The following is a 57,671-nucleotide window of genomic DNA, read 5'->3' on the forward strand; positions in this document are numbered from 1 at the left end:
CCACTTATTGGGGGTGTTGACAGTCTTTTTCTAATTTGGGGAACTAAACAGTAATCTCCACCTTATTCCCATCAGGATCAAGGACGACAGATTCATAATAACCATCACCCGTTGTACGGGGTTTTCCGACAATTTCAAAACCTTCTTGAGCTAGGAGATTTGTCAAATCATCTACCTGCTCTTTTGTACCAACTGACATGGCTAGGTGGGCATAGCCAAAATCATCTTTTGCTGTTCTTTCTGCAATATCTGGACGTGTCATAATCTCTAAACGCGTCTCATCATCAAAGCTAAGGAAATAGGACTTAAACTCTGTTTTCTTGTTATGATAAAGGTCAATGCTTTTAGCTCCGAAATAAGTCGTATAAAAGTCACGCATTGCCTCTAGGTTACGCGTCCACAATGCCAAGTGATTAATTTTCATTTCAATTCTCCTACCAAACCAAAAGGATCTCAAAAGTTTAAACTTATGAAATCCTTTTATTTAATGACTTCCTTAGACTTCAAACAACAAGTCGCCATAAGATGGCATTGGCCATGCTTCTTTGTCAACGATCATTTCCAATTTGTCAACCGGTGCACGAAGGGCATCCATGGCTTTAAAGACAACTTCATTAAAGAAGCGGGCTTGTACTTTACCTTCTTCTTGTTGTGCTGCTTCTGCTGCAACTTTTTCAAGTTCAGAAAGGGCTGCTTTCGCTTCTTTCAACAAATCAGAAACTTGAGCCAAGATACCTGCTTGAACATCTGCATCACAGCCAGCTGCTTTAACAGCAAGGACCGTGTCTGCCAATGATTTCGTATATTTGATGACAGCTGGGATGATTTGTTTTGTCGCCATGTCAATCATGGTAAGGGCTTCGATATTGATGACCTTACTGTAATTTTCATATTTAACTTCTTCACGCGCTTTTAATTCAGTTGGTGTCAAGACGCCATATTTGTTGAACAAGGCAACAACATCGGCTTCACCCAAGACTTCGGTTGCATCAACCATGTTTTTGAGATTTGGCAAGCCACGTTTTTCAGCTTCTACAACCCACTCATCAGAGTAGCCATCACCATTGAAAATGATACGTTTGTGTTCTTTGGCGTATTCCGCAATCAAAGCATCAACTGCAGCATCAAAATCTTCTGCTTGTGCCAAACGTTCTGATGCATCATCAAAGGCTTCAGCGACAATCGTATTCAAAACAATATTTGGTGAGGCAATAGAATCACGTGAGCCAACCATACGAAACTCAAACTTATTACCTGTGAAGGCAAATGGTGATGTCCGGTTACGGTCAGTCGCATCTTTCGAGATATCACGAAGTGCAGAAGACCCCGTCGCCAACACGCCACCCTTAATAGAGGTTGCAGCTGATCCACTCGCCACGTACTGATCCATGATATCTTCTAATTGCGAACCAAGGAAGATTGAGATGATAGCTGGTGGCGCTTCATTGGCACCTAAACGATGGTCATTACCTGGATCAGCAGCTGATTCACGGAGCAAGCCAGCGTATTTATCCACTGCTTTAATGATACACGCAAGAACTAACAAGAACTGTTTGTTTTCATGTGGTCGTGAGCCTGGTTCAAGCAAGTTTTCGCCTTTATCCGTCACGAGTGACCAGTTGTTATGTTTACCAGAACCATTGACACCGGCAAATGGTTTTTCGTGCAAGAGACATTTCATGTCATGACGACAAGCAATGCGTTTCAAGGTTTGCATCACCACTTGGTTTTGGTCTACGGCAACATTGGCATTGGCATAGATTGGCGCAATTTCATGTTGAGCAGGTGCCACTTCGTTATGTTGTGTTTTGGATGTCACGCCAGCTTTCCAAAGTTCTTCGTTAACATCTTTCATGAAGCCAGCAACACGTTGGCGGATAGTCCCAAAGTAATGGTCATCCAATTCTTGACCTTTAGGCGCAGCAGCACCAAACAAGGTACGGCCAGCGTAGATCAAGTCTTTACGTTTTAGGAAAGTCTCTTCATCGACCAAGAAATATTCTTGTTCCGCACCAACAGAAGGTGCTACACGACTTGCAGACGTATTACCAAACAAGCGAAGTAATTTAATAGATGAATCTGAGATAACTTGCATAGAGCGGAGCAATGGTGCTTTTTGATCCAATGCTTCACCGTTATAAGAATAAAATGCCGTTGGAATCAAAAGCGTTGTACCAGCCGCATCGTGGCGAACGAATACTGGAGAAGTCGTATCCCAAACTGTGTAACCACGCGCTTCAAAGGTCGCACGCAAACCGCCTGATGGGAATGATGACCCATCTGGTTCACCTTTGATCAATTCTTTACCAGAAAAGGCAGTCAAGACACTACCGTCAGCTTTTGGTGCTGTGATAAACGAATCTTGTTTTTCAGCTGTTACGCCTGTCAATGGCTGGAACAAATGCGCAAAGTGAGTTGCACCTTTGCCAATCGCCCATTCTCTGATCTCATTTGCAATGACATCTGCTGTCGCAAGATCAAGATCTTTGCCTTCTTCAATTGATTTTTTAAATTGTTTGTAAATGCTCTTTGGCAAACGTTGCTGCATGACCGCATCCGTGAAAACATCTTCAGCAAAGATTTCCGGAATATTGACTTTCTCCATCGTTAAGTTCTCCTGACATTTTATATGTTATAACTTCTAACACCATCATTATACATTATTTTTTTATTGATTGCAACAATAGTTGTAATTTTTAGAATTTTCTTTTTACTAATGTTCATTTTTAACAATTTATAAAAAAGCACACCAGTTCTCATATACTGAGTACTGATGTGCTACGGTCTATTTAATAAAGATAGAGATAGTTGTCGATCTCCCATTGAGAGACGAATTGGGCGTAAGAGGCCCACTCTACTTTTTTCGTTTCTACAAAGTTGGTGTAAATATGTTGACCTAAGGCAGCCTTTACCACGTCATCTTCACGTAGGGCTTTCACTGCATTATGCAAGGTTGACGGTAGGTCTGTGATGCCGACTGCTTTACGCTCATCACCTGACATCATATAGATATTATTTTCAACTGGTGCTGGTGCTTCAAGTTTCCGCTCAATTCCGTCCAGACCACATTCTAGCAAAACAGCTAATGCCAAGTAAGGATTCGCTGTTGGATCAACTGCTCGAAGCTCAAGGCGAGTTCCTTTCCCACGTGAAGCAGGAACACGAACTAGCGGTGAACGATTACGGCCTGCCCATGCGATATAAACAGGGGCTTCGTAGCCTGGGACGAGGCGCTTATAGGAATTCACCGTCGGGTTAGTAATGGCAGTGAAATTATAGGCATGGTCTAAGATACCACCCAAGAAATGGTAGGCAGTCTCTGATAACTCCAACTCACCTTTTGGATCGTAAAAGGCATTGTTGCCTTCTTGGTCAAAAAGGGACATGTTACAATGCATGCCACTGCCATTGATGCCAAATTTTGGCTTGGCCATGAAGGTCGCGTAAAGACCATGCTCACGGGCAATCGTTTTGACGACCAGTTTAAAGATTTGGATGTTGTCGCAGGCTTCCAGGACGTTGGTATATTTGAAGTCGATTTCGTGCTGACCAACGGCTACTTCATGGTGACTGGCTTCGACTTCGAAACCAAGGTCAGTTAGGACATTGACGATTTCACGGCGGGTATTATCCGCTGTATCCGTTGGTGCAAGGTCAAAGTAACCACCTTGGTCATTGACTTCAAGTGTTGGATTGCCTTTTTCGTCAAGTTTGAATAGGAAAAATTCAGGTTCAGGACCCAAGTTAAATGACTTGAAACCAGTCGCTTCCATGTGCGTTAAAGCACGTTTGAGGTTACCACGAGGATCTCCTGCAAATGGCGTCCCATCGGGATTGTAGACATCACAAATCAAGCCTGCGACTTTGCCGTTCTCATCGCCCCAAGGGAAGATAATCCAAGTATCAAGGTCGGGGTAAAGATACATGTCTGATTCATTAATGCGGACGAAACCTTCAATGGAAGAACCGTCGAACATCATTTTGTTGTCTAAAATTTTCTCTAGCTGTTCTTCTGTTGCAGGGACTTCGACATTTTTAAGTGTCCCTAAGATGTCTGTAAACATCAGGCGCAAAAAAGTGACATTTTTCTCTTTGACTTCGCTAAGAATGTCTGCAGGTGTGATAGTCATATTGTTCTCCTTTACCCCAAAACGCTATTTTGAGTCTTTGTAAATCTGTAAGAAAAGCGTGCTGAACACGCCGCCTTTTTTATTTCACTCAGTTGCCTTATGGGTCATTATCTTAAGTTTGTATTGGGTTTGTTAAATCTTGATTGTTGCATGATTTCTTGTTCTAAGATTCTGCGTACTTCTGCGTCAGAAATGGACTGACTTTTGACTTTAGCCAGGTCTTCCTTACTCTGTTCATAAACACGTTTAATACCTGCTATGTTTAAGCCGTCATTGAGGTAGTCCTTAATTTCAAGCAGGACATCCATATCGTTAAGCGAATACATGCGGCGGTTGCCATCATTTCTTGCTGGAAAAATCAAACCTTGATCCTCGTAATAACGAATTTGACGCGCTGTCAGATCTGTTAACTGCATAACTGTGCCAATTGGAAAAACAGCCATTGACCGTCGTAGTTCACGTTCTTTCACTAATAGATACCTCCTTTACCTTCTCATTATATAAAGACTTGTCAGAAAAGTCAACGGCTAATGTAAGATAAAATCACATCTTACATTGACCGTTTTATGATGACGTTTTCTTGGTCTAATAATCGTCATTATTCCGAATAATGTCACCCTGATAATCAATCATACCAGGTGCGACCATTGGATATTTAGACCAGCATCTTCAAAAACATGACTGGCACGATAGGCTTTATTGGTCGTCCGACAAATGACATAATAAGATTTTTCAGGATCCAGCTCAAACTTACAATCTTCCACATCATCAATCGGAATGTTGACGGCTGTTGGAATATGAAAACTCTCAAATTGCTCACGTGGGCGAACATCCAAAACGTTTAAGTTGGGAATATCAAGTTTTTCAAACGCTTCTAATGGTATCAGGTTAAAGGTCATCACTCAGTCTCCTTTATATTCATAACCAAAATGCTCATAGGCCTTGGCAGTCGCACAGCGTCCTTGACGGGTCCGAACCAAAAAGCCGGACTGGATCAAATATGGTTCGTACATATCTTCCAGTGTTTCGCGTTCTTCCGATATGTTAACCGCAAGCGTTCCTAGACCAACTGGTCCACCATTGTACATCTCGATCATCGTTTTAATAATTTTTTGGTCAACATAATCAAGGCCTGAGGCATCTACATCTAACATGGTCAAGGCTTGGCGGGTGATGTCATCGTCGATGAGACCTGTTCCCTTAATTTGCGCATAGTCTCTGACACGTTTGAGCAGGCGGTTAGCGATACGCGGTGTCCCACGACTCCGACGGGCCATTTCAAAAGCGCCATCCCCTGTGATGTCAACTTCAAAGATATCAGCGGTACGCTCGATGATTTCGGTCAAATCTTCCAGATCGTAATAGGCCATATGGGCATTGATCCCGAAACGCGCCCTCAAGGGATTTGAGAGCATGCCTGCGCGCGTCGTTGCACCAATCAAGGTGAAAGGTGGCAACTCCAAATGAACGCTGCGAGAGCTGTCCGAGCCTCCAATCATGATGTCAATGTAGAAATCTTCCATCGCGCTGTAGAGCACTTCCTCGACGGACATAGGCAGGCGGTGAATTTCGTCAATGAAGAGGACGTCACCAGCTTCTAGCTCATTCAAAATCGCGACTAAGTCGCCCGCTTTTTCGATGGCAGGTCCAGACGTCTGTTTAATATTGACGCCAAGTTCATTTGCGATCACGAATGCCATGGTCGTTTTACCCAAGCCTGGGGGACCAAAGAGTAAAACGTGGTCCAATGATTCTTCGCGCATTTTGGCTGCCTTGATGAAAATATCCAGCTGTTCTTTGATTTTGTCTTGACCGATATACTGATTGAGGTATTGCGGTCTGAGGGTGCGTTCGACTAAGTTCCCGTCTTGTTCCAGATCGTAGTCCTGTAACTCCCCTGATGTTAATTTGTCGTTTTCCATATCTTTATTGTATCAAAAAATAGCGATTAAGTCGTTAATCATTAGCCATATGACATGGTTACACCTTGTCATATACGTACCACACAACTCCAACTCTATTAGCGTGACGAAGAACTTGCCCTTTCTACAAGAATTTGATAATATGGACGTATAAAAAAACGCCGAGAGTACCACTCTCGACGTTTGATAAGCTTTGGAGTATTTTTTGATTAACGTCTCTTTTTAGAGGCGTTTTTTATTATCTTGAACGCACAGGCAAAATTGATACAATACTTGCCAAGCGCCGTGATAATCATCGCACTTGCTATCGCAAACTTAATCACGTCGGATACTCCTTATAGCTTATCAGCCTGATCAAGGGAGCTACCCTTAATCTAACATGATTCGATTGTAGCACAGATTTAAGTTGACCTCAACTCTTTACTTGTGCTATCAAAATAAAAAACTAATCTTGCGATTAGTCATTTCATCATTAATTTTAAAGCTGTTTTGATAAAACCTTCGGTTGTATCTTGTGTGCCTTCCAGCTTTTTTTGGACTTTCTTGAGTTCAGTCGCTTTGTAGCCCAAGGCGACTAAGGCTTCTAAAGCATCGTCCAACTCTGTACTTGCTGGAAGCTGTGGTCTTGCGACATCAGCTGCAACATTTTCAAACTTGCCTTCGAGGTCTAAGACCATTTGACTGGCTGTTTTCTTGCCGACGCCTGGAAATTTGGTCAGATATTTGATATCACCGCTGTCAATGGCGGTGACGAGGCCGATATTATCATCGGCTGCGATGATGGCGAGCGCTGATTTGGGGCCGATGCCTGAAACAGAAATCAGCTGTAAAAATAGGCGTTTTTCTGTTTCATCCGTAAAGCCATAAAGCGTGTGGGCATCGTCACGGATGACTTGGTGGACATAGACTTCGATGTCAGCGTTCACGAGGTTTGAAAAGACATAGGGGTTGGCGACATGGAGCAAGTAGCCAATGCCTGAGACGTCAAGCACAATATAGGTCGGTGTGATCTTGACCAAGGTGCCCTTAAGATATTCGTACATAATTTCCTTCTATAAATATGAGGTTGATTTAAAACTGGGTATTCCAACCACTTTTGTGTGTTTACCAACTCGCAAGCTCGCAGGTCATAAGTTAATTTGGAACGACATAAAGATTATGCTGATTTTTAGAACTGAGTATTCCAACCACCTTTGTGAGTCTGTTGAATGCGTCTGAACATTTTTTCTAGATCTGTATTTGAAAAGGCGACGAGGGCTGGTCTGCCGTGGGGACAGTTATAGGGATTTTCACATTGTGAAAGTTGCTGTAATAAATCACGCGCACTAGCGGCATCAATATACATATTGGCTTTAATCGAGCTTTTACAGGCAATCATAATGGCCAAATCTTCCCGATACTTTTTAACCGAAACTTCACGCCCATCTAGCAGGAGATCAATCAATTCATAAGTGGCAGACTCAATCTCGTCATCCTGCATCCAAATCGGATGTTCCCGTAAAATCAACTGATTGTCGCCATAGGCATCCAAGAAGACGCCTGCTTCAGCAAGCAAGTCTTTTTTCTCAAGAACAGTCAACAAGTCATTTTGCGGCAGGTTGATAAAAATCGGCGCTAAAAGTTGTTGTTGGTCATAGTTGACTTGACCGATTTTATCGCGGTAGTATTCGTACTTCACACGTTCTTGTGCGGCGTGCTGATCGACAATATACAGTCCTTCTGGCGACTGACATAATAAATAGGTGCCATGCATTTGCGATAGAAATTCGAACTCTGGGAAAGTCTGGTTGGCTTTCTCGTCTGCTTCAGGTGCTAGGGCAACCGTTTCTGTCAGCAAAACTTCTGCTTGTACCGGCTCAGGATCAGACTGCGCTGTTACGATTGTCGATGTCTCTAACTCCGACAAGGTTTCTGGTACTTTTTCAAAGGTCGCCTTTTCTTTCACATAGAAATCCTGGCGATCCGTATCATAATATAGCGTTTTGTTTTGCAGTGGCAACTGTGTCTGCTCATGTTTTGGTGTTGGAAAGACTGGCTTAGTCTGCTTCGTTAAATTCTCCAAAGCATCTGGAATCAAGGTTTGCGGCTGCAAAGCTTGGCTAATGGCTTTAGAAATCAAGACCATTAACTCGCGCTCTTTTGAGATTCTGACTTCTTGCTTGGTTGGGTGGACATTGACGTCGGCCAAAAATGGATCAATTTTAATGTCGATGACCGCAATCGGAAAGCGACCCACCATGAGTTTCGAGCCGTAGCCATCGACAATTGCGCGGTTGATCAAAAAGTTTTTGATGTAGCGACCATTGAGCAAAACGGTGATGTAATTTCGATTGGCGCGAGTCAGCTCAGGTAGGCTGACATAGCCCGTCACATCAAAGTCCAGGTCTTGAGCCGAAATCGCAATCATTTTTTTGGCAGTCGAAATGCCGTAAACACCAGCCAGTGCTTGCTTCAACTCGCCCGTTCCAGCTGTTTTCATCATCTCACGTCCGTCGTTAATCAGCGTAAAAGCCACCTCAGGATGGGCAAGACTCAGGCGGTTGATAATGTCCGTGATATGGCCAAGCTCCGCTTGTAAACTCTTGATGTACTTGAGGCGGGCGGGTGTATTATAGAAGAGATTTTCAACTTTTATCCGTGTTCCGATGCGTTTGGGGGCTGGACTGTTTTGGATGATCTCGCCACCTTTAGCGACAAGCAAAGTCCCACTCTCATCTCCATTATCAGCTACGGATGTATTAATCGTTAGCTCACTCACACTAGCGATAGAAGGCAAAGCCTCGCCCCTAAACCCAAGCGTCCGAATACGAAAGAGGTCATCGACATCTTTGATTTTACTTGTGGCGTGGCGCTTGAGGGCGAGCGCCACTTCATCGTGGGCAATCCCTTCACCATTATCGATGATTTCGATTGATTTCAGACCTGATTCTTCAATCTTGACCGTGATTTGTGTTGACTTGGCATCAATGGCGTTTTCTAGTAATTCTTTCACCACACTAGCCGGCCGCTCAATCACTTCACCTGCTGCGATTTTATTGGCTAAATTATCATCTAACTCAATGATTTTTTGATGTTTCTCCTGTTTTGTCATAGGTTTATTATATCACAAATCTATTGACTGCTTGATACCACAGACAAAGTCTTTAATCAGCCTCACCTAAAATTTGTCGGATACCAGAATCAATCGGTGTGATCGTAAATTCTGGAAAGACTGCTTTAAATTTATCAGAACTAAAGTGATTGTCAACCTGATAGCGTGGCAATAGTTCTTGAAGTTCTTTTAGGTTATGATTGACATAGCTACCTAATTTGAATTGCCACAGCTTAATGACTGAATACTCCAGCTTTTCGTCTGTTATAGACTGTGCTAGGCCGATCATCTCTTGATAGGTTAAGCTATCCTCACAGGGAAGATGCCAGGTTTGACCATAGGCGCTTTCCGTATTACCAAGCAAGGCCATAGCACGACTAGCATCTGGTGTCCAAATCAAGGTTCTTAGCGTTAACGCACTGACTGGCACTTTAATGCTTTTTTGTTTTTTATTGGGTTAAAGATCATGGTGTTGGTGATACTCTGTGTTTTTCCAGGTCCATAAAATTCAGGTGCGCGACAGATAAGCGCCTGTAAGTCACTTGTTGCCATTGCTTGCAAGACCATTTCTGCCAATTGGGCACGTACTGCTGATTTCCTGCCTACAGGTTCAAATGGGCTATTTTCATCTTGAATTGCTGCTGTTTTGGCGTACATATAGGTGTTATCAAAGAATACAAGTTTACTTTGGTTCACTTGACAGGCTTTGATGACATTGGCCATCATTAATAGAAATTGTGCTTCCCACAGCTCTGAATCCATGGGCAATCCAGCTGTCAAGTAGACGATATCACTGCCGGCGATGGCCTTGTTTGCCTCTTCGTACTTCAGTAAGTCAGCTGATACTAGCTCATCAGTAGCATTGACCCGTATGGGTTTACGACTGACCAAGCGGATATCTTTTGTGTAGATTTGATGTAAGGCTTTCGCCAGTTCTTGGCCAATCTGACTGTTGCTGCCTAGGATGGTTTATATGCGTTCAACTCCTCTATGAGTAATTTAGCGACAGCACGGACTGAAAATGGGTTTTGACCTGTGATGAACTGGCCATCCTGTAGTGCGTGGGATTTGTAAAATCGTTTTTTCTGGAAGTTAGCACCGTGTGTTCTTGCTAAGGTTCGATTTAAAAAAGGGACGACTTTTTTCTTGCCCGCAATGATTTCTTCTGATGTTGTAAAGCCTGTTATCTTTTTGCCTGCAATGAGATAATGGCCTTGCTCATCTTTAAGGTTCAGTAGACCTGCAATGCCGTGGCAGATAGAGGTTAGATAACCACCAGCCTTGTAAATCGAGCGGGCAATGGCTTGGATCTCTGAGTTTTCTGGAAAATCCCACATCACGCCATGCCCACCTGTAAAGTAGATAGCAGAATAATCAGTAGGGTTGATTTGATCTGGTTTCAAGGTATTTCGGAGTCCTCTGTCTAAGAAATCCTGACTTTCATAGATTTTCCAGATTGACGCATCCATATATGTCATGCTTCGTGGGTCAAGCGGGACTAAGCCACCTTTTGGACTGACAAAATCATAAGCAATACCTTGCTTTTGAAGTTCCGCTACAAATTCTGCGCTCTCACCTAACCACAATCCTGTTGCTTCATTTGTGCTTTGGTAGCGGCTGACATTTGTTTCTACGATCAATACTTTTATCATGCGTTTCTACTTTCTTGTGTCATGATCGTTGTGACTTGGGTTAAGAAGTGTTGTAATTTCGAAATTTCGGTGGTGTCATGATTCAGATAGTAAAAATTCTTGGTGCCTTCTGAGCGATAGGCCACAATTTTAGCTTGTCTCAAAATTTTTAAATGGTGTGAAATTGCTGGACGCGATAAACCAGTCGCTTCAATCATTTCTCCTACTTGTATTCCCTGACACGTCTCCTCCTCCAGTAACCTAATAATGATGGCTTGCCTTTTCTCATCCCCTAATGCGATGAGAAAATCGCTCACGTCTGTTAGCTCTTTTTTCATATGATGATACTTGTTCACTTTTTCTCCCTTTTTTGTTCGTTTATATTTTTAAACCATTAAACCATGTTTTGTGATGTGACACAAAAGATACGGCTTATTTTTCTGAATTTTTATAAAGTGAACTGAAGTTCTGCATAAAAGATAAACCTATTGAGATGAATGATGCACTACAAAATATGATAAAATAAGCTATTGAAAAGTTGCTATATTTTATTGGTCTGGATTCATCCTAGAAAACGAAAGGCTTGTTGAGCTAAACATGAAAATCTATATCATCGGTGCTGTTGCTAGTGGTAAGACCACTTTAGCCAAAACACTATCGGACAGATTGGATGTCCCTTACTATTCACTAGACAATGTCGTCCATCTACCCGATGCCCAATCACCAACAGGTAATACCAAGCGCTCTGTCACAGAACAAGCACAACTTTTTGCCCATATTTTACAGCAAGACCGTTACATCATTGAAGATGTTGGCCGCCCTCAGTTTACCAAGGGGTTACACGAAGTAGATCACATCCTGTTTCTTGATTTTCCAGTTTACCAACTCTATAAACGCGTTATTTTTAGATGGTTGAAACAAGGAGTTGGTATCGAAGCCTCAAATTATAAACCAACCGTAGCCATGTTAAGCAAGATGCTAAAATGGGCAACGACAAGTTCCAAAAGGCAAATTCAACCTTTTTTGGCAAAAACGACAATACTTAGGAATAAGAGAGACAACCAGAATTATAGCGATCAATTTGAAGTTTAGATAGCCAAATCTTCATCCTATCACGCCAAAAAAGTAGCTTAGATGTTCAATTCTAAACTACTTTTTACAATCTGAATATTAGAACCATTTGAAACTGATGATTTTAGCCCACAATGACCTTTTTTTGTGTGTCGTTTTCTTCTCTTTTTTTACTTTAACGACTTCTTTATTTGAATCATTTTGTTTAGATTCGTTTACATATTTTTCAGCATCTGCACGAAGTTCATCTGTGATGACTGTTGTTTTGGACGCATCTAATTTTTCAGCAATGTATTGAATATAATCATATGCTTCTGCTGGGACAATATCGGTATGATTTTCAGATTGATATTTGTCAATATATGAGAAATATTCAGAGGCTTCTTCTTGTGTCATTTCTCGACTTATTTCATCAGGCGAATTTTTATATGATTTTTTTCTTCGTCTGTTAATTTTCTCCCCATTTTAGGATGCACAACTTTCCCTTTTCCGCTTGCTACCGCTTCTTTCGCATCTTCTAGGGTGGCAGCATTTACTGAGCTACTCAATAATAAACCACTGGCTAGAGTTATTATTACACCAATTGTTATTTTCTTTAATAAAGTGTTCATTTCACATCTCCTTATATTTAAGAACTTAAATCATTTCCATTTTATTGACGAATGGTACCTGATTTCCCTAAACCTTTAACACTAGCAGGCATATCGTACCTCGTGAACCACCACTCTTGTTTTGAGTTGCATCATGCTCCTTTTAAATTGAAAACGCTTTATATAATTTATTTTATTCTTTTTTTCCCTTAAGTCAAGAAGATAAAAACAATCCTTTTGTTATTTTTTATCATTTCGCTTCATTTTTGATGAATAATTTCATAAAAGAATCATAGGATAAGCCCACGCCTCACCTTATCACACAAAAAAGTAGCTTAGCCATATAATTCTAAGCTACTTTTTTAATCTGTTACAACTACCTTACACCATCTTCTTCAACTCATAAAGCTGGTTCATGGCTTCCATCGGTGTTAGATTCATGATATCAAGATTTCGGACAGCCTCTGCCAACTCATCTGTCCCAGCAAACAAATCAAGTTGCTGCATCTCAGTTGGTGTTTCTTGAACAACCGTCTTAGTCTGCAATTTCGGTGTATCTGCTTCTAATTCTGACAAGATAACCTTGGCACGTTTTAATAGCGGACTAGGCAAGCCAGCAATCTTCGCCACATGGATACCGTAAGATTTATCGGCTGGTCCTGGCTCTATTTTATGGAGGAAGGTCACCTCACCATTCGCTTCGAGCGTCGCGACATGCACGTTCTTCAAGTGCTGCAGGCTATTTTCCAGTGTAACAAGTTCATGATAATGTGTCGCAAACAAGGTTTTAGCGCCGACATGCTCATGAATGTACTCGACAATCGCCTGAGCCAGCGCAATCCCGTCATAAGTCGCAGTGCCACGACCGAGTTCGTCAAATAGAATCAGCGAATTTTTCGTCGCACGACGAATGGCGTGATTGGCCTCCATCATCTCAACCATGAAGGTCGACTGACCACTGATCAAGTCATCCGCCGCACCGATTCGGGTGAAAATGGCATCAAAAATCGGTAACTGCACCTTTTCTGCTGGAATAAAGCTGCCGATCTGCGTCATGACAACAGTCAAAGCAAGCTCCCGCATATAGGTCGATTTACCTGACATATTTGGGCCGGTAATCAACTGAATCATCGTCTCCGCATCAAATTCAATCGAATTTGGCACATATTCCTGAGCGCCCATCACCTTTTCAACCACCGCATGGCGACCATTGATGATATGGATTTCTTGCCCATTTTTAATGATGTCAGGCTGGATATAATGGTTGTTTTCGGCGACAACGGCTAGGGATTGTAACACATCTATTTCAGCGATGGTTTTTGCCAATTTCTGGATGCGAGCGATAAAGGTTTCGGTCTGATCTCGAACCTGTAAAAAGAGGTCATACTCTAGACTAGCAGAGTTTTCCCGTGCATCCAACATCTGACTTTCTAATCGTGATAAGGCTTCAGTACCATAGCGCTCAGAATTTTTCAGAGTTGCCTTCCGAAAGAAATGGTCAGGCACTTGCTCGCGGTTTGAATTGGTTACATGGAAATAGTAACCATCTTTTTTATTGTAATCAATTTTGAGATTATTAATCCCAGAGTTCTCACGTTCCTTGGCTTCAAGCTCCGCAATCCAAGTCGTACCATCACGCATAATAACACGATAGTCATCAAGCGTTGCATTAAAGCCATTTTTGATGATATTACCTTCTGTAATCGTGGCAGCGGCATCCAGATCAATGGCACTTGTGATCAATTCATGTAAATCAGGCATAGGATCCAACTGATTAATGAGATGGTTCAAAACTTCCGCCTGCATATCCGTCAAGACACCCTTAATCGCAGGGACATTGGACAGCGTTTGAGCCAGCTGCAACAAGTCCTTAGGATTAGCCTTGCCAAAGGAAACGCGTGAGGCCAGACGTTCAATATCGTAAACCCCTTTGAGTGTTTCCGTCAAGTCAGAGCGCTCAAAAAAGTGGTCCAAAAAGGTCTGAATAATCGCTTGACGTGTCTGGATAGCTGAAGCACTGACCAAAGGTCTGTCGATCCAAATCCGCAGCATCCGCGTTCCCATGGCCGTCTTGGTCTCGTCTAGCAACCAGTAAAGACTGCCGTGTTTTTTACCTGTTCGCGCATTTTGGAGCAAATCCAGACTTTTTTTGCTGGCTACATCCATGAGCAAGAAATCCTTGATTTCATAATGTTGAACCGCCTGCAAATGCGTCAGATGACGTTTCTGCGTTGTCATCACATAATTCAAAAGTTTTGAAGCCACAGCAATTTCTAGATCAGCTAAACTGTAATCAATCAAGTCGGCATTATCAAAGCCTATCAACTCTTGTGAGACGAGGACGTTGAGCTGTGTTTCAAGGATTTTGCCTTGCACATCCTCAGATGACAAAGCGTAGCCTGTAACCACTTCCCGAGCTTTAAGGGCAGAGATTTCATCGACTACGGCTTCAAAATCAGAAAGTGATGTGACAAAGAACTCCCCCGTTGCCAAGTCCAAGTAACTGAGGGCGTAGATTGTTTGATCCCGATCAATAGCGACGAGGAAATTATTCTCCTTGCCGGTGTTGAGGGCATCAACAGCTGTCCCTGGTGTAACGATTTGCACGACATCGCGTTTGACCACGCCGACAGCTTTTTTGGGATCTTCCATTTGCTCCGCAATCGCCACCTTGTAGCCCAAGTCGATCAGGATATCAATGTATTGCTGAACGCTGTGATGGGGCACACCCGCCATAGGAATGGGATTATCGGCATTTTTATTGCGCGATGTCAAAGTAAGCTCTAAAATTTGCGCTGCTTTAACGGCATCATCATAAAAGAGTTCATAAAAGTCTCCCATCCGAAATAGCAAAAAAGCATCTGGATAATCTTGCTTAATATCCAGATACTGCTGCATGCCCGGTGAGATTTTTTCAGGTTTTTGTGCTGCTTTACTTGTCACGATAAAGTTCCTCGTTAATTTGTGATTCTAAGGTTTGTAGGAGATGCTGCAAGAGATCGTTTGCGACAACCAACTTGCGGCGGTAGTCCATAATCAAGGGTGATTCATTAAGTTGCGCTTCGATGATTTTGGAACGTGCCATAGTTTCTTGATATGCCTTGACCTTGTCAATTTTTTTATACAAGACGGCTTCTTTAGCCAGGACTTTCATCTCAACTTCAAGCGCATAGAGATCCTCAGCTGCTTTCAAGCGTTCTTCTGCTGCTTGAAAGGCTAGGACTGCTGGATGTTGAGAGACTTGGGCTAAGAGCGCCGCAAGGGCTTGATCATATTCAGCACTTTGGGTATCAGTGAGGTTGGATGGCATTTTGGATTTCTCTTTCAAAGTTTGCGGCACTTGCTTCATCTTGACAGGTGATCAATAAGGTATCTGCACCAGCAATCGTACCCAAGACATCTGAGCGATTAGACGTGTCAATGGCATCTGCAACTAAGTCTGCTTCACCTAGACCGGTACGAACGACAAGGATGAACATAGCGCGACTCACACTAATGACATAGGCTGACATGGTATCCATTAAGCTCATGGCCGTGCGAATCAAACCACTATTTTCAGGCTCACCCTCATAATCGAAAACGGTATAGAAACTGCCTTCTTCATAACGATTTTTAATGATCCCAAGCTCTCGAATATCTCGTGACAAAGTCGCTTGGGTCGTAGTAATCCCTTTTTCTAAAAGATGTTGGGAGAGCTCTTCTTGTGTTTCTATTTTGTTATTTTGGATTAACTGTCGAATAATCTTTTGACGTTCTAATTTCTTCATAATGTATATTATAGCATAAGATGAATATTTATGCTTTTATCATTTCTAGCAACAAGCCTTACATTTCTTCAGGTGCATCAACACCCAAAAGTCTGAGACTTTCTCTCAAGACGATGCCAGTGGCGTAAGCCAAAGCGAGACGCGCGTCCTTCTCCGCATTCTCATCCAAAATCCGCGTGTGGGCGTAGTACTTGTTGAAGGCTTGGGCGAGGTTGATGGCGTATTTGGCAATGGCAGATGGCTCGAAAGTGCGTGCTGCTCTTGCGATAACGTCAGGGAATGCTTGCAATAACTTGATGATTTCCCAGCTTTCATCGTCCGTTAGGGCAAGGGTTTTGCCTGCCACCGCATCTGGTTGAAAGTTTGCCTTGCGCAAAATTGATTGAATCCGCGCATGAGCATATTGGACGTAAGGGCCAGTTTCACCTTCAAATGAGACCATTTCCTCTAAGTTGAAGTCGTAACCGTTGAGGCGCTCGTTTTTCAAATCGTAGAATTTGATGGCACCAACACCGACAGCGTGGGCGACTGCGGCTTTGTTAGGTAGATCAGGATTTTTCGCATCGATTTGCGCTTGAGCGCGTTTGACTGCTTCATGTAGCGTTGGTTCTAGTAAGATGACATTGCCCTTACGGGTTGATAATTTCTTACCTTCTTTTGTCACTAAGCCAAATGGCACGTGGTAGATGTCGTCCGCCCAGTCATAGTCCATTTTCTTAAGAACAGCTTTGAGCTGTTTGAAATGTCCTGACTGTTCTTGACCAACAACATAGAGTGATTTAGCAAATTTATAAGTCCGTTTGCGGTAAAGGGCCGCAGCCAAATCACGCGTGATATAAAGCGTTGCGCCATCTGATTTCTTGATTAAAGCTGGGTTTTCAAAACCTTCAAGCTCAATCACAGTTGCCCCTTCAGATTCTGTTAGTAAGCCTTTTTCAGATAGGATATCAATGATTTCATCCATCTTGTCATTATAGAAGGCTTCACCGTTCATGCTGTCAAATTCAACACCTAATTCTGTATAGATGCGGTCGAACTCAACCAGAGATTCATCACGGAACCATTGCCACAATGCCAAGGCTTCCGCATCTCCGTTTTCAAGTTTAAGGAACCAATCACGCGCTTCAACATCAACTGTCGGATCATCTGCCGCTTCAGCATTAATTTGCACGTAGAGTTTGAGCAACTCAGAAATCGGATTTTGACGGATAGCTGCTTCGTTACCGTATTTTTTATAAGCCACGATGAGCATGCCAAACTGCTTACCCCAGTCGCCCAAATGGTTGATCTTGACTGGATTGTAGCCTATTTTTTGATAAATCTTAGCCAAGGCATCCCCAATCACAGTCGAACGCAAATGGCCGATTGAAAAAGGTTTGGCGATGTTGGGTGATGACATATCAATGGCAACATTATCACCTGTTTGGTCTAAAGTCGCATAAGCTGTGCCTTCTGATAAAATTTCTGACAAGACTGCTGTCGCTGTCGCTGATTTATCTAAGAAAAAGTTGACATATGGGCCCATTGCTACGACTTTTTCAAACCCTTCTGACGAAATCTTTTCAGCGATGTCAGCTGCGATCATGTTAGGTGCCTTACGCAAGCTTTTCGCCAAGGAAAAAGCAGGGAAAGCCAAGTCACCCATTTCAGATTTTTTAGGTGTTTCAAGTAAATTACTGATGGCTTCATTACTTAATGCATCACCCAAAACAGCTGCTAGTGCTTGGGATACTAATTGTTTATCATTCATAGTTTTAGTCAAGTCCTTAAAATAGTGTATTTATTACATTTTACCATATTTTTGAGGGGATGAGGGGATAAAAAATGACGCTCTCACCACTTGCCGATGTTGACGCCATTTTTTAATTCTTTACCATTATCCCTTTCACTACATAGCAAAGGATGATAATGGTCAATTTGTTTCATCAAATTCATTTTCGAATTTCTAGTCTGTTTAAACTTAATTTTTGATGAGTAATTTTATATTAATGATAATGCTCACATAACTGAAAAAAATCACTAACCCAATCCAAGCACCTAGACTTAATTCCAAGTTGCCAACTAAGGTCCAAGTGGTGCTGATGGCAACTAGCCACCCGCCTAATGTGACACCACTCCAACCGTTGACCTTCAAAGCATACTTATATAATCTTTCTTGGGTTTCATCCGATAATTTGATATCGGCATAGGTCCTTTGAATTTTTCTTATGCGACGTTTTTCAAACAAGACTTTGAGAGGCGGTAAAAGCCACCACCAAAAAGTCACCTTACCGATGTCAATTTTTTTAGCAGCAGCATGTTTGCTTCTGATTTTCTCCCAGCCTGCTACTTCTTCATGTAGTTCAGTTGTTGCTTGTAGTAAAGGTGCACCAAAAAGTAACCAGGCACCTAATGTTACTAAAACTAAAATCAGTCTATCCATCTCTTATCATCCTTATCAGCGAAATGACTTGATCTTTACTCAATCAGACATTTTCAATACTTGTTTTTATTTGAATTGTTATCATTATTCTATCACATTTTAAAATAACTTGCTTTTTCATTATCTAATCAAATAAAAATAAAATCCCTCTGGCTAATCAAAACCAGAAGGATTTTTACTATCACAGCTTAAAACTTGGTTTCACCTAAAGCGGCTTGCGCTGCTAAGTTCAAGAGTGACCATTGACGGTCGAAACCGGGTTGGAAGAAGAAATCTGCTTCTGCTAGATCTTCTAGGGTTAAACCAGTTGTAATGGCTAGTGCTAGTGCATTAATCTGTGCTGTCACGTCATAAGTGGACATGACTTGACCGCCAAGAATTTTGTGCGTATCTTGGTCATAGTTTAATTTAACGTAAACATCTGTGTTGCCATCGTTTTCCACAAAACTTGGGCGCAAGGTATCTTTGAAGAAGCTACCTGTTACGGCAACGTCAGAGCGGGCAGCTGAGAAATCATTGAGCCCTGTCATGGCGAATTTATAGTCAAAGACTGAAAGGGCACTTGTGCCCAATACACCACGGAATTTTTCAGTTGGTGTGTCTGCTTCAATATTGCGAATGACATAACGCGCTTCACGACGTGCTGTTGATGCCAAAGCAACAGGCGCATGTTTACCGCTTGCAATATTCAACGGCAAGATAGCATCTCCGACTGCGTAGACATCTTTTGCTGAGGTCCGCAAGTAATCATCCACTTTGATTTGACCACGAGGTTCTAGATCAACTAGACCTTTAAGCCATGCTGTATTTGGTGTGACACCTGCTGCAACAATGACGAGATCCGCATCAATAGTACCAGTCGCCGTCTCAACGCCAGTGACTGCATCATCACCGGCAAAACCTGTGATGCTAGCACCGAGTGCTAAGGCAATCCCATTCCCCTCAAAAACGGGAGCTAGGATGTCTGTTAAATCTTTGTCGAGGTAGTTACCAAGAACGTCATCGATCATGTCGATGATTGTCACTTTTTTACCTGCTTTGGCGAAAACTTCTGCGGCTTCGACACCGATATAACCAGAGCCGATGACTGCGACGTTTTTGACTGTCGGGTCTTGCATTTTTTCTTTGATTTTAAGGGCCCAATCACGACCGCGCATGAAGAAAATGTTTGCCTTGTCTGCGCCCGGAACTGGTAAAGCAGCTGGTGTGACACCGGAAGACAGAATGAGTTTATCGTAAGTATCTGTCAGGACGTCACCAGTTGCCAAGTTTTTAACTGTGACTTCTTTTTTATCGGCATCAAAACTTAAAACTTCATGTTGAGATTTGACTTTGCCACCACGTTTTTCGATGTCTTCTGGTTTGAAATTTCGAACATCATCAACACCTGAGACTTTGTCTTCTAAAAACAACTGCATCCCGCATGACAAGAAAGAGACGAAATCTCCTTTTTCATAAATCGTCACATCAGCGTCTGGGTACTTATCCAAAAGTTCCAATGCTGATTGGTGTCCACCGTGGCTTGCGCCAATGATAATAACTTTCATGTTGTTCTCCTTGTGTGATTTTATGACAACTCTAAAGACTGAAAATCACGAATTCAGTGAATAGAGAAAAGGCTTTCCATCTTTAGGATACAAAAATGAAAGCCTTTTTACTATTATTTTGTTTATAAATTTTGATCAGATTATCTACCGATATGACGACGTGTGTTATTAATTAGTCCCTTAATTTTTGAGGTGATCTCATCAGAAGCTAGGAGCGCTTCATTAGATAAGTGATTCCGGAAACGCCAGTAATGGAAAGGATTTTCTGGCTGGTTAATCCTCTCTAGACTCTCGTCTGGTAGACATTGTGAGGTCATGGCAAGCAGATCTTGAAGCGGGAAGATAGCTAGCATGGCATCAGAATTCATGTGGCGCTGGATAATTTCAGTCGCAATCTCTTGCGTCATATAGCCTGGTGCAGACCCCCACCAGTGCATGACATCGTTATAGTATCTTTGCGTGAAGCCCGCATCTTCTTTCCACCATTGACGCAAGGTTGATGTGTCATGTGATGAGGTAGAGACAACGGACAAATACGGTGCCCAGTCTAGATTATTGACAGCATGTGCACTATCTGACGACATCCGCTCAATCATTAGGCGTAAAATTTGCAAATGCCACATGACATCTGGTACATTATCAGGGACCATGCCTAGGTCTTCTCCGCAGGCCAGCATATCTGTTGCGTTTTTAATCACGGGTAATTTTTGGTAGGCTTTTTCCTTCCAAAATTCATTATGGCGTGTATAGAAATAATCGTTATGTAGTCCCATCAAGTTTTGCTTGACTTGCTCATCGCCAAACTCACGGAAGCTCAAGGTGTCCATGAATTTGATCCGCGGATGATAAAGGCCAGGTGTTCGATGATCTGCTAGGAACAAAACATTTTCTTGCAGGGTAAATAAGATATTTCGTAAAGACTCATCTGAGACTTGTGCTTCTATTTTTTTCTGCGTGTTGTATTGCGCTTTAAATTGATAATTACCATTGCCACGAGACTCTAAAAACTCAGCGAAGATTTGGTCGTTATAAACTCCTGCTAGCTCCCTCACGACCCAGTCTCTGATGAAAGGCTGGACAAACCGCTCTTCCCCACCCCAACTGCTGAAAGGAATATGATAATTATTTTCAATTTCTTCAATCGTTAGACCAAGCGCGGGTGAGAATTGCCCCAAAAGCGCTCGAACACTGTGATTAGGAATCTCCCAGATTCTAAAGAAGCCTAGAATATGGTCCAAGCGATAGGCATCAAAATACTCACGCATGACGGTTAGGCGTTGTTGCCACCAGGTAAAGTTTGTTTCTGCCATTTTATCCCAGTTATAAGTCGGAAAGCCCCAGTTTTGACCGGTTGCCGAAAAAGCATCTGGTGGTGCACCGGTTTGCTTATCCATGTGATACAAGCTTTCGTCGGACCAGGCATCTGCAGAATCGTGGGCGATACCAATGGCGATATCACCTTTGAGGCCTACCCCTAGTGTGTGCGCGTAATCTGAGGCGGATTTGAGCTGCTCATGGAGTAAGAATTGGACAAAGTAATGGAGGTTAAGACCGGATGTTGATAATTTTTTCAGCTTATCCTTAGAAAACTTGGCAAACTCACCCCATTGTGAGAAGTCAGCTGTCTGATTCAAGTCTCTTAGGTAGCAAAAAGCTGCGTAGGGCTCTAACCAGTTACGATTTTTCGCAAAAAAGTCCAAAAAAGCCATACTGGCAAAAACAGTTTTGCTCATTTTTTCATAGCCAATCTTGATATAATGCCATTTGGCAGCCAAAACAGCTTCATAATCAATGGCATCTAGGGCATTCAGCGTTTTTTGCTGGGCATCAAAGTCCACTTTTTCTGCAGCCGTTAATACGTCACGAACAGCAGCCATGTCGAAATAAATCGGATGCAAGGCAAAAACAGATATCGCCCGGTAAGGATAACTATCTCGCCAGTCCATAAAGGTTGTTGTATCATTGATCGGCAGAATTTGAATTAAATCCATGTCTGATTTAGCTGCAAAATCGGCAAAACTTTTTAAATCCGAAAAATCGCCTACACCAAATGATTGCGCACTACGCAGTGAAAACACAGGTATAGTAACCCCTGTGTGGTAGGGGATACTTGTATGCGGTTCAAGTCTGTAATCTGTTGTAACCATGCTCTTTCTCCTTTGCCAACAAGGCTTTCAGACGGTGCATAAGCTGATCTGTTAGATGTACCATCAAAAGTCTCGAGTTGTTGCTTCATTTGACCAGCCATTCTTTACCTATCTTTTAAGGCAATTATATCACAAAATGTAACCGTTTTCACATATTTGTATTATTTTTGTTACTTCTGATGCTTATTAGTGCTTTAGAGCGATCAATGCCAGACGGTTTGTCCGAAAAAGCTACAAAAAAACCGCCTGACGACGATTTTTTAGTTTAATATTATTCAACTGAGAAAAGATATGGATAAACAGGTTGTCCACCTTCAAAAATCTCAACTTCAACATCTGGATACTTGTCCTCAAGTTCTTCTGTCAAGGTTTCAACCATTTGGCGGTTACCATCAGCTCCGATATAGATGCTGATAATCTCAGCATCTTCATTATCGGCTAACATTTTATCAAAGGTCTCTGTCAAGACGCCGTGCATGTCTTTGTCTGATACGACGATTTTGTTATCGATCATACCAAGCCAGTCATTCTCATGAATTTCTAGACCATCAATGGATGTATCTCTGACGGCATTGGTCACTTGACCGCTGATGACTTCTGACAGATTATCTGTCATATCCGCTACATTTTCTTCTAACGTTTTACTTGCTTCAAAAGCTAGTAGAGCTGTCAAACCTTGTGATACTGTCTTAGATTCAACAACTTTAGCAGGGATATCAACAACATCTGCAGCTGATTGTGCAGCCATGAAAATATTTTTATTATTCGGTAAGATAATCACATTGTGCGCATTCACTGTCTCAATCGCTTTGACAATATCTTCAGTTGATGGGTTCATCGTTTGCCCACCAGAAATCACGTAGTCTGCACCCATATCCTTAAAGATTTTAGCTAAGCCATCTCCAGCAGCAATCGCAATCACTGCGAATGCTTTAGGGGCAGTTGATGCTTTAGGCGTAGCGCTATTGGCTTCCTTGATGACTTGCGCATCGTGTTGCTCACGCATATTATCAACTTTAACTTTGACAAGCGCACCATATTTCAGACCTTCTTGCATGACAATACCAGGATCTTCTGTATGGACATGAACTTTAACAATCTCATCATCATTAACAACGAGTAATGAATCACCAATTTCATTTAAGTAATTACGGAATTCATCATAATCAAAAGATTTAGACACAGTTGGTCCTTGACCGATGCCAACCATGATTTCAGTACAATAACCGAATTTGATATCTTCTGTTGCAACATAACCTGCCACTGACTTGTGGTGCTCAGCATTAACCATTTCATCCATGACAGCTGGTGTCGCTTGGAATTCTTCAGAGGTTAAATACTCGCCCGTAGCTGCTGCGACAAAGCCTTCTAAGATATAGACTAAACCTTGACCACCAGAATCGACAACGCCGACTTCTTTCAGTACTGGCAACATATCTGGCGTTTTAGCCAAGGCAACTTTCGCACCTTCAAGCGCCGCTTTCAGCACGTCAACCGCATCATCAGAGTTTGCTGCTTTTTTGCCCGCAAATGCTGCAGCACCACGAGAAACAGTTAAAATTGTTCCTTCGACGGGCTTCATCACTGCTTTATAGGCAACTTCGACCCCATTTTGGAAGGCTTTAGCTAAATTTTCAGCGGTAAAAACATCCTCATCTTTAATTGCTTGACCAAAGCCACGGAAAATCTGTGACAAGATAACACCAGAGTTCCCTCGGGCGCCCATAAGTAAGCCTTTAGACAAAATAGCTGCAACTTGACCGACTGTCTCACCAGTGTTGTCCGAAACTGCTTTAGCACCATTGGTAATCGTCATGCCCATATTTGTTCCTGTATCACCATCGGGTACGGGAAAGACGTTAAGCGAGTTGACATACTCCGCTTGGTTATTTAAACGTGTGCTCGCTGCTTGGATCATCTCCTGAAACAGACTTGCATTGATTGTATTTGTCATCTTATTCAGCCACCACTTTCACATTTTGTACGAAAACATTAACTGAATTCGCTGTAATGCCCAGTTGGTTTTCTAAATTAAATTTAACACGTTCTTGCACATTTTTAGCAACTTCAGAGATTTTCACACCAAATGAAACAATCACATAAATATCAACATCAACACCGTTGTCATGAGCTGAAATCACAACACCTTTGGCATAGTTCTCTTGACGCAGAAGTGTTTTAAAATTATCTTTTACAGCATTTTTACTGGTCATGCCGACCACACCAAAAATTTCTGTCGTTGATGCGCCAACAATTGTTGCAATCACATCATTTTCGATGTCAACTGTCCCATTTTTTGTATTAATTGTCACAGCCATAATTTTTTCCTCGCTTTACAATCTAGCTTGTTATGAGTGGACCTAAATCTTTCGACTAGGCATGCTTTGTGTCTTGATGTCTACTGACAACACTTGGTCGCTATTTCCTACCAATCAACACCTTTTCTCTCATTTTATCACAATCCGGCTAATAAAAAAACCGTGAAGTCTTTTCACGGTAAAATAGATCTAACCAAACAAAGAGCTTTTGAATCATTTGGCCCAACGTATCGTAGACTCAAATTAACGCAAAAGCTTTTCTTTTGTTTTTCATTTGATCAAACACACGTCTTAAACGCGTTCAACTGAAAGGTTTTTAAGTGCACGAGCTGAAGCCCATACTGATTTCACTTTACCATTTTCAACGATTTTAATTTTTTGCAAGTTAGGTTTAACTTGTTTTTTCGTTTTGTTCATTGCGTGTGAACGGTTGTTAGCTGATGAAGTCTTACGACCTGTAAAGTAACATACTTTAGCCATGATATATCTCTCCTCGATGATTTTTTTGTTAGTCAAATTCATAACATACTAGAATATTATACCATGTTTTGACTTAAAAGCAAGAGATATTGTTGAATTATTTTTACAAGCCCTATCAGTTCTTATCTGGTTTACTTCCCCATTTTTTGATAACGGTATCATTTTTTTAAAATCAGATGTAAAATCAAGCATTTTCTGTTAAAATAGGACTATGGAAAATTATATTGAACAATTAACAGCTAAAAATAGCGAATACATTCACGTGGTGACGCGTGAACTTGTCAAAATCGACAAGTCTGATGAAGAAATCAAAGCCATTTTATCAGATATTCTGCCACAAATTGTTGCCGCTCAAGATCAACGTGTGTTGGCTAAGGATATTTTAGGCACACCGTCCGAATTCACTGCCAAATATGCGCCTGCGGTTGTTGGAGGCAAATCTGGTAAAACAACGGCGAGTCAAAACGACAACGAGACACCTGTCCTCATGTGGTTAGACAGTTCTCTACTCATGCTTGGGGTTTTGGCCTTAATGAATGGGCTTATGGCCATCTTTAGTAAAAATGCTAAGACCTATGGTTTGATTACACTCATAACCATGAGTTTAGCGGCTGGTTTCGTGATGTATCTCATGTTCCGCCTCATCTATAAACCACAGAGCGAAGGCAAAAAAACAACGAACTTCAAAACTTTTGCCACTTTAACGCTTGCCTTTCTAGGCTGGATTACCGTCTTTAGTTTAACCATGTTGATTCCAAAAGAAATCAACATTTCGCCAGTCGGCTATGTTACAGCAATTATCGGTGCGTTGGCACTGGGTATTCGTTACTTACTCAAACGTCAATACCACATTAAATCAACCATGGCGACACAACCATCTCAAAAAGCCTGAGCTTTCCAAATCCTAAAATGAATCGTCTGAGAAATTTTTCCTAGACGATTTTTTTGATTGAATAATCCCAACTAGACTGGCACCTATATTATAAAAAAAGAAGCGCTCCTAAAGCTCTTCCCTTCATTTTACTTGCTTAACAGACAAGCTTTACATCTAACTGTTTGTCTAGTTTCAAAAAATATTACCGATTATCACTCATATTTACCAGCATTAGCACGGGAGACCTTGCGCACGCGCCCTTTAATCTTCTCAGCCTGCAAAGCCTTGAGAACTTGCTTGCCTTTACCGTTCAAAATCTCAACAAAAGTCGACACATCAATAATCGAGATAACCCCGATATCATCGCCAGTAATCCCCGGGATATTGGTAATCGCGCCAACCACATCACCTGCTCGCAACTTCGTTTTCTTACCGGCATTGATATGCAGTTTCATGATATCATCCTTAAAAACAGCACTTTTCGCTGTTTTGACGATCATTTCACGTTTTTGCTTAGCGGTAAATGTAGGTAAGCGCTTCTCGAATAGGCTGATACTTGGCAGTTGCATCTCAGCGATTTCTGCATCGATAGCCAGCTGCTCAGACTCAATTTTAGCAAAATCACTTCTTTGGGCACTGCTGACCAAAGAAACAGCCTGTCCCGTTTTTTCAAAGCGTGCTGTCCGTCCGATACGATGTGTATAACTTTCAGGGTTATCAGGCAAATCATAGTTATAAACTGCTGCGATATCGGCCACATCAATCCCACGCGCCGCAACATCAGTTGCAATCAAAAATCTAAAATAGTTGTGTTTAAAGTCGTTAATGACACGCGTTCTATCGCGCTGTTCCATCCCGCCATGCAAGGTCTCTGCCTTAACATTTTTCTGAGCCAAGAAATCTGCGATGGCATCAACTGCTGCCCGAGTATTGGCAAAGATGATGGCTGAGTCAGGATTACCAAGCACTAAGAGTTGATAGAGGTTCTCTAACTTATCTGCTTTATCCACCAAGTAGAAAGTCTGATCAATCCGTTTAGCCACGGTATTTGTCGCCTTTACTTCAATCAAAGCAGGTTGCTTGATATAAAAGTCCGACACATCCATGACCGCTTGCGGTAGGGTCGCAGAAAATAGCGCAACTTGACGCTTGACTGGCAACTGCTCAAAAATCGCATCTACCTGCTCCATAAAGCCCATGCTGAGCATCTCATCGACTTCATCTAGGACGACGAACTTGACTTGATCAAGCTGAATCGTGCCCTGGTCGATATGATCCAGCAGTCGTCCAGGTGTCGCGACAACGACGTGCGTCCGCTCTTTGAGGTTACGCGCCTGCGCTTGAAAAGAAGAATGACCGATTAAAGTTTCGACTTTAATCCGCTTAAAACGTCCAATGTTAAAGATTTCCTCGCCAATTTGTAGCGCCAACTCGCGTGTTGGTGCTAGGACAATAGCCTGCGGGCGACGCTCTTCCCAGACGATGTTTTCAACCAAAGGAATGGCAAAAGCCGCTGTTTTGCCGCTCCCTGTTTGTGATTTGACTAGCAAATCTTGGCCTTTGGCGAATGTTGTAATCACTGCTTCTTGCACCTGAGTAGGTGTCGTATAGTTTAAGGCCGTCAGAGCCTTCTGCGTTTCTGCACTAATCTGTAGTGCTTCAAATGTATTTTCCATATTGCCTGATTATACCATAAAAAAGGACTACTGACGGCTCGCATTCACTGTAAAATAAAAAAGAAGATCATCTTCTTTCAAATATTTAATGGAATAGATCAAACTGAATCAACCGGTCAACCCCAAACAGCTGTAGGATAAATTGTATGGCAATGACAACTGAGATAAATGCCAGAATTTTTTGCTTTTGGACTTTTCGTGTCGCAATCTGTGCTTTATAATTATCTAGTAGACCTTGTCTATCTAGTAAAATTGAATCAACGTATGGCACTTTTTCGGACAAAATTTTCCAAAATTCATCCCAAGACTTGTCCTCTAAGACTGAAAAATTTAAAATTAGTAACTTTTGACCCGCCCTCGTTTCAAGTAAGTTTTTCTGAACTTTCTCAGGCAATGTGGCTGCTAAGACATCTGAAAAACCTAGTAAAATTTGATAGCCGTTCCCATTATCCTCAAAGGTTTCGTCGTAAGCCAAAAAGTCTAAATCATCAAGTCTGACAGACTTTAAAGCTTGTTCGGAAAACATTAATGTCTCTTGCTCAAATTTAAGAGCATACGGATGAGCTAGCAAGCGTAAAGACAAACCGATTGCGAGAATGATAACTAAAATAGCACAGATAATTGGCAGGACAATCCCCACCCCATCTTGACCTAACGTATCCAAAATAGGTGACGCAAAGAATAGGAGTACGAAAAGAATACTCCCCAAAAATAAAACTATCGCAACACGCGAAAATAAGTCTCCTCGATCATAATTAACTGTCATGATTTTTCCCTCACAAGATGATAAGTTCTAACCGTCTTACCTGTCTGCCAATCACACACAACGAGTGAGGCCAATTTATTTTGATGTGCAGGATAAATCCAAATATATCTGAGATGTCTATCTTCTTTATTTAATTTAAATCCAAGCCAACGCATCTTATCATCTTTACCTTTACTGATTGTATGATTATGGCTCGCATAATCATATCTGAACCAGATCTCACGTTCATCATCAGAAACACGAATTTGCTTAATGACGTTAGCCTTTCGGCTATCAAGCACAATCGATTCTCCAGTTTTCTCATCTGTTCCCTTATAAATACCACGCTGAGATTCTGGAAAATAATAAGCTAGCATCGGATAAATTTTTAACAAGGCTACTAATAATATCCCACTAGCAATTGCCAACAAAAAGACCTTCCATCCTAGTATCTTTACACTTTTCATCATTCTCCCAATTCTGTTATTATATACATATATTTTAACACATAAAACTTTAATTGTCCGTCCCTATTTGATCATGATATCGTTGTATCCCTACCAAAAAGCAAAGCAGGTACAAAGTGTTCAGCCACTAAAAGAGAAAAGCAAACACTTTACCAATTTCGAATTGTTTCCCAGAAACAATACGAAATTGGTATTTTTTATAATGGCGAATCCTGCTTGCTTGGTAATTCATCCAAAACGACACAATAATAGACTGTGACCAATTTCCATTAACACGAAAAATCGGTCACAGTCCATTTTTTAGAGAACTTTTATCTCAGCCTCGTTTCAATTCCGTTAGCAGTTCACCAGAAAATTCAACTAAGCTTTGGCTATAAGCTACAAAGCTAGACAAGGAAAAGAGAGGCTTACGTATTTAGTTACGAAGTCTCTCTTCAAAGTTATAGAGTATAGCGAAGCGAATCAACTTTGGCTTAAATTTTCAAGAAATTCGAGGCACGGCATGACGAAGCGTACTTAGATACGTGAGCTACGATGTAACGAAGCAATTCGCCAAAAAATTTAGCCAAACTTTGGCTTAAATTTTCAAGAAATTCGAGGCACAGCATGGCGAAACGTACTTAGGTACGTGAGCTATGATGTAACCAAGAGGTTCACCAAGAAATTTAGCCAAACTTTGGGTTAAATTTTCAAGAAATTCGAGGCACAGCATGGCGAAGCGTACTTAGGTACGTGAGCTATGATGTAACGAAGAAGTTCGCCAGAAAATTTAAGCCAAAGCGCCCATAGGATCCCACGGGAGAAGAACCTCCGGCTCAGCCTCATAGGCAGCCAACTCTTCAGCAGTCAAGAATTCTTTTCTGACAACGATTTGGTAAGTATATTCGTCCATCCAAGCATCAGATGCTGTGAAGTAACCTTTTTTACCAACTTTTTCGCCCCAAGAGTTTTCGACTTTCCATTTAAGGGAATTGCCAGCAGCGTCCAAGTCAACACCAGTCAAGACCATGGCATGCGTCATCAATGACTCAGAGTAGTCCAAACGGCTAGCTTTATCTTGTGTAAAGTCCAAATCCATGGCTGAGAAGTCATAGGCATCCATGGTCAAAAGACCATCTTGACGGTTGGAAACTTGACCAACATCACAGCCAAACCAAACTGTTTCACCAGCTTGCATTTGTGCGATTGCCAATTTTTTGAAACGGTCCATTTCAACATTCAGGTGACGGACATCACGCGCACCAATGACATTTCCTAAAAACTCAACCGTGTAAGATTTGTTATAAGGTTTGTCAGCAGTTGGTGCATTGATCACACTCACGTAGTCATCCAACTTGATGTCAACAAATTTTTCGTAAAAAGCTTGTGGTGTGATATCTTCGAATTTGTGGAATTGGTCATCTTTATCCCGGTATTCAAAGTCAAATTTTTGTGGTGGCAAGCCAAGTGTCATGGCAAGATAGTTGAAGATTTCTTGCAAGAGTTCAGCTTTTTTCGCAGCCACATCGACACCATTTTGGATCAAGTCACGCAAGATTTGTGCATCTTGGCGCAAGATTTTGTTAAGATATTGATCCAACTCACGGCTGGCACTTGATGAGATAGACTCAGGATAGATGTCTTTTGGCACGACACCATATTTTTGGAACAAGGCCACGACCATGTCCCATTGTCCGCCATCTTGTTGGGGCACATCAAGCAAGAATTTCAACTTGCGATCGCCGATTTCAAGATCACTTGTACCGATGATTTGTTCAAGGAACCAGTTTGATTTTTCATATTTGTCCCAGAAGAAGGTATAAGCTTGTGACAACTCGAAGTTTTCCAACTTGAACTCTGTCAAAATTTTATGACGGAAAGTGTTCAAAGCTGCAAACATCCAACAACGACCTGATTGTTTTTGGTTGCTGACGGGATCATTTGTCAAGTCAACTGAGAAAACAGGCAAATTCGCTGCATGTGATGCACGATTTTCAAGCGCATTGAGCAAGCCATTTTTAGTCGCTGCATTTTCCACTGCACTAAATTTGGCATTTTTTTGATAGTTATCAAATAAAGATTGTGTAAATTCTGATGTTAGTTCTGTCATTTTAATCCTCCAAAGAATAGTATAACACTTTTCTAAGCGTATCTCATAAATTTACTTTATATAATTCATGTCATAAAAATCGACTCACGCTAAGATAGCACAAGTCGATTTTCTCCTGACCTTACCGGTATAATCCGTTTTGATCAATGTAGGCCAGCACCTCAGCTGGCAATAAAAAATTGGGCCGATGATTGGCTTGTAAGCTCTCTCGGATATAACTTGAGGAGATATTCAGCAAGGGTAAATCCATCATTTGAACGGGATATTTCGGCGCAGTCAAAACAGTTTGGTCACGTCTAACAGCCACGAATTGTACCATTTGCATCAGGTCATCAATCCTGTACCATTTTTCTAAATAATCCACCATATCGCCACCGATGATGAAAAAATACTCGTTTTCAGGATGCTCAGCGGTCAGTTTCGCCATGGTATCGTAAGTATAAGACTTGCCACCCCGCTTAATCTCTGACAAGTTAAGCGTCAACTTGGGATAGTCCTGCAAGGCAAGTCGTAGCATCTCTACCCGGTGTTTGGCTGAAATTGTCGTTTTGGTATCAACGTGCGGTGGCTCATTTTCAGGCATCAATTGAACTTCATCCAAGTTCAATAGTTGCTGGATTTGATCTGCAATGAAGAGGTGGGCGTGATGAACCGGATTAAAGTTCCCCCCTAAAATGCCGATTCTCATGCGCGCCAGAAATCGTCAAATATCGTGATTGGTAGATGACGTTTATGCTCCGTTTTCAGCCACCAGTTCTCGATGACAGCACGCGCGTCCGTAGCAATCTCACGGCCTTCCAAGTAATCGTCGATGTTATCGTAAGTCACACCTAGTGCCACTTCATCAGCTAAGCCTGGTTTGCCATCTTCTAAATCCGCTGTTGGGATTTTTTCATAGATCGTTGGATCTGCTTCTAGATAAGCTAATAACTGCTTGCCTTGACGTTTGTTGAGGCGGAAAAGCGGTAAAATATCCGCACCACCATCACCAAATTTGGTGAAGAAGCCTGTGATGTTTTCAGCTGCATGGTCCGTCCCAAGTACAGCACCCGAATGGGCACCAGCAATGGCATACTGAGTGATCATGCGTTGGCGTGCCTTAATATTGCCTTTGTTAAAGTCTGTAATGTCAAGACCAGCCTCAGTCAAGGCCTCAATTTCACCGTCGACAGCGCTTTTGATATTGACCGTCAAACTGACATCTGGTTGGATGAAAGCCAATGCTTTTTGAGCATCATCTTCATCATGTTGCACGCCATAAGGCAAACGAACAGCGATGAATTGATAGGCAGCATCACCTGTCTCAGCACGCAACTCTTCGATAGCAAGCTGTGCCAAACGACCAGCCAAGCTCGAATCCTGACCACCTGAAATGCCTAAAACGAGACTTTTCAAAAACGGATATTGTTTGAGATAATCCTTCAAAAAATCTACAGAGCGTCGCACTTCCTCTGCTGGTGAAATCTCAGGTTTTACCCCTAATGTTGCGATAATGTCATCTTGTAAGGTCATTTATAAACATCCTTTCTCACTTGGTCAATCAGTTTCATTTTATTATCCCAGACATCCTGCGCCAAATCGACAGGGTAATCTTGCGGATTTAAATCACGTTTATACTCATCCCATAGATCATCTAACTTCTCTTTAAAATAAGCCTTGATTTCTTGCAATGCTGGCAAATCATAAATCAACCGACCTTTTTCAAAGACAGGAACCAACAAAGGTCTCGCTGTGAAGTTGGTCAATTTTTTATTAATATAAGTGTAGGTTGGGTGGAACATGAAAATCTCATCTGATGCATTTGGATCGACATTAGCAAACGTGATATAGTCTCCCTCAGATTTGTTCTTATCCAAACTGCGAATCCGCCAGACTTGTTTTTTACCTGGCGTTGAGACCTTCTCAGCATTACTTGAGAGCTTAATCGTATCACGCATGTCACCAGTCTCCGTTTCAATCGCAACGATTTTATACACGGCACCAAGTGCAGGCTGATCATAAGCCGTGATGAGCTTTGTTCCCACACCCCAGACATCAATTTTAGCCTTCTGCATCTTGAGATTAAGAATGGTATTCTCATCTAAGTCATTAGACGCATAGATTCTCGCCTCAGTAAACCCTGCGTCATCAAGCTGTTCACGGACTTTCTTAGAAATATAAGCCATGTCACCAGAGTCGATACGGACGCCTTGGAAATTAATCTGATCACCCATTTCTTTTGCGACTTTAATGGCTGCAGGCACACCGATTTTCAGCGTGTCATAAGTATCCACTAGGAAAACACAATCTCGATGCGTTGTCGCATAAGCTTTAAAAGCATCATAGTCATTACCATACGCTTGGACCAGCGAGTGGGCATGTGTGCCTGATACCGGAATACCAAAAAGCTTCCCTGCCCGAACGTTAGAGGTCGCATCCGCACCGCCGATCACAGCAGCACGCGTCCCCCAAATCGCAGCATCCATTTCCTGAGCTCGACGTGTACCGAACTCAAGTAAAGGCTCATCACCAATCACCGACTTGATCCGCGCCGCTTTGGTAGCAATCAAGGTTTGGAAGTTGACGATGTTGAGGATGGCTGTTTCGACCAACTGGCACTGTGCCAATGGACCTTCAACTTGAAGAATCGGCTCGTTAGCGAAAACGAGATCACCCTCCAGCGCCGATCTCACGTCACAAGTAAAACGTAAGTCAGCGAGGTAAGCTAAAAAGTTTTCAGGGTAGCCTAGCTCCCGCAAATAAGCGATATCATCAGCGTCGAAATGGAGGTCTCGCAAATAGCCTACGACACGTTCTAAACCTGCGAAAACGGCATAGCCATTCTTAAAAGGCATATCTCGGAAGTAAACTTCGAATACTGAATTGCGTTCAGAAATCCCTTGTTCGAAATAGACTTGCATCATGTTGATCTGGTAGAGATCGGTATGTAATACTAAATTATCTGTCATGTTTTACACCATTGTTTCCAACATTTTGATCAATGTCGCAGCAGATTTTTCACCTGCTTGGACAATAAATTCGTCAAAACTATCTGCCGCTTGACCATCCGCTGTATCCGAAAGGCTCCGAATCACAACAAATGGTTTGCCGAGTGCTGTTGCAGCTTGGGCAATCGATGCCCCTTCCATCTCAACAGCAAGAACATCTGGAAAATGCCCTTTAATCGCTAGCTGTTGCGTTTTAGACGAGATAAATGAGTCAGATGAGGTAATCAAACCAACCCGTGCTTCAGGGGCCGCTTTCTTCAGCTCTGAGACAAAGTAGGCGCTACTGTGATAGTAAAGTTCCTGCCCCGCCATCTGCCCAAAGGCATAACCAAAGGCCGTCACATCAACATCATGATAGGCTAGTTTATCTGCTACTACAACATCACCAACTGCTAGACCCTCACCAACACCACCAGCTGAGCCACTGTTAATGATGCCATCGACTGCAAATAAGTCAACCAATAAGCTAACAGCAATCGCGCTCATGACTTTCCCAATCCCTGACTTAACTAAGACAACATCATGTCGTCCGATAACTCCTGTATAAAATATAAACCCATGATGACTGGCTTTTTCGGAATGTTGCAGCGTTTCTGCTAGGATTTTTAACTCCTCATCCATGGCTGCAATAATGCCTATTTTCATCTTCTCTCACTTTCTCGTCTGCAAAACTAATGACTTGATCTTATCTATTAGGATTAGACAACTTTGTTAAAATTTAAAAACTATCACCGTGATAATAATCAATAAAACGACTAAAATCACGATATATTTCGTGATTTTTTTCCCCCGCTCTTCTCTTTTTTGAGATTCGATGCGGCGGCTTTTATATACTGAATTCTTTTCCAATTTCGCTTTTTGCGGCGCAAATTGTTTGATCAGCTGGGTATCATCTTGTCTGGCTTGTGCGATTTCTCGCTCCAGACGTTCTTTCTCTCGTGCCGCCTGCTGAATCATCTCATCTGTTAATAAGGGTTTAGGCATTCGTTTCTAGCTCCCAATACTGAATAGCCATAATCGTTTTGGCATCCTGAATCTCACCATTATGGATGAGTGCTTTTGCTTCAGCCAAAGTCACTTCATGGCGTTCCAAAACTTCATTATCGTCATGAGGCCTTGGTTGATCGACTTTTCTTAAATTATCGGCCTTATAAAGGTAAATCTTCTCACTACAAAAACCAGGCGCTGTATAAAACTCAGCGATTTTTTTAACAGACTTAGTCGTCATCCCAGTTTCTTCTTCTAATTCACGTAACATGGCCGCTTCTGGATTGGCATTTTCACCTTTTTCAAGTTTGCCTGCAGGAATTTCATAAATAACTTCTTCCAAAGCTTTGCGAAATTGACGAACCAGAATCATTTTTTGCTCTGGGGTGATTGCTAATACAGCAACGCCTCCATTATGAAAAATGATTTCTCGCTTCGCAAGTCCCAAGTCCCCTGGTAAAGCAACAGTGTCCAATTTGACATTGATTACCTGTCCATTAAAAATAGTTTCCCGACTTAATGTTTTTTCTTCGAAATCTTCAAAATTCATCATTTGTGTTATCCCCTATTGGCTTTATTTTCCCCGTTTACATTATTAAACTCGTTTAACATCTCTCAAAATTAAGGACATCAACTTTCATGATAACTTGGCATGAGCTTTGCCCGTCCAACTTTATTAACTTGACGTGCACGTCCAAAAGCCATCTCATCTTCATGAACATCATCTGTGATAACAGAGCCCGCAGTGGTAATGGCATTACTACCGATAGCAATCGGTGCAATCAAAGACGAGTTACTGCCAATAAAGGCATAGTCTTCAATCTCTGTCTTAAATTTATTAACACCATCGAAATTGACTGTGATGGTCCCCGCACCAAAATTAACGTGTTCACCGACCATGGCATTACCGATATAAGTCAAATGGCCAGCCTTAGTCCCAACACCAAGTGTAGAAGCTTTGACTTCAACGAAATTACCAATATGGACATTTTCATGCAGAATGGTTTCTGGGCGCAAGTGAGCGTATGGACCAACATTAGCGCCTGGTTCAAGCACTGAATACTCAATTGTTGAGTTACGCACTTCTGTATTGTGATGTAATCTAGAACTTTCAATCCGGCTACCTGAAGTGATATGTACGCCCTTACTAATGACCGTTTGACCCTTAATCACAACATTAGGCTCAATGACTGAATCTTCACCGATCTTGACATCTGCATCAATATACGTCGTTTCTGGATCAATCAAGGTCACACCATTTAGCATGTGCTTGGTATTAATCCGATCACGCATGATTTTTTCAGCCTGTGACAATGCCACACGATCATTGACCCCGATAGATTCATTAAAATCATCCAGAACAAAAGCTGAAACTTTTTTAGCATCATCTTTGAAAATTTCAATGACATCTGTCAAATAATACTCACCTTGCGCATTATCTGTTGTGATATTGCTTAGGGCTTCAAAAAGTGCACGATTATCAAAGATATAGGTTCCAGTATTGATTTCCTGAACAGATTTTTCAAAGTCGTTGGCATCTTTTTGCTCAACAATTTTAGCCACATGACCATCTTCTCTGATAATCCGACCATAACCAGTCGGATCTTCCGCAATGGCTGTCAAAATCGTCGCTGTTGCTTTCTCAGCTTGATGATAAGCAAATAACTCTTCCAAAGTTTCAGGACGGATTAAGGGCGTATCACCTGCGATGACGAGCGTCATACCATGCAGATTTTTCAGCAAAGGCTCTGCGATTTTAACCGCATGACCAGTTCCTAACTGTTCCTCTTGTTTGACATAAGCGACATGTTCAGGCAAAGTACCCAAGACATCTGCCGCCCCATGACCAACAATGGCAATCGTTTTTTCAGGTGCAACAGCACTCGTCGCTGAAACTACGTGCGCGAGCATTGTTTTCCCAGCAACTTCATGTAGAACCTTTGGTCGATCGGATTTCATCCGCGTCCCTTTTCCGGCAGCTAAAATAATGGCGTATTTGTTCATTTTGATATTACTCCTTCATAAGCTAATAAGACGACTGCTTTAATAGGCAGAACCTCTATGCTTTTCTATGTTTTTCGTTTTGATGACGCAAAGTCGCCAAAATAACAAAATCCTTAAAGCTATTATACCAATAAACTTTAATTTTGTCTTAAATGATGCGGTTCCAACCCCTTTTTATACCTGTTTAAGATACTAAACACCCCTCACTTTTCATTTTTTCCAAAAACTATATCCCGACAGGAATCAGATTTGTGGTAAAATGAAACAAATAAACGAAAAGACATAAGGAGCTACTCATGACAAATATTGGTTTTATCGGCGCAGGGAAAATGGCATCAGCGATTATTAAAGGCCTAAATAAAGACAAATTCAGCGTTCACATCTCTGGCCGCAATATTGAGGAGACCCAGAAAACTGCCCAAGCACTTGGCGTTAATGCAGCACCCAGTCATGCTGACCTGATTCAAGCCTCAGACATCATCGTCCTAGCAGTCAAGCCTTATGTTGTTGTAGATATTTTAACTGAACACAAGACCGAGAAACCTATTGTCTCTATCGCAGCAGGTATCACGCTAGCTGACCTCAGCGCCATGACAACTGACACGCAACCTATCGTCAGAATTATGCCCAATATCAACGCGACCATTCAAAAATCAACCACTGGTATTGTCAGAAATGCCTATGTTTCAGACGATGTTTTCAACACTGTCAAAGCGATCTTTGAAAGCGTCGGCAGCGTCCATGAACTGGCAGAAAAAGACTTCGGGACTTTCACAGCCCTAGCTGGTAGCTCACCTGCCTACATCTATATGTTTATTGACGCCATTAGTCGTGCTGGTGTCCTACATGGTATGCCAAAAGATGTCAGCACCAAAATCGTCGCTGAAACTGTCCTCGCCAGTGCTGAAATGATCCTTAAATCTGACGAAAACCCTTGGACCTTGGTTGACAATGTCTCAAGTCCCGGTGGTACAACCGTTGCTGGCGTTGTGAGTTTGGAAAAAAATAACTTTGTTGCCACAGTAATTGACGCTATTACAGCGACAATCGAGAAAAATAATACTATGAACAAATAAAATAGAAGCACAAACCATCACAACCGGTTTGTGCTTCTATTTCTATTCTCAGATCTCTTGCTTTAATCCAAATCTTCCCCATGACTAGCGATGACTTGCTTGTACCAAGCGAAGGATTTTTTCTTAATTCGTTTCAGTGTGCCTTGATTGGTATCATCCTTGTCTACGTAAATGAAACCATAGCGTTTGCTCATTTCACCAGTAGAGGCTGATACCAAATCAATCGCTGACCAAGTCGTATAACCAAGCAACTCAACACCATCTGCAATAGCTTCTTTCATCGCTTTAATATGATCACGCAAGTAGGCAATGCGATAATCATCCTGAACTTGCCCATCTTTATCAACCGTATCCTTCGCGCCTAAACCATTTTCAACTAAGAATAAAGGCTTTTGGTAACGGTCATATAGGGTATTCATCGTAATTCTAAGTCCTAGAGGATCAATCGCCCAGCCCCATTCACTTTTTTGCAAATAAGGATTTGGCAATGACTTGACAACATTCGCTTCACTTGACTGTGTCATCTGATGACTGGCACAACGTGAAGCGTAATAGCTAAAGGACACGAAATCAACGGTATGCTTCAATATCTCAAAGTCAGCCGCTTCAGTTTTCAAGTCAATCTTTTTTTCACGAAAGAGACGCTTGGTATACCTTGGATAGTAGCCACGAACCTGCACATCGATGAAAAATAAGTTTTCACGATCTTTATTTAAAGCTGCCCAAACATCATCTGGTCGGCAAGTTTCAGGATAAAAATCCCCACCTGCTAACATACAGCCAATTTGATTTTCTGGATTAATCTCATGGGCAAGTTTCGTCGCGAGACTGCTTGCAACTAAGACATGATGTGCCGCTTGATATTTAACCAAGTCATGATTTTCACCTGGCTTGAACACCAAGCCTGCGACTGAAAATGGACTGTGGAGTAAAATATTAATTTCGTTAAAGGTCAGCCAATACTTGACTAGCCCATCAAAAGCCTCAAAACATGTTTTAGCATAATTGACGAAGTGGTTGATCATCTCACGACTACCCCATGAGCCTATCGTGTCAACCAAGTGCATGGGAGTATCAAAATGGCAAAGTGTCACTAAGGGTTCTATGTCATACTTGCGACATTCTTCAAAGACAGATCGGTAAAATTCTAGTCCTTTTTGGTTTGGCGCTGCTTCATCACCCTTAGGAAAGATGCGTGTCCAGGCGATGGATGTTCTGAAGACTTTAAAGTCCATTTCTGCCATAAGTTTAATGTCTGATTTGTAAGTATGGTAAAAATCAATGGCCTCATGACTGGGATAGTAAGCCTCAGGATCTAGTGCTAGATTTTCTTCTAGGCCTAACTTGACTTTGAGGCGATTAGAACCGTGCGGGATGACATCGACCGTTGATAAGCCTTTTCCGTCTGCTCGATAAGCACCTTCAGACTGATTGGCTGAGATGGCACCTCCCCATAGAAAGTCAGCTGGTAATGCCAGCTGCTCCTCAAACGCCTTTCTAGTAGATAAACTTGTCTTTTCTTTTGTCATGGTAAGCCCTTTCTTTTTATCCTGAAACCATTGTAACCTTATCTTGTAGGATTTACAATTTTTTGGGATATAAGAAAATGTGTACAAAAAAAAACGAGCGCGAAGGCTCGTTTTAATCAGTCTAAGACTTATTTCACAACTGCAGTAGATGTGATGACTTCAACTGCTTTTTTAGCTGCGATGTCATGTTTGAGCATGTCAGCTGGCAAGAGTTTTTCAACTTGCTCTTTAGGCATGTTGTAAGTTTCAGCCAATTCAGCAACTTCAGTATCAATCTCGTCTTGAGTTGTTTCAAAGTTTTCAGCAGCTGCAACAGCTTCGATCACCAAGTTTGTGCGAACGCGTTTGTCAGCATCGCCTTCAAATTGTGTGTGAAGTTGTTCTTCTGATGTACCAGTCAATTGGTAGTACATGTCAGCTGAGATACCTTGTTGTTGCATGTTACCAAGGAACTCATTCATGGCACGGTGAACTTCATCGTGAACCATTTCGCCTGGCAATTCAACGATTTCAGCGTTAGCAACTGCAGCTTCAATCGCAGCAGTTTCAACAGCATCAGTGTATTGCGCTTCTTTTTCTTCAGTCAATTGTGCTTTGTATTTTGCTTTGAGTTCAGCCAAAGTTTCAACTTCTTCGTCGATATCTTTTGCTAATTCATCGTCAAGTTCAGGCACTTCTTTTGCTTTCACTTCATGGATAGTTGTTGTGAAGACAGCTTCTTTACCAGCTAAATCTTCAGCTTGGTAATCTTCTGGGAATGTTACTGTTACTTCAACAGTTTCACCAGCTTTGTGACCAACCAATTGTTCTTCATAACCAGGGATGAATGAACCTGAACCTAATTCAAGGCTGTGGTTTTGTGCAGTACCACCATCAAAAGCAACGCCGTCAACTTTACCTTCGAAGTCAATAACAACAGTGTCGCCGTTTTCAGCAGCGTCTTCTTTGATTACTAATTCAGCAAGATTTTTTTGAGCTGCTTCGATTTTAGCATCAACATCAGCATCTGTTACGTCTTTTTCAACATCAACTGAGACTTCAAGGTTTTTGTAGTCACCAAGTTTTACTTCTGGTTTTACGATAACGTCAGCTGTGATTTCCCAGTCTTCACCTTTGTTCATTGATTTGATATCAATTTTTGGTTGTGCAACTGGATCAATACCACTTTCAGCAACAGCTGCTTCATAGCTTTCAGGCAATACAGCGTTCAAAGCTTCTTCGTAAAGTGCTTCTTCACCATACATTTTGTTGAAAACAGTACGTGATACTTTACCTTTACGGAAACCAGGTACGTTAAGGTTCTTTTTAACTTTGTCAAATGCAATGTTAAGGCCTTTAGCGATTGTGTCTTGACCAATTGTGAAAGTCAAAGTCCCGTTATTTACACCAGTTTTTTCAAAACTTGCAGTCATTTGTATTTCTCCTAAATTTATAATCTATTTTATTTCAACTTGTTCATTTTAGCATAATCAGGCTTAAAAATCAAGAATCATCCCCGTCATTTCGCTATTTTTAGACGTTTTTGATGATTTCCGTTATTTTCCACTCAATTTAGTGATAAAGTCGTGCCAAACACTTGGTTTGAAGATGTCGGTTGGATTTTTACCACCAAGTCCCCCATAACCTAGCATGAGACCTAACACAATCGCCAAAATCACTAAAATAACGACGAGCAAGATCAATGAAATGCGCAGTCCCAAAAATTTAACGGTCCGCTTAAACATAGGCAGTCTCCTTATAGTTGATCCGTTTGATATCCGCACCTAGACTGGCTAATTTTTCATGGAATTGATAATACCCGCGGTCTAAATGTTGTAAGTTACCAACCGTTGTCGTCCCTTCAGCTACCATGCCTAACAAAATAAGCGCAGCACTAGCACGTAAGTCTGTTGAACGTACTTCAGCACCAGACAGGCTGCTACCACCTTGAATTAAAGCTGTATTTCTCGAAATGTCGACAAAAAGCCCCATCCGACGCATTTCTTCTAGGTGTTGAAAACGATTTTCAAAAACCGTTTCGATCATGATTGACTCACCCTCAGCAATGGCCTGAGCTACTGTCATTTGCGCCTGCATATCCGTTGGGAAACCTGGATGTGGTAAAGTTTTAACGGTTACAGGTTTCAGGGTTTTAGGACCGATAATTCGAATCCCATCCTCTTCTTGGATAATATCCACGCCCATTTCTGAAAGTTTTGAAAGCAAAGGCCGGTTATGTTCACGAACAGCATCCAAAATTAAGACATTGCCTTGGGTAATGGCTGCTGCGACCATGAACGTTCCTGCTTCGATACGGTCTTGCACGACATTATGTTGTGCGCCATGCATCTGTGTAACACCTTTAATGATGATCGTATCAGTTCCTGCACCTTTGACATTAGCACCCATTTTGTTAAGTAAATTGGCAAGGTCAACGATTTCAGGTTCACGCGCAGCGTTTTCCAAAATCATCGTCCCTTTGGCAAGGGTCGCTGCCATCATAATATTTTGCGTTGCACCGACTGATGGGAAATCCATATAAAAATGCGCGCCATGGAGCTCATCTGCTTTTGCTTCAATAAAGCCACCGTTTTGTGTAATTTCTGCACCCATGGCTTGCAAACCACGAATGTGCAAATCAATCGGGCGTGAGCCAATGGTACAACCACCTGGCATAGAAACCCGGGCATGACCATTTCGAGCAAGAATCGGCCCTAATACAACGATAGACGCACGCATTTGGCTAACATACTCGTAAGGTGCTTCAATCGCGATATCTGTCGCAGCTTGTGTCACGACGCGTTTCTCATTTTCGTCGAAAACCAATGGGATATTCAGATGTTTCACCACGGCATTCATCGTGTAAACATCGCTAAGAATCGGCACGTTATTAAGCACCGTTTCTCCTTCAGAAGGCAAAATTGTCGCCGCTAAAAGTGGCAATACAGCGTTTTTAGCGCCTTCAATTTCGATTTGACCTGTTAATCGTGTGTGACCACCGTTTACTATTATTTTATCCATCATTTCACTTTCACATTTTATCTTATACAAAATTATATCATATTTCTTATTTTCATGTTTAAAACACGGACAAAGCCAAAAAACGCTAGACTAAGCTAACGTTATCACTATGGTTTGAACTTATTTAAGATAAGCCTTGATTTTGTCTAACTGATCGCTAGGAACAGACATCATCATCTGACGTCCCTCAAAAGCAAGGGGGCTGCCATCAATCTGCTGCGTGACATACCCAAAAGGTGCAATCAAGACCGCACCAGCCGCATAATCCCAAGGAGATAGATTGCTGAAGTATCCCCAGATCTTGCCATCTAAGATATTCACATACTCGATACCCGCGCTACCAATCGCCCGCACACCCAAGCTTTCATGACTCAAGTCTAACAAGCCACCCGCATTAGTCCGGTACATATAGGTATTGACACCGATAAGACTTTGGCGCAAAGGTTTGACCGTCAAGTGAATCTGCGTCTCATTTTTATAAGCGCTTGTGCCGTCACCCCAGTAAAGATTGTCATTCATGACATCCAAAATGACACCAATTTTACCCACACCGTCTTCATAATAAGCCAGCATAACCGCAAAATTATCTCTTTGGACGATGAAATTCGTTGTCCCATCAATTGGATCTAGCACCCAGACATTACCGTCAGAAATATCATGTCGCACGTCATTTTCTTCCGCTAAAACAGAGTCTCCGGGAAATGTTGACTGGATTTGTGTCAAGATCTGATCTTGGACTTCTCGATCGACATTGGTCACTAAGTCATCGAAATGCGTTTTTTCAGAAATTTCAAGGTCATCTGACAGATGTTGTTTGATAAACACACCTGCTTTTTGGACGACCGTTTTAGCAAACTCAAGCTTGGTGTTTAACAAATTGGCGCTCACTTTTGGTCACCTCCTGAAGGGCACGATAGCTTGAATAGCCTGAGGCTTTTTCAAACTCCCGATCCAGTTGTTTTTCTGCCATTTTAGATGGCACAACCTCTTTAAACTGACGATAAGCTATTAAAAATGCCTCACGCGATACTTTAGATTCATAAAAATCCTCGACTTGATTAAAAAAAGAGATGACTGCAGCCATTTCCTCACCTGTCCATGTCAAATCTAAGGGGTATTGATAGCTGTTATTAGCTGACATATATTAAGCTCCTGAACTCATGACATCTCTTAATTCGGCCTGGCGATAAGAGCGCGGTAAAAAAGCACGAATTTCATCTTCGTTAAAGCCAATTTGCATCCGCTTATCATCCATAATAATGGGTCTGCGTAAGAGACTCGGATGCTCTGAAATGAGGACAAGGAGCTGATTAATGGTTAAATCATCTACATCAACATTTAGTTTTTGGAAGACTTTACTTCGAGTCGAGATAATATCTTCTGTGCCATTCTCTGTTTTAGACAAAATAGCTTTCAGATCATCAGATGTCATCGGTTGCGTTAATATATTGTGTTCTTCATAAGCCACCCCGTAACTATCAAGCCACGCGCGTGCCTTACGACAAGACGTACAACTAGGTGACAAGTATAAATTAATCATAATCATCTCACTTCACTAATATTACTAATATTATAAGTTAGTAGTGTCTACATTATACCAAAATTTTGGTATAATGTAGACATGAATTTTGAACAAATATTACCAATCCTCAAAAACGGCGGAAAAGCCGTTCGAACTCAAGGCTGGGGTGGCGCTGAAAATTTCGTCAAACTCTATGACACCATCCAATTAGCAGATGGTCAGAAGTTGGATGTTACGCCTTATTTTTTGATAAACGTCTCAGGAGAAGGCGAAGGCTACTCTATGTGGAGTCCAACGCCCTGTGATGTCCTTGCTAACGACTGGCAGGTTGTTGACTGATCTTTTCCTTCGTCCTAAACTTGCATGCAAACACCTCTAGCGACAGTTTAACACATCATGTTACTGTTAGAGTTGATGAGGTGTTTTTTCGTAGCCAAATGAGGTAAAATTTAATGACTCAAAACCGACAAGATACACCCCGAAAAATTTTGGTGACTGGCTGTGCCTCTGGCATCGGTCTGGCTCAGGCCAAATGCTTTTTAGAAAGTGGCGACAAGGTATACGGGGTTGATAAGCAAACACCACAAGCATTTAGTCATCCCAATTTTTTCTTTTTCAAGGCAGATTTAACAGGAGACTTAACTGATTTACTCGCACAACTGCCACAAACCTTTGATGTGATTTGCCATACCGCAGGTATTTTAGACGACTACAAGCCTTTGCTTGAAACTTCTGATGAAGACTTTCGCCAACTCTGGGCTACTAATCTCACGCCTGTGATCAAGCTCACGCGCCACTTTTTACCGCAGATGATCGCTCAAAAATCTGGTATCATCATCACCATGTGTTCAATCGCTAGTTTTGTCGCTGGCGGCGGAGGTGCCGCTTATACGACAAGCAAGCACGCCTTGGCTGGGTTTACCAAGCAACTGGCCCTCGATTATGCACGGACAGGCCTACAGATTTTCGGCATTGCACCAGGTGCCGTTCAAACTGGCATGACCAAACAAGATTTTGAAGTCGATAATGGTCAGATGGCGGATTGGGTGGCAAGTGAAACACCGATTGGTCGATGGGCACAACCTTCTGAAGTTGCTGACCTGACAGCTTTTCTGGCTTCAGGCAAGGCAAGTTATATGCACGGTGAAATCGTTAAAATTGATGGTGGTTGGACACTGAAATAAAAAATAGGAGAATACCACGATGGATAAAGCAGCAATTCAAACGCTAGTTTCAGAGCTATACACAGCAGTCAAACCTTTCCCTGAACTTCAAAAAATCATCGAAAAACATGCAGTCAATCTACCTGATGATCACTCAGGGGGCGACTTATCAAAAATGTATCAAGAAATCGTCACGAAAATTGCATTTGATCATCTTTCTGTTAGTGCTGAAGCAACAACGTTATTAAAAGCATTGAATCAAATCTTCCAGAAAATCCCCCATTGGCGAGAGTTACTTAACACTGCCGGTAGCACCTGGTGGGCTGGTCTATTTCGATAAAAAAACGCGCATCGAGCCTATTTCGGCTTAATGTGCGTTTTTTAATAGCTCAACAAAACTTGTCATTTGACGGGCGGATTTAACATCGTGAACCCGCAAGACTTTAGCGCCTAAGCGGTACATCTCTGTCGCGGCAACTAGCGATAAATCAGATCTCTCGTCTTTTGGTAAATCAAATAGGAATTTCGCCCAGCCTTTATTAGAAACTGCTGTCATAACTGGACGCTTAAAAGTTGTTAAACTAGCAACAGCTTGCATCATGGCTAGATCTTGATAAACATCAGAATTTTTCGAGTAGCCCACACCTGGATCTAGCGCGATGCGTTCTCGCTGAATCCCAGCTGCTTCAAGGCTTGCCAAATTTTCTCTAAACCAAGCCACCATGTCTGCCGCGATATCCACTGACAGCTCTTGATCCCTCGGGTTAAACATGGTTAATAACCCGACATTCGTTGCTGCCATTAAAGACAACTTCCTTGGATCATCTGTAAAACCATTGACGTCATTGATAATATCAGCGCCAGCCTCTATGGCTGCGACCATGACCTCATACTTATAAGTATCGACAGCCACCACGGCATAGGGGTGCACTTTTTTGATGCCTTGAATCACTGGAACGATTCGTTCAATCTCTGCTTCTGGTGTGAGCGGAACAAAGCCTGGCCGTGTCGTCTGACCACCAACCTCAACCACATCAGCCCCATCAGCTAACTGTTGCGTCGCCTGCGCTATTGATACTGTAACGCCTCCAACGTGTTCACCATTATAGAAAGACTCGGGACTGACATTCAAGACACCATAAATGATACCAGTCTCTTGCGTCAAGTCATGACCATTGGCCTGCCAAATAATATCTTCATCCTGTAGTTTGGCAAGTAGGCGTTTGGTGGCGCGACCTCGATGGTGATAATTAAGCTGTTCAGCTACGGTCAACTCGGCAATCGTTTTACCTGTCTCTATCAAGAAGATCGTATCTAAACCTTTGCCAAATTGGCCCCGACTTTCAGGCGAGACAGCAACGCCACCGCGGCCTTCAACAGTCAAGGTTTGCTGATCTGGAGTAATGAGGACGAAAATTGCTGCCATGTAGGCCGTATGATCATCCCTTGTAGCGTATAAATCTTGAACATACTGATTTTCTGCCGCAACTGTCGCTAGCCCTAAGGCTTTAAACTCCCGAGCAGTCGTCAAACCAAATCGCTCTGGAAAGGCACGCAAAAACATGCCCGAGTCGTCCGCTAAGACATATTCCGTCGGGAGCAAGGTATGGATAAATTGAGCCTTAATCCGTGCGTTGAGGGCTTGATCATCAGTTGACTCTGGTGGGAAATCTTGGGCCGGTATCAGCTCACGATAATTAACCAGTTCAATGCCATAGAGTTTGAAAAACTTGGCAACATCAGCGGTCTTAGCCGTGTTGTTAGACGCAAAGACAATCCGAGATGGTAAGGTCATTTGCCACTCACTTTCATCATAAATTCTTGGCGTAAAAAGGCATCTGTTTTCAGTAGACCTTTATAAAGACTAGTTGTCGTATAAGTGCCTGGACGATTAATCCCGCGCATTTCCATACACATATGCCGAGACTGAACGTGAACAGCCACACCTTTAGGATGCACAATGCGTTGCATCTCTGAGCAAATCAAGGCTGTCAGGTTTTCTTGGACGCTAGGTCTACGCGCTGCCCAATCGACTAAACGCGGAATCTTACTCAAGCCAATAATTTCGCCATCGGGAACGTACCCAACGGTGACTGTTCCAAAAAACGGTAGCAAATGGTGCTCACACATGGCATAAAAAGGAATATCTGCTACGATGACCATATCTGAATCCTGATCTGTCGGAAAGAGTTTATAATTATCAAACTGCGTCTCGCCAGTTGCCGAAAAGATTTCAGCATAGGCCTTAGCCACCCGTTTAGGTGTTTCGAGCAAGCCATCGCGGTTAGGGTCATCCCCAATCGCTTGTAGCAGATTTTTTGTACCTGTTTCAAGAGTTTCTTGATGTTCCTGAGAAAATTTTTTCATGAATTACTTTCTAATCTAAGCCATTGGTTCAGGCTAGTAGGTGATGTCATAAGGTGTTGGCTGTACCCAGTTTTGGTCAGCAGTCTTGTCTAGTAATGCCTGCGTTTGTTTGACCACCGTGACATCTGAAATACGTTCAGCCACTTCAAGCAAAGGTTGCAAGACAAAGCGACGATTGGCCATTTCAGCATGTGGAATGGTGAGTTGCTCACTCACCATGCTGAGCTCACCGAAAAGTAAAATATCCAGATCAATCGTCCTTGGTCCCCAGTGAATGGTCTTGACTCTTTTCATCTCTTTTTCGATTTGCTGGGTCTGTGTTAATAAAGCCTCAGGCTTTAAAGACTCGGGGACATCTAGAGCTAGAGCAATATTATAAAAATCGTCCTGAACCACCTCACCGACCGGCTGTGTCTCATAAATCTTGGATACACCTAACACAGGATATAGCTCGGTTAATTTATCAACTGCAGTCTGTAAATTAGCGTGTCGATCCCCAAGATTTGTCCCGATACTCAAATAAACCTTAGGCATGGCTGCCCTCCACAGTGATGATAATATCATCAAAGACACCCGCAATCGGAACCGAATATTTTTTGACTGAGAGTCGAATTTTTTCGGCCATAGGAAAAGCAGTCAGTAATGCTGTTAATGCACCATTGGCCACTGATTCCATGAGGTTAAAATCATGTTGCGTCACATAATCTCGGATGACGTCGTAAACGTCCGCATAGGAGATTGTCGTGGTGAGGTCGTCGTCCTTGACCTGATGCTCGATGTCATAATCGACTGCAACATCGACTGAAATTTGTTGACCTAACGTCTTTTCTTCTGCAAAAACGCCATTGTGCGTGTAAAAACGCATATTTGTAATTTGTATTTGACCCACGACTGCTCCTTTTTGGGGGTAACTAGTGGTGATGATAGCTATCCCGTTTTTTTGTTTCAACTAGTCCTATTTTATCATATTTTTAGGAGGCTTTCAGCGTCACAATCTTGTGGTAACAAAAAAATCCCAAGCAAGTTAGGATTTTTCTGATGATTAACGACGAAGACCAAGTGATGAGATCAATTCGCGGTAACGTGGAATATCTTTTTGACGCAAGTACGCCAACAAGTTACGACGGTGACCGATTTTTTTCATCAAACCACGGTAAGTCGCGTGGTCTTTTTTATGGTTTTGGATGTGATCGTTAAGGTGGTTAATTTCCCAAGTCAAAACAGCGATTTGAACTTCTGGTGAACCAGTGTCGCCTTCAGTACGCGCGTATTGCTTGATGATTTCAGTTTTTTTCTCTTTTGAGATTGCCATTGTGTTTCTCCTTTTAGTCTTGAGCTAGTGCTCAATTGATTTTATTGCTGCTTCCGTGCTAAACGTTTGGCGTTCGCTAAGCTCAGAACCAGTTGGTACTTTATCTATTATACAGCTTTTTTTAGCGCTGTCAACTCACTGAGATATTCCCTAAACCGATTACTGTGATTTAGATTGTGTCGTTGAATTGGCAGGTGTCGAGCTTGAAGATTTTGAAGCATTAGCATCCGCTTCACTTTTAGATCTCGAATCTTCGGCTGATTTAGAAGCACTTGCTTCACTTTCTGACTTAGATTTAGATTCTGACTCAGACGCTTCTTTGCTAGCAGATGCAGAATCAAATTGCAGCACCGTCAAAACAATCTTCGTATCTTTTAACTTGAAAGATTCGCCTTGTGCAGGTGTTGACCCAATCACATAACCATCTGAATTTTGGTCTGTTGTTTTCGTGTATTCAACCGTAATATTGGCATCTGGTACACCCATATTCTGCAACTCAGCTTTGACTGCGGCCACTGTCTTAGTGCTTAGACCATTGGTCATATATGTTGGCATCACCGCTTGATTGCCTTCAGAAACTTGGAAGACGATGTCGTCTGTGCCATCTAGGTCAAACAAGGCACCTTTTTTAGGCGTTTGCTTGATGATTTTACCAGCATCAATGCTATCTGACTTAACTGATTCTTTCTTGATTCGACTTTCATCCACATTATGCTTAAGAATCAAATCGTCAATGGCTTTATCAACATCCCAACCGACATAGTTGGTCAACTTGATAACATTGCCACCTTTTGATACATAAAGGTTGACACTAGCGCCTTCTTTTTTAACCGTCTTGGCTTCTGGATTCGTCCGTGTCACTTTACCTTCAGGCAAGTCACTGATCTCTTTGATCTCACGACCAACCTTCAACTTGTTATTTTCAAGAACCGTTTTAGCCTGAGCAACCGTCATATTGGTCACGTCTGGTACTTTTACTTCCTTAGGTGTCGTCCAGATAAGTGCTGCAACCGCAATTACTAAGATAAGTGCTACCACACCACCAATAATCAAACCTTTAGGGACACGTTTTTTCTTACTCGTGCCAACAAGTGGCTCAATGCCACCTGCCGCGCCATGAGATGCGGTGTCTTGCGTCACTTTCGTAACCAATTTATCTGTATTGCCATTATCCGGAATCAACATTTTAGGCAAAATTTTTGTCGCGTCAGCATCTTCGGTAAAGGTCAACTTAGGATCATGCGCATGGTCCAAGCTCAAGGCAAGGTTCAAATCACGACGCATATCCGTCACGTTCGCATAACGATCCGACAATTTTTTAGCTGTTGCCTTAATCACAACATTTTCCAAAGCCTGTGGCACATTTTTATTTTGATTAATAATGCTAGGCAGGTTTTCTTGAAAATGCTTGAGGGCAATGGTAACAGCACTATCGCCATCGAAAGGAATCGCCCCTGTCAACATCTCATAAATGATAATCCCTATCGCATAGAGATCACTCTGAGGTGTTGCATTACCGCCACGTGCTTGCTCAGGGCTGAGGTAATGGACGGAACCAAACATTGAGTTGGTCTGTGTTAAAGACGTTTCAGAAAGCGCCTTAGCAATCCCGAAGTCCGTTACTTTAGCCGTACCATCTTTGGTGATCAGAATATTTTGCGGTTTCAAATCACGGTGAATAATTCCGCTACTATGCGCCAAAGCCATTGCAGCTAAAATTTCATCACCAATCCGAATCGCTTCTTCGTTAGCAAGCGGTGCATGTTCATTGATATATTGTTTTAAGGTCAAGCCATCAATATATTCCATGACGATGTATTGCTGGTCATCTGCATCACCGACATCAGAGATACCGACGATATTCGGATGATTCAGCTCTGCCATGGCATAAGCTTCACGCTGAAAACGTGCAATCGCTAGACTATCATTTTCAAAGTTTGACCGTAAGATCTTGATGGCAACCTGACGGTTATCCAAATAAGTATCTTCTGCCAAATAAACATTAGCCATGCCGCCACGGCCGATTTCTCTGATGACGTGATAACGATCTGCATAGATTTTTCCAATTTGTATCATCTTACAGATCTCCTTTATCAAACTTGACTAAAATCACCGTGATATTATCCAGACCACCATTGGTATTGGCAAGGCTAACTAGGGCTTGCGCTTGACTAGTCACATCTTGATCATTGTCTACCGTTTCGATGATTGCCTCAGCTGGCACCATATTCGTTAACCCATCAGAACTCATAATAATGATATCATCAGCGTCAATTTCTAGCGTCAACGTATCGACATCAATGTCTGTTGGTTGACCTAAAGAACGCGTGATGATATTTTTATTCGGGTGCTTTTCAGCTTCATCTGCTGTGATTTCACCAGCATCTACCAGCTCTTGGACGAGTGAATGGTCACGTGTGATTCGGATCAATTCTCCGTTTTTAATCACTTGTGTCCGAGAATCGCCAACATGGGCACTGATGATTTGATGTTTTTGAACGACGACCGCTTCAAGCGTTGTCCCCATCCCCTTGTAATCATCTAGCTTCCCAAGGTTTGCGATATTTTCGTTTTCAGCGCGAATTTGAGCTCGAAGCCATGCTTCAATCTCATCAGAATGACTGTCATTTGTAAAATCAGTCGTCGCCCAGGCTTTGCCTAGATCTTCAACTGTCAATTTACTGGCAACATTACCAGCCTTATGACCACCCATACCATCTGCAAGCAGAAAAATCCGCTCACCCTGTTGATTTTCATAGGTGTCGGCATAATCCTGATTATTCACGCGTTTTTGCCCAACGTCTGACAAAATACTGTACTTCATCTAAGTCCTCATTCAAGTTATAAATACAACGGCTTCATCTACTATCGTCTTTACACAATTTCATTTGAGATTAAGCGCATCTGGACTGACCACATTTTCCCGAAGGATTTTGATCAAAGTCCAAAGCACCTTATTTTTTGCACAATTTTGCGATAAAGAAACCATCCGTATGATAAGCATCTGGCGTGATCATGAGGCAGCCATTTTTTACAATGTCGGCTTTTTCATGTGTCAGAGGCACTTGCACAAATTCTGGATGTTTAGCCAAGAATTTTTCAATGACTTGGAAATTTTCTTCGTCGAAAATAGTACATGTACTATACACTATAATACCACTATTTACAAGGGTTTTGCAAGTATTTTCTAGAATTTCAAGCTGAACTTTCTGCAAGTTTTCAAAATCGGTTGTTTCTTTTCTATATTTAATATCCGGTTTACGACGAATTAGGCCAAGCCCAGAGCAGGGTGCATCGACTAGAATTTTATCAAAACGGTCTGCTCCGAATGTCTCAAAACTTTGACGCGCATCTAACTTGGTCAAGCTGATTTTTTCTGCTTGGTGGAGACGTTCAGCATTTTGTTTGATCAAACGCAGCTTATGATCATACAAGTCTAGTGCTTCGATGTGCCCTTGCTCTGACAAGTATTCAGCGATGTGGACGGTCTTGCCGCCAGGCGCTGCACAGGCATCCAAAATCTTGTCTGTCGGTTGAGCATCTAGTGCCACAGCAACCAATTGACTTGATTCATCTTGAATCGTAATCAGCCCATCATTGAAATCAAGTAAGTCAGCAAAATGACCTGACTTAGCGACAATTCCTGTCGGAGATAATTCTGATCTCTCGACATCAAATTCTTGCGATAGCTTATTAAATTCTGTCTCAACATCTGTTAACGTCGTATTTACGCGCAGGCTCGCCCGACCCGGTTCTTCCAAACTTTGAAAAATCTTGAGCGTTTTTCCAAAGCCAAACTGTTTGACAAATTTTTGTGTCAAATCAGCTGGCATTGAATATTGAATTCCTAACTTTTCAGTTGAATCTGAAATTTCGTCGAAAGTGCGAAGCTCAGCGCGCGTAAAATTGCGGAGCACGCCATTGACAAAACCTGATAAACGTTGATCACCTTGCTTTTTCGCAATCTTAACCGCTTCATCCACCGCAGCTGATGTCGGAATCCGATCCATATAAATGATCTGATAAACCGTCATGGCTAGCAGGTTTTTGACCCATTTTTTAGCCTTCTTGACATAAGGCTTAGTATACCAGTCCAGCGTGATTTTTTTAGAAATCGTGCCGTAAACAAGCTGTGTCACTAGCTTCTTATCCAGCTCGGTCAAATTTTCAGACTTAATTTTTTCATTAAGTGCGATATTTGCATAGGCATCGTTGTTTAATACGTCATTGATGACAGAAAGCGCCACTCGGCGCGGATTATTACTCAAATTGATCTCCGATATTGATAGTTTTCCCTAAGCCATTTAGAAAATCTTGGATAGGCATTTTTGGCTTACCTGCTGGTTGTACCATAACTAGGCTAATCGCCCCTTCTTTTGTGGCAATGACCAGATTTTTTTTCGTCTTCTCGATCACTTGACCTGGGATACCTTCACCCTCAACCAATGCGACCTCGTGAAGCTTAAAGCGCGTCCCTTGCCAAATCGCATGGGCAACTGGCCATGGAGACATGCCGCGCACTTGATTGAAAATATCGCGCGCAGAAAGCTGCCAATCAATCCGTTCTTCTTCAGGTGTGATGTTAGGCGAAAAGGTTACTTGCGTTTCGTCCTGTGGCTGCGGCGTGATTTTGCCTGCCAGATAGTCCGGTAAAGTATCCAGTAAAAGCTCTCGTCCAACGAGACTAAGTTTTTCAAACATAGTCCCAACATTATCAGTATCCGTGATTGGAATGGCACGCTGTGAAATCATATCACCAGCATCCATTTTTTTGACCATTTTCATAATCGTCACACCTGCCTCAGCATCCCCGTTGATAATGGCATAATGGACTGGCGCACCACCACGGTATTTCGGCAATAGACTGGCATGAACATTAACCGCATGCTTAACTGACTTGAGCAAGCTTTCTGGTAAAAACTGACCAAAGGCTGCAGTCACTATGATGTCTGCTCCCAACGCCATAATCTCTTCCATCTCATCAGAGCCCGAGATTTTTTCAGGTTGATAAACCGGCAAGTTATGACGTAGTGCCGCTTCCTTGACAGGCGTCATTTTGATTTCTTTTTTTCGGCCCACTGCACGATCTGGTTGGGTGACAACGGCCAACACCTCATAGCCTTGCTCAATCAGCCCATCTAAAACCGGCACTGAGAAGTCTGGTGTGCCCATGAAAATTATTTTTGTCATTGCTTTTCTGTCTTTCTTTCATTGATTTTAAAAACTGTCTATTTTCATTATATCATGCTTTACTTGAGGAGACTAATCGTGACCTCGTTCATCTAAAAAACCGAAGCAGATAAAACTTCGGTTTCAATCATTTTTTGATGTTTATTTATTCACACGTTCCAAATATTTTTTATAATCTTCTGTATGCAAGAGTGAATTTGCATTTGCAACACGCTCGCTAGTCGGTGGTTTCACACCAGTTAATGGATAATCCCAGCCCAGCTCTCTCCACTTGAATTCTCCCATGGTGTGATATGGCAAGACTTCAAACTTCTGAACATTTGACAATGTCTTAACATAATCACCTAGTGCCTGTAAGTCTTCATCAAAATCTGTCTCACCCGGTACAAGGACATGGCGAATCCATACAGGCGTGCCTTTATCTGACAAATACTGTGAAAATGCGATAATATTGTCATTTTGATGACCTGTCAAATCACGATGTCGAATCCCATTGATTTCTTTAATATCTAACAAAACCAAATCGGTCACGGCAAGCAGTCGATCGATTTTTTCTAAGGTTTCAGGCTTGGTTGAAAAAGGTTGCCCACACGTATCTAGTGTGCAGTGAATGCCAAGAGTTTTGGCCTTCGTAAACAGAGCTGTTACAAATTCCATCTGTAACATAGCTTCACCACCAGAGACTGTAATGCCACCACGACTGCCCCAAAATGATTTAAATTTGATAGCTTCTGCAAGGACATCATCAACTGTTCGTTCTTTTGCCTTACCATTAGTCATCGCCCAGGTATCTGGATTGTGGCAAAACTTACAACGCATTTTACAACCCTGCATAAAAATGACAAAGCGAACACCAGGTCCATCTACACTTCCAAAACTTTCTGTTGAATGGATCAATCCCGTTACGTTTCCTATGTTTTCCATCATCATCTCCACTTTCTTAATCAGATCCCTAAACCAGCATTTGCCCTGATCCACATCAGGTAATACATTTTTTATAGTTTTCCTATCTCTATTTTACGTTATTTTGTAAGCGTTGACAAATACTAGCATTATTTTTTAGAACAGGCCTTGTCAAAACTTTCAAACTAATACAAAATAAAAACTAGACATCATCGACTAGTTTCACATCTAACTTTTACAAACCGTCCAAGAAAGCAGCTACAGCTATGATAAGTAACGGTAAAGCTATGATAAGGGCAATGACGACATTTCTCTTCCAATGCGTCGCATCTGGTATGACCCTCTGAACATCTTTAAATGACGTCACACTGTTTCGCCATAGCTCTTCTCTTGTATAGCAATCTTTGTCATTAACCATGAGCGTGCCGTCATCTTGAATGGCAAACTCATTTCCTAAAAAAGTAAGTGTAGGAGGAACAGCAAACTTTCTACGTGTCCCTTTGGCTACCTTTTCATCTCCGGCCAAGGCATTTTCGTACTGCTGTATAAAATGAGAGGGCAGGTAACGCCGATCGCCATTATCAAAATCAAGCATGATAAAATTATTAGGCAACATCTCTGCATTTTTAACTTTAGGAATTACGTCACTCATATTTCATTTCTCCTGAATTGATGGATCTAGAGGGAGTACTTTTTTCTAGATATTTGCGACTTGCAATGTCCACCACATGGTGGGTTTCCTTCCCCTAAATAGTCATATAATGACAAAATAAAATACAATATAATGACCATTTCTATATCCGAGAAACCGTTTCCTCAGATATTTCACCTTTATTCTAACACAAATTAATTTTAATGCCAATATATAACTATTCTAGCTTCGCTTTTTTATAACTAGGCCTATCTTTTAATCATTCCATACCATTTTAATATATAAAAAAACACTAGCCACTTTCGTAACTAGCGATTTTCTAATTATTTATTGCTTATTTTGTGTAGTCTTCAACCAAGGCAAAAACTTCTTCCATTGTCGCACATTCAGTCAAGGCTTTGTTAGCCAATTCTTGCATTTTCGCAGTGTCAAGACGTTTCATCAAGCTACGTGTTTGTAGGATTGATGTCGCTGACATTGAGAATTCGTCAAGTCCCATACCAACTAAAAGTGGTACAGCAGTTTGGTCACCGGCCATTTCGCCACACATACCAGCCCATTTACCTTCAGCATGCGCTGCTTTAATCACGTTGTTGATTAAGCGCAAGATTGATGGGTTATAAGGTTGGTAGAGGTAAGAAACTTGTTCGTTCATACGGTCAGCCGCCATCGTGTATTGGATGAGGTCGTTAGTACCGATTGAGAAGAAGTCTACTTCTTTAGCGAATTGGTCAGCAAGCATTGCTGCTGCTGGGATTTCGATCATGATACCTACTTGGATGTCGTCAGCAACTGCTACGCCTTCAGCGAGCAAGTTTGCTTTTTCTTCATCGAAAAGTTTTTTAGCTGCACGGAATTCAGTCACGAGTGCAACCATTGGGAACATGATGCGAAGTTTACCGTGAACAGATGAACGAAGCAAAGCACGCAATTGTGTGCGGAACATGGCATCGCCACCTTCAGACAAGCTGATACGAAGCGCACGGTAACCAAGGAATGGGTTCATTTCTTTCGGAAGATCGAAATAAGGCAATTCCTTGTCACCACCGATGTCCATCGTACGGACAACAACTGGTTTACCATTCATGCCTTCAAGCACTGCTTTATAGGCTTCATATTGTTCATCTTCAGTTGGGAAGTCTTGTGAATCCATGTAAAGGAACTCAGTACGGTATAAACCAACTGCTTCCCCACCATTTTCATTCACGCCGACAACGTCTTTAGGTGTACCAATATTGGCAGCCAATTCAAAGTGTTTGCCATCAGCAGTCATTGTTTCAGCATCTTTAAGCAAAGCCCATTCTGCTTTTTGATCAGCATAAGCTTTACCTGCAGCAAGAAACTCTGCTTGTTCAGCTTCTGTTGGTTCGATAATGACATCACCAGTGATCCCGTTGACAGCCAAGAGTTGACCGTCTGTCACAAGTGTTGTGATGTTATTTGTACCAAGAACAGCAGGGATTTCAAGTGTCCGTGCCATGATAGCTGAGTGACTTGTACGTCCGCCGATATTTGTAATAAAGGCTTTAACGAATTTTTTGTCAAGTTGCGCTGTATCAGATGGTGTCAAATCATGTGCAACGACGATCACTTCTTGATCGATTGTTGCAGGACTTGGCAATTTCTTGCCAAGTAGATTTGCAAGCACACGTTTTGTAACGTCTTTGATGTCAGCAGCACGTTCTTGCATGTATGGATTATCTTCCATACCTTCGAAAATCGCGATAAACATATCTGTCACTTCTTTAAGTGCTGTTTCTGCGTTTGTTTTCTTAGCGCGAATCGTTTCTTTCATTTGACCGATCATTTCTGGATCTGCAAGAACCATCAAATGCGCGTCAAATACCGCTGCCGCTTCGTTTCCTAGGCTTTCTACAGCTTTCTCACGGATAACGTTAAGCTCGCCTGTGCTTGCTTCAAGAGCAGCATCCAAGCGAGCTTCCTCGTTGTCTGTATTTTCGACAGTAACTGTCTCAAATGACAAATCCGGTTGAACAAGTAGATAAGCTTTG

General features: G+C 42.0%; 57 protein-coding genes and 2 pseudogenes (1 of these 59 running past the window's edge). 6 read left to right on the plus strand and 53 right to left on the minus strand.

Features of this window, described 5'->3' with window-relative positions:
• Nucleotides 1-43 precede the first annotated feature (43 nt).
• The 11 genes and pseudogenes from LRA01S_RS02905 to LRA01S_RS02955 form a co-directional block, all read right to left on the minus strand.
• Nucleotides 44-424 carry a VOC family protein gene (locus LRA01S_RS02905; protein ID WP_061774149.1) on the minus strand — a complete coding sequence of 127 codons (381 nt, stop codon included), beginning with the start codon at nt 422-424 and terminating at the stop codon, nt 44-46.
• A 72-nt stretch (nt 425-496) separates the two neighbouring features.
• Complete coding sequence (locus LRA01S_RS02910; RefSeq protein WP_061774150.1) at nt 497-2,605, minus strand: glutamine synthetase III family protein; 2,109 nt, start codon at nt 2,603-2,605, stop codon at nt 497-499.
• 184 nt (nt 2,606-2,789) lie between these two features.
• Nucleotides 2,790-4,130, minus strand: coding sequence for a type I glutamate--ammonia ligase (glnA, locus tag LRA01S_RS02915; RefSeq protein ID WP_061774151.1), 1,341 nt, complete (start codon nt 4,128-4,130; stop codon nt 2,790-2,792).
• 107 nt (nt 4,131-4,237) lie between these two features.
• On the minus strand, nt 4,238-4,600 hold the full coding sequence (locus tag LRA01S_RS02920) for a MerR family transcriptional regulator (RefSeq protein ID WP_061774152.1): 363 nt from the start codon (nt 4,598-4,600) through the stop codon (nt 4,238-4,240).
• A gap of 159 nt (nt 4,601-4,759) precedes the next feature.
• Nucleotides 4,760-5,029, minus strand: coding sequence for a rhodanese-like domain-containing protein (locus tag LRA01S_RS02925; protein WP_061774153.1), 270 nt, complete (start codon nt 5,027-5,029; stop codon nt 4,760-4,762).
• A gap of 3 nt (nt 5,030-5,032) precedes the next feature.
• A complete protein-coding gene (gene ruvB / locus LRA01S_RS02930; RefSeq protein WP_061774154.1) occupies nt 5,033-6,052 on the minus strand; it encodes a Holliday junction branch migration DNA helicase RuvB in 1,020 nt (339 codons plus the stop codon).
• 461 nt (nt 6,053-6,513) lie between these two features.
• Complete coding sequence (gene ruvA, locus LRA01S_RS02935; protein ID WP_061774155.1) at nt 6,514-7,095, minus strand: Holliday junction branch migration protein RuvA; 582 nt, start codon at nt 7,093-7,095, stop codon at nt 6,514-6,516.
• Between the two features lie 125 nt (nt 7,096-7,220).
• Nucleotides 7,221-9,143, minus strand: coding sequence for a DNA mismatch repair endonuclease MutL (mutL, locus tag LRA01S_RS02940; RefSeq protein ID WP_061774156.1), 1,923 nt, complete (start codon nt 9,141-9,143; stop codon nt 7,221-7,223).
• A gap of 52 nt (nt 9,144-9,195) precedes the next feature.
• A pseudogene (locus LRA01S_RS02945) lies at nt 9,196-10,109 on the minus strand (NAD-dependent epimerase/dehydratase family protein).
• Entirely contained in the window at nt 10,103-10,795 is a 693-nt protein-coding gene (locus LRA01S_RS02950; protein WP_239519119.1) for a type 1 glutamine amidotransferase domain-containing protein, read from the minus strand. The pseudogene LRA01S_RS02945 and the gene LRA01S_RS02950 overlap by 7 nt, the downstream one beginning before the upstream one ends.
• Complete coding sequence (locus tag LRA01S_RS02955; protein WP_061774157.1) at nt 10,792-11,112, minus strand: ArsR/SmtB family transcription factor; 321 nt, start codon at nt 11,110-11,112, stop codon at nt 10,792-10,794. The genes LRA01S_RS02950 and LRA01S_RS02955 overlap by 4 nt, the downstream gene beginning before the upstream one ends.
• Before the next feature lie 259 nt (nt 11,113-11,371).
• Here LRA01S_RS02955 and LRA01S_RS02960 point away from each other — a divergent pair, with 259 nt between their 5' ends.
• The gene (locus tag LRA01S_RS02960; RefSeq protein WP_061774158.1) at nt 11,372-11,866 is read left to right on the plus strand and encodes a P-loop NTPase family protein; all 495 of its coding nucleotides are present in this window, start codon (nt 11,372-11,374) and stop codon (nt 11,864-11,866) included.
• 78 nt (nt 11,867-11,944) lie between these two features.
• Here the strand turns inward: LRA01S_RS02960 and LRA01S_RS02965 are convergent, their stop codons facing one another.
• From LRA01S_RS02965 to rpmB, 12 genes are all read right to left on the minus strand, one after another.
• Nucleotides 11,945-12,241 (minus strand): hypothetical protein, encoded by a 297-nt coding sequence (locus LRA01S_RS02965; protein ID WP_061774159.1) that lies wholly within the window; start codon nt 12,239-12,241, stop codon nt 11,945-11,947.
• A gap of 8 nt (nt 12,242-12,249) precedes the next feature.
• Nucleotides 12,250-12,456 (minus strand): hypothetical protein, encoded by a 207-nt coding sequence (locus LRA01S_RS02970; RefSeq protein WP_061774160.1) that lies wholly within the window; start codon nt 12,454-12,456, stop codon nt 12,250-12,252.
• Nucleotides 12,457-12,816: 360 nt separating this feature from the next.
• Nucleotides 12,817-15,333, minus strand: a complete 2,517-nt coding sequence (mutS, locus tag LRA01S_RS02975) for a DNA mismatch repair protein MutS (protein WP_061774221.1) — start codon at nt 15,331-15,333, stop codon at nt 12,817-12,819.
• A gap of 34 nt (nt 15,334-15,367) precedes the next feature.
• Nucleotides 15,368-15,745, minus strand: coding sequence for a YlbF family regulator (locus LRA01S_RS02980; protein WP_061774161.1), 378 nt, complete (start codon nt 15,743-15,745; stop codon nt 15,368-15,370).
• On the minus strand, nt 15,726-16,202 hold the full coding sequence (gene argR / locus LRA01S_RS02985) for an arginine repressor (protein WP_061774162.1): 477 nt from the start codon (nt 16,200-16,202) through the stop codon (nt 15,726-15,728). Before argR ends, LRA01S_RS02980 begins: the two co-directional genes overlap by 20 nt.
• Before the next feature lie 58 nt (nt 16,203-16,260).
• The gene (gene argS, locus LRA01S_RS02990) at nt 16,261-17,952 is read right to left on the minus strand and encodes an arginine--tRNA ligase (protein WP_061774163.1); all 1,692 of its coding nucleotides are present in this window, start codon (nt 17,950-17,952) and stop codon (nt 16,261-16,263) included.
• Between the two features lie 210 nt (nt 17,953-18,162).
• Entirely contained in the window at nt 18,163-18,624 is a 462-nt protein-coding gene (locus LRA01S_RS02995; protein ID WP_061774164.1) for a hypothetical protein, read from the minus strand.
• A 188-nt stretch (nt 18,625-18,812) separates the two neighbouring features.
• Nucleotides 18,813-20,171 (minus strand): FAD-dependent oxidoreductase, encoded by a 1,359-nt coding sequence (locus tag LRA01S_RS03000; RefSeq protein WP_061774165.1) that lies wholly within the window; start codon nt 20,169-20,171, stop codon nt 18,813-18,815.
• 140 nt (nt 20,172-20,311) lie between these two features.
• Entirely contained in the window at nt 20,312-22,318 is a 2,007-nt protein-coding gene (locus tag LRA01S_RS03005; RefSeq protein ID WP_061774166.1) for a 4-alpha-glucanotransferase, read from the minus strand.
• A gap of 271 nt (nt 22,319-22,589) precedes the next feature.
• Nucleotides 22,590-24,272, minus strand: coding sequence for a DAK2 domain-containing protein (locus tag LRA01S_RS03010; RefSeq protein WP_061774167.1), 1,683 nt, complete (start codon nt 24,270-24,272; stop codon nt 22,590-22,592).
• 1 nt (nt 24,273) lies between these two features.
• Nucleotides 24,274-24,636 (minus strand): Asp23/Gls24 family envelope stress response protein, encoded by a 363-nt coding sequence (locus tag LRA01S_RS03015; RefSeq protein WP_061774168.1) that lies wholly within the window; start codon nt 24,634-24,636, stop codon nt 24,274-24,276.
• Nucleotides 24,637-24,927: 291 nt separating this feature from the next.
• Nucleotides 24,928-25,116, minus strand: coding sequence for a 50S ribosomal protein L28 (gene rpmB / locus LRA01S_RS03020; RefSeq protein WP_003140443.1), 189 nt, complete (start codon nt 25,114-25,116; stop codon nt 24,928-24,930).
• Nucleotides 25,117-25,327: 211 nt separating this feature from the next.
• On the opposite strand from rpmB, the gene LRA01S_RS03025 reads away from it, so the two are divergent.
• Nucleotides 25,328-26,008, plus strand: coding sequence for a DUF1129 family protein (locus LRA01S_RS03025; RefSeq protein WP_061774169.1), 681 nt, complete (start codon nt 25,328-25,330; stop codon nt 26,006-26,008).
• 194 nt (nt 26,009-26,202) lie between these two features.
• Here LRA01S_RS03025 and LRA01S_RS03030 read toward each other — a convergent pair whose 3' ends face one another.
• From LRA01S_RS03030 to glmU, 11 genes are all read right to left on the minus strand, one after another.
• A complete protein-coding gene (locus tag LRA01S_RS03030) occupies nt 26,203-27,666 on the minus strand; it encodes a DEAD/DEAH box helicase (protein WP_061774170.1) in 1,464 nt (487 codons plus the stop codon).
• Between the two features lie 85 nt (nt 27,667-27,751).
• Entirely contained in the window at nt 27,752-28,432 is a 681-nt protein-coding gene (locus LRA01S_RS03035; RefSeq protein ID WP_061774171.1) for a hypothetical protein, read from the minus strand.
• Nucleotides 28,429-28,878: a hypothetical protein gene (locus LRA01S_RS03040; protein WP_156470216.1), complete on the minus strand. Its 450-nt coding sequence runs from the start codon at nt 28,876-28,878 to the stop codon at nt 28,429-28,431. The genes LRA01S_RS03035 and LRA01S_RS03040 overlap by 4 nt, the downstream gene beginning before the upstream one ends.
• A gap of 769 nt (nt 28,879-29,647) precedes the next feature.
• The gene (pepC, locus tag LRA01S_RS03045) at nt 29,648-30,967 is read right to left on the minus strand and encodes an aminopeptidase C (RefSeq protein ID WP_061774173.1); all 1,320 of its coding nucleotides are present in this window, start codon (nt 30,965-30,967) and stop codon (nt 29,648-29,650) included.
• A 121-nt stretch (nt 30,968-31,088) separates the two neighbouring features.
• Nucleotides 31,089-31,655 (minus strand): nicotinate-nucleotide adenylyltransferase, encoded by a 567-nt coding sequence (locus LRA01S_RS03050; RefSeq protein WP_061774174.1) that lies wholly within the window; start codon nt 31,653-31,655, stop codon nt 31,089-31,091.
• Entirely contained in the window at nt 31,652-32,479 is an 828-nt protein-coding gene (gene nadE, locus LRA01S_RS03055) for an NAD(+) synthase (protein WP_061774175.1), read from the minus strand. Before nadE ends, LRA01S_RS03050 begins: the two co-directional genes overlap by 4 nt.
• On the minus strand, nt 32,476-33,915 hold the full coding sequence (locus LRA01S_RS03060) for a nicotinate phosphoribosyltransferase (RefSeq protein WP_061774176.1): 1,440 nt from the start codon (nt 33,913-33,915) through the stop codon (nt 32,476-32,478). The genes nadE and LRA01S_RS03060 overlap by 4 nt, the downstream gene beginning before the upstream one ends.
• Before the next feature lie 3 nt (nt 33,916-33,918).
• Complete coding sequence (locus tag LRA01S_RS10900; RefSeq protein WP_061774177.1) at nt 33,919-34,599, minus strand: 5'-methylthioadenosine/adenosylhomocysteine nucleosidase; 681 nt, start codon at nt 34,597-34,599, stop codon at nt 33,919-33,921.
• 66 nt (nt 34,600-34,665) lie between these two features.
• A complete protein-coding gene (gene macP, locus LRA01S_RS03070) occupies nt 34,666-34,938 on the minus strand; it encodes a cell wall synthase accessory phosphoprotein MacP (RefSeq protein ID WP_061774178.1) in 273 nt (90 codons plus the stop codon).
• The gene (locus LRA01S_RS03075; protein ID WP_082785366.1) at nt 34,931-35,494 is read right to left on the minus strand and encodes an NUDIX hydrolase; all 564 of its coding nucleotides are present in this window, start codon (nt 35,492-35,494) and stop codon (nt 34,931-34,933) included. Before LRA01S_RS03075 ends, macP begins: the two co-directional genes overlap by 8 nt.
• Before the next feature lie 77 nt (nt 35,495-35,571).
• The gene (glmU, locus tag LRA01S_RS03080; protein WP_061774179.1) at nt 35,572-36,945 is read right to left on the minus strand and encodes a bifunctional UDP-N-acetylglucosamine diphosphorylase/glucosamine-1-phosphate N-acetyltransferase GlmU; all 1,374 of its coding nucleotides are present in this window, start codon (nt 36,943-36,945) and stop codon (nt 35,572-35,574) included.
• A 293-nt stretch (nt 36,946-37,238) separates the two neighbouring features.
• Here glmU and proC point away from each other — a divergent pair.
• Nucleotides 37,239-38,021: pseudogene (gene proC / locus LRA01S_RS03085) on the plus strand (pyrroline-5-carboxylate reductase); the annotation flags it as partial.
• A gap of 62 nt (nt 38,022-38,083) precedes the next feature.
• Here proC and ascB read toward each other — a convergent pair.
• From ascB to spxA, 7 genes are all read right to left on the minus strand, one after another.
• Complete coding sequence (gene ascB, locus LRA01S_RS03090) at nt 38,084-39,550, minus strand: 6-phospho-beta-glucosidase (RefSeq protein WP_061774181.1); 1,467 nt, start codon at nt 39,548-39,550, stop codon at nt 38,084-38,086.
• A gap of 128 nt (nt 39,551-39,678) precedes the next feature.
• Nucleotides 39,679-40,962, minus strand: coding sequence for a trigger factor (tig, locus tag LRA01S_RS03095; RefSeq protein ID WP_061774182.1), 1,284 nt, complete (start codon nt 40,960-40,962; stop codon nt 39,679-39,681).
• A gap of 123 nt (nt 40,963-41,085) precedes the next feature.
• Nucleotides 41,086-41,274 (minus strand): DNA-directed RNA polymerase subunit beta, encoded by a 189-nt coding sequence (locus LRA01S_RS03100; protein WP_061774183.1) that lies wholly within the window; start codon nt 41,272-41,274, stop codon nt 41,086-41,088.
• The gene (murA, locus tag LRA01S_RS03105) at nt 41,267-42,550 is read right to left on the minus strand and encodes a UDP-N-acetylglucosamine 1-carboxyvinyltransferase (RefSeq protein ID WP_061774184.1); all 1,284 of its coding nucleotides are present in this window, start codon (nt 42,548-42,550) and stop codon (nt 41,267-41,269) included. Before murA ends, LRA01S_RS03100 begins: the two co-directional genes overlap by 8 nt.
• Nucleotides 42,551-42,670: 120 nt before the next feature.
• Complete coding sequence (locus LRA01S_RS03110; protein ID WP_239519117.1) at nt 42,671-43,438, minus strand: inositol monophosphatase family protein; 768 nt, start codon at nt 43,436-43,438, stop codon at nt 42,671-42,673.
• Nucleotides 43,407-43,691 (minus strand): UPF0223 family protein, encoded by a 285-nt coding sequence (locus LRA01S_RS03115; protein ID WP_061774186.1) that lies wholly within the window; start codon nt 43,689-43,691, stop codon nt 43,407-43,409. Before LRA01S_RS03115 ends, LRA01S_RS03110 begins: the two co-directional genes overlap by 32 nt.
• Before the next feature lie 3 nt (nt 43,692-43,694).
• Nucleotides 43,695-44,090 (minus strand): transcriptional regulator SpxA, encoded by a 396-nt coding sequence (spxA, locus tag LRA01S_RS03120; RefSeq protein WP_003139410.1) that lies wholly within the window; start codon nt 44,088-44,090, stop codon nt 43,695-43,697.
• An 81-nt stretch (nt 44,091-44,171) separates the two neighbouring features.
• On the opposite strand from spxA, the gene LRA01S_RS03125 reads away from it, so the two are divergent.
• The 3 genes from LRA01S_RS03125 (at nt 44,172) to LRA01S_RS03135 (ending at nt 45,575) form a co-directional block, all read left to right on the plus strand.
• Entirely contained in the window at nt 44,172-44,411 is a 240-nt protein-coding gene (locus tag LRA01S_RS03125) for a DUF2829 domain-containing protein (protein ID WP_031366417.1), read from the plus strand.
• A gap of 113 nt (nt 44,412-44,524) precedes the next feature.
• The gene (locus LRA01S_RS03130; RefSeq protein ID WP_061774187.1) at nt 44,525-45,256 is read left to right on the plus strand and encodes a 3-oxoacyl-ACP reductase; all 732 of its coding nucleotides are present in this window, start codon (nt 44,525-44,527) and stop codon (nt 45,254-45,256) included.
• Nucleotides 45,257-45,275: 19 nt separating this feature from the next.
• Nucleotides 45,276-45,575 carry a hypothetical protein gene (locus LRA01S_RS03135; protein WP_061774188.1) on the plus strand — a complete coding sequence of 100 codons (300 nt, stop codon included), beginning with the start codon at nt 45,276-45,278 and terminating at the stop codon, nt 45,573-45,575.
• 27 nt (nt 45,576-45,602) lie between these two features.
• Here LRA01S_RS03135 and folP read toward each other — a convergent pair whose 3' ends face one another.
• The 12 genes from folP to ptsP form a co-directional block, all read right to left on the minus strand.
• Nucleotides 45,603-47,030, minus strand: coding sequence for a dihydropteroate synthase (gene folP, locus LRA01S_RS10735; RefSeq protein ID WP_082785367.1), 1,428 nt, complete (start codon nt 47,028-47,030; stop codon nt 45,603-45,605).
• Entirely contained in the window at nt 47,027-47,602 is a 576-nt protein-coding gene (folE, locus tag LRA01S_RS03145) for a GTP cyclohydrolase I FolE (RefSeq protein WP_061774189.1), read from the minus strand. The genes folP and folE overlap by 4 nt, the downstream gene beginning before the upstream one ends.
• 33 nt (nt 47,603-47,635) lie before the next feature.
• On the minus strand, nt 47,636-48,136 hold the full coding sequence (folK, locus tag LRA01S_RS03150) for a 2-amino-4-hydroxy-6-hydroxymethyldihydropteridine diphosphokinase (RefSeq protein WP_061774190.1): 501 nt from the start codon (nt 48,134-48,136) through the stop codon (nt 47,636-47,638).
• On the minus strand, nt 48,129-48,491 hold the full coding sequence (gene folB, locus LRA01S_RS03155; RefSeq protein WP_082785369.1) for a dihydroneopterin aldolase: 363 nt from the start codon (nt 48,489-48,491) through the stop codon (nt 48,129-48,131). Before folB ends, folK begins: the two co-directional genes overlap by 8 nt.
• A gap of 153 nt (nt 48,492-48,644) precedes the next feature.
• Entirely contained in the window at nt 48,645-48,914 is a 270-nt protein-coding gene (gene rpsO / locus LRA01S_RS03160; RefSeq protein WP_061774191.1) for a 30S ribosomal protein S15, read from the minus strand.
• Between the two features lie 159 nt (nt 48,915-49,073).
• Nucleotides 49,074-50,990 (minus strand): Stk1 family PASTA domain-containing Ser/Thr kinase, encoded by a 1,917-nt coding sequence (gene pknB, locus LRA01S_RS03165; protein WP_061774192.1) that lies wholly within the window; start codon nt 50,988-50,990, stop codon nt 49,074-49,076.
• Between the two features lies 1 nt (nt 50,991).
• Nucleotides 50,992-51,738 carry a Stp1/IreP family PP2C-type Ser/Thr phosphatase gene (locus LRA01S_RS03170; protein WP_061774193.1) on the minus strand — a complete coding sequence of 249 codons (747 nt, stop codon included), beginning with the start codon at nt 51,736-51,738 and terminating at the stop codon, nt 50,992-50,994.
• Nucleotides 51,739-51,868: 130 nt separating this feature from the next.
• Nucleotides 51,869-53,182 (minus strand): 16S rRNA (cytosine(967)-C(5))-methyltransferase RsmB, encoded by a 1,314-nt coding sequence (gene rsmB, locus LRA01S_RS03175; protein ID WP_061774194.1) that lies wholly within the window; start codon nt 53,180-53,182, stop codon nt 51,869-51,871.
• Nucleotides 53,175-54,104, minus strand: a complete 930-nt coding sequence (gene fmt, locus LRA01S_RS03180) for a methionyl-tRNA formyltransferase (protein ID WP_061774195.1) — start codon at nt 54,102-54,104, stop codon at nt 53,175-53,177. The genes rsmB and fmt overlap by 8 nt, the downstream gene beginning before the upstream one ends.
• Nucleotides 54,105-54,245: 141 nt before the next feature.
• Entirely contained in the window at nt 54,246-55,034 is a 789-nt protein-coding gene (gene pflA / locus LRA01S_RS03185) for a pyruvate formate-lyase-activating protein (protein ID WP_061774196.1), read from the minus strand.
• Between the two features lie 208 nt (nt 55,035-55,242).
• A complete protein-coding gene (locus LRA01S_RS03190; protein ID WP_061774197.1) occupies nt 55,243-55,659 on the minus strand; it encodes a hypothetical protein in 417 nt (138 codons plus the stop codon).
• Nucleotides 55,660-55,993: 334 nt separating this feature from the next.
• Nucleotides 55,994-57,671 carry the 3' portion of a phosphoenolpyruvate--protein phosphotransferase gene (gene ptsP / locus LRA01S_RS03195; protein ID WP_061774198.1) on the minus strand. It continues 50 nt past the right edge of the window, so 1,678 of the gene's 1,728 nt are visible here — the last part of the coding sequence; the start codon falls outside the window, past its right edge — the gene reads right to left on this strand; its stop codon occupies nt 55,994-55,996.

This window comes from Pseudolactococcus raffinolactis NBRC 100932 (genome assembly GCF_001591765.1).
GTDB classification, from domain to species: Bacteria; Bacillota; Bacilli; order Lactobacillales; family Streptococcaceae; genus Pseudolactococcus; species Pseudolactococcus raffinolactis.

Coding starts and splice junctions, on each gene's coding strand:
- LRA01S_RS02905 (WP_061774149.1), bottom strand. CDS start 424: ATGAAAATTAATCACTTGGCATTGTGGACGCGTAACCTAGAGGCAATG.
- LRA01S_RS02910 (WP_061774150.1), bottom strand. CDS start 2,605: ATGGAGAAAGTCAATATTCCGGAAATCTTTGCTGAAGATGTTTTCACG.
- glnA (WP_061774151.1), bottom strand. CDS start 4,130: ATGACTATCACACCTGCAGACATTCTTAGCGAAGTCAAAGAGAAAAAT.
- LRA01S_RS02925 (WP_061774153.1), bottom strand. CDS start 5,029: ATGACCTTTAACCTGATACCATTAGAAGCGTTTGAAAAACTTGATATT.
- ruvB (WP_061774154.1), bottom strand. CDS start 6,052: ATGGAAAACGACAAATTAACATCAGGGGAGTTACAGGACTACGATCTG.
- ruvA (WP_061774155.1), bottom strand. CDS start 7,095: ATGTACGAATATCTTAAGGGCACCTTGGTCAAGATCACACCGACCTAT.
- mutL (WP_061774156.1), bottom strand. CDS start 9,143: ATGACAAAACAGGAGAAACATCAAAAAATCATTGAGTTAGATGATAAT.
- LRA01S_RS02950 (WP_239519119.1), bottom strand. CDS start 10,795: ATGATAAAAGTATTGATCGTAGAAACAAATGTCAGCCGCTACCAAAGC.
- LRA01S_RS02955 (WP_061774157.1), bottom strand. CDS start 11,112: ATGAAAAAAGAGCTAACAGACGTGAGCGATTTTCTCATCGCATTAGGG.
- LRA01S_RS02960 (WP_061774158.1), top strand. CDS start 11,372: ATGAAAATCTATATCATCGGTGCTGTTGCTAGTGGTAAGACCACTTTA.
- LRA01S_RS02965 (WP_061774159.1), bottom strand. CDS start 12,241: ATGACACAAGAAGAAGCCTCTGAATATTTCTCATATATTGACAAATAT.
- LRA01S_RS02970 (WP_061774160.1), bottom strand. CDS start 12,456: ATGAACACTTTATTAAAGAAAATAACAATTGGTGTAATAATAACTCTA.
- mutS (WP_061774221.1), bottom strand. CDS start 15,333: ATGCAGCAGTATCTGGATATTAAGCAAGATTATCCAGATGCTTTTTTG.
- LRA01S_RS02980 (WP_061774161.1), bottom strand. CDS start 15,745: ATGCCATCCAACCTCACTGATACCCAAAGTGCTGAATATGATCAAGCC.
- argR (WP_061774162.1), bottom strand. CDS start 16,202: ATGAAGAAATTAGAACGTCAAAAGATTATTCGACAGTTAATCCAAAAT.
- argS (WP_061774163.1), bottom strand. CDS start 17,952: ATGAATGATAAACAATTAGTATCCCAAGCACTAGCAGCTGTTTTGGGT.
- LRA01S_RS02995 (WP_061774164.1), bottom strand. CDS start 18,624: ATGGATAGACTGATTTTAGTTTTAGTAACATTAGGTGCCTGGTTACTT.
- LRA01S_RS03000 (WP_061774165.1), bottom strand. CDS start 20,171: ATGAAAGTTATTATCATTGGCGCAAGCCACGGTGGACACCAATCAGCA.
- LRA01S_RS03005 (WP_061774166.1), bottom strand. CDS start 22,318: ATGGTTACAACAGATTACAGACTTGAACCGCATACAAGTATCCCCTAC.
- LRA01S_RS03010 (WP_061774167.1), bottom strand. CDS start 24,272: ATGACAAATACAATCAATGCAAGTCTGTTTCAGGAGATGATCCAAGCA.
- LRA01S_RS03015 (WP_061774168.1), bottom strand. CDS start 24,636: ATGGCTGTGACAATTAATACAAAAAATGGGACAGTTGACATCGAAAAT.
- rpmB (WP_003140443.1), bottom strand. CDS start 25,116: ATGGCTAAAGTATGTTACTTTACAGGTCGTAAGACTTCATCAGCTAAC.
- LRA01S_RS03025 (WP_061774169.1), top strand. CDS start 25,328: ATGGAAAATTATATTGAACAATTAACAGCTAAAAATAGCGAATACATT.
- LRA01S_RS03030 (WP_061774170.1), bottom strand. CDS start 27,666: ATGGAAAATACATTTGAAGCACTACAGATTAGTGCAGAAACGCAGAAG.
- LRA01S_RS03035 (WP_061774171.1), bottom strand. CDS start 28,432: ATGACAGTTAATTATGATCGAGGAGACTTATTTTCGCGTGTTGCGATA.
- LRA01S_RS03040 (WP_156470216.1), bottom strand. CDS start 28,878: ATGAAAAGTGTAAAGATACTAGGATGGAAGGTCTTTTTGTTGGCAATT.
- pepC (WP_061774173.1), bottom strand. CDS start 30,967: ATGACAGAACTAACATCAGAATTTACACAATCTTTATTTGATAACTAT.
- LRA01S_RS03050 (WP_061774174.1), bottom strand. CDS start 31,655: ATGAGAATCGGCATTTTAGGGGGGAACTTTAATCCGGTTCATCACGCC.
- nadE (WP_061774175.1), bottom strand. CDS start 32,479: ATGACCTTACAAGATGACATTATCGCAACATTAGGGGTAAAACCTGAG.
- LRA01S_RS03060 (WP_061774176.1), bottom strand. CDS start 33,915: ATGACAGATAATTTAGTATTACATACCGATCTCTACCAGATCAACATG.
- LRA01S_RS10900 (WP_061774177.1), bottom strand. CDS start 34,599: ATGAAAATAGGCATTATTGCAGCCATGGATGAGGAGTTAAAAATCCTA.
- macP (WP_061774178.1), bottom strand. CDS start 34,938: ATGCCTAAACCCTTATTAACAGATGAGATGATTCAGCAGGCGGCACGA.
- LRA01S_RS03075 (WP_082785366.1), bottom strand. CDS start 35,494: ATGATGAATTTTGAAGATTTCGAAGAAAAAACATTAAGTCGGGAAACT.
- glmU (WP_061774179.1), bottom strand. CDS start 36,945: ATGAACAAATACGCCATTATTTTAGCTGCCGGAAAAGGGACGCGGATG.
- ascB (WP_061774181.1), bottom strand. CDS start 39,550: ATGACAAAAGAAAAGACAAGTTTATCTACTAGAAAGGCGTTTGAGGAG.
- tig (WP_061774182.1), bottom strand. CDS start 40,962: ATGACTGCAAGTTTTGAAAAAACTGGTGTAAATAACGGGACTTTGACT.
- LRA01S_RS03100 (WP_061774183.1), bottom strand. CDS start 41,274: ATGTTTAAGCGGACCGTTAAATTTTTGGGACTGCGCATTTCATTGATC.
- murA (WP_061774184.1), bottom strand. CDS start 42,550: ATGGATAAAATAATAGTAAACGGTGGTCACACACGATTAACAGGTCAA.
- LRA01S_RS03115 (WP_061774186.1), bottom strand. CDS start 43,691: ATGTCAGCTAATAACAGCTATCAATACCCCTTAGATTTGACATGGACA.
- spxA (WP_003139410.1), bottom strand. CDS start 44,090: ATGATTAATTTATACTTGTCACCTAGTTGTACGTCTTGTCGTAAGGCA.
- LRA01S_RS03125 (WP_031366417.1), top strand. CDS start 44,172: ATGAATTTTGAACAAATATTACCAATCCTCAAAAACGGCGGAAAAGCC.
- LRA01S_RS03130 (WP_061774187.1), top strand. CDS start 44,525: ATGACTCAAAACCGACAAGATACACCCCGAAAAATTTTGGTGACTGGC.
- LRA01S_RS03135 (WP_061774188.1), top strand. CDS start 45,276: ATGGATAAAGCAGCAATTCAAACGCTAGTTTCAGAGCTATACACAGCA.
- folP (WP_082785367.1), bottom strand. CDS start 47,030: ATGACCTTACCATCTCGGATTGTCTTTGCGTCTAACAACACGGCTAAG.
- folE (WP_061774189.1), bottom strand. CDS start 47,602: ATGAAAAAATTTTCTCAGGAACATCAAGAAACTCTTGAAACAGGTACA.
- folK (WP_061774190.1), bottom strand. CDS start 48,136: ATGCCTAAGGTTTATTTGAGTATCGGGACAAATCTTGGGGATCGACAC.
- rpsO (WP_061774191.1), bottom strand. CDS start 48,914: ATGGCAATCTCAAAAGAGAAAAAAACTGAAATCATCAAGCAATACGCG.
- pknB (WP_061774192.1), bottom strand. CDS start 50,990: ATGATACAAATTGGAAAAATCTATGCAGATCGTTATCACGTCATCAGA.
- LRA01S_RS03170 (WP_061774193.1), bottom strand. CDS start 51,738: ATGAAGTACAGTATTTTGTCAGACGTTGGGCAAAAACGCGTGAATAAT.
- fmt (WP_061774195.1), bottom strand. CDS start 54,104: ATGACAAAAATAATTTTCATGGGCACACCAGACTTCTCAGTGCCGGTT.
- pflA (WP_061774196.1), bottom strand. CDS start 55,034: ATGATGATGGAAAACATAGGAAACGTAACGGGATTGATCCATTCAACA.
- LRA01S_RS03190 (WP_061774197.1), bottom strand. CDS start 55,659: ATGAGTGACGTAATTCCTAAAGTTAAAAATGCAGAGATGTTGCCTAAT.